This is a genomic window from Pseudomonas yamanorum (assembly GCF_900105735.1).
Lineage (GTDB): Bacteria > Pseudomonadota > Gammaproteobacteria > Pseudomonadales > Pseudomonadaceae > Aquipseudomonas > Aquipseudomonas yamanorum.
This window is the reverse complement of record NZ_LT629793.1, coordinates 5,175,762-5,231,782: the sequence shown is the minus strand read 5'-3', so window position 1 is coordinate 5,231,782 and position 56,021 is coordinate 5,175,762. Positions and strand designations below refer to the sequence as shown.

Below are 56,021 nucleotides of genomic sequence, written 5' to 3'. Positions count from 1 at the left end.
CAATCGGCGTGCCCATATAGAACCAGGTGCCATCGCGGGCAATGCGCATGTCGATATCGCCGCAAAAATCCGGGTTCCACAGATGCACCGGTGCGGGCCCCTTGCCCTTGGGCAATTGCGCCAACAGGTCATTGGCCTTGGCCGAATCGCTCATGCTGTACTCCTTGTGTCTTACTGATCGCTCATGCCCAACAGGCTGCGCGCGTAGTGCGCCAGGGGCTTGCCGATCAGATCATCAGGCTTGTTGTCGTGGAACGTCAGTAAACCGCCACGGCTGTGAATCCGCACAGTATCAATCAAATACTGGGTGCTGGTCTCAATCAACATGACCTGAATGGTGCCGGTGTCGATACCCAGGCGATCCACCGCCTCCTGGTCAGACCATTCATCGGCGTTGCCGATCCGGTCATCCGCCTGGGCAAAGCGGCAGTACAGCAGGTAATGCGCACCGGCCGCGCGGGCTTCAGACATCGCCTGTTCCAGGCCTTCGGGTTTGCGGGCGCGGCGGACCATCGGGAAGTATTCGACAAAGCCGTTGAAGGCTTCCTCGGCCACCACGTTAGGCCGTGGATAGGCGCTGCCCGGCGGGGTGAAGGCGCCCTGGGCGATGAAAACGAAGGAGTCCGGCTGTATGCGGACCGAATTGACGCGGCGAGTATCGCTGTGGTCCAGCAGCCCGGCGTCGCTCATCTGATAGCGCGTGCCTTCGGCCATATCACTGACGGTCATGCAGCCACCCAGCGCGAGTGACGCCAGCACCAAAACCAGACTACGCATCCTAATTCTCCAAAGGCCGGTGACGGAAAACCGGCGAATGGGCACGAGATGCAGATTTTGCGCCAGCTTGCGGGACTAGCCGCCGATGATCTTCATGATGGTGGCGCCGCCGGAGAATGCCACCTCCTGCTTGTCGCCCAAGGCCTTGACCAACAAGCGCTGCAAGGCCGGCAGAGCCTGGTGGCGGGGTTTGTCCAGCAGGTCGCCGACGTAGTGGCGGTTGCTCGACGACAAGCAGCCATGCAGCCAGCCGGTGGACGACAGGCGCAAACGCGAGCAGGTCCGGCAGAACGGCACGCTTTCATTGGCAATGACACCGAAGAAGCCTTTGCCGGGCACTTCGTAACGCACGGCAGTGGCGTCCACCGGAGCGTTGGCTTGCAGGTATTCGTGTTGTTCGCCGATCAGGCTGAGCAATTGCTGAAGGCTGACGAATTGCTGCAGGAACGCGTTGGAGTCGGTGGCCAGGTGGCCCATGCGCATCAATTCGATAAAGCGCAGCTCGTAGCCACGCTCCAGGCAGTAGTCGAGCAGCGGCATCACCTGATCAAGGTTCTGGCCGCGCAACGGCACCATGTTGACCTTGATCTTGATTCCGGCGGCGCTGGCCTGGTCCATGCCATCAAGCACGGTGGCCAGGTCGCCACCGCGAGCGATGCTGCGGAAGGCGTCGGCGTCCAGGGTATCGAGGGAGACGTTGATTCGGCGAATGCCTGCCTCCACCAGCAGCGGCAGTTTGCGCGCCAGCAGTTGGCCGTTGGTGGTCAGGCTGATGTCACTGAGGCCCATCTGCCCCACTGCGCCCATGAAGGCTTCCAGCTTGGGACTGACCAACGGTTCACCACCGGTAATGCGCAGGCGTTCAATGCCAGCAGCCTCGATCAGGTACTCGACGCCACGAGCCATTGCCTCGGCCGACAGTTCGTCCTGCGCAGCCACCAGCCGCTTGCCGTTGGGCACGCAGTAGGTACAGGCGTAATTGCAGGCTGAGGTCAGGCTGATCCGCAAATTGCGGAATCGCCTGCCTTGACGATCAACGATCATGGATCACTCCGGCAGAGGATAATTCGGGCACGCCAAAACCTGACTGAAAAATCAAGTTTTAGCAAGGTCCTTGCCTGAGTATATTCCTGGGTTACTGCGCTGGGCAGGAAATCATATCGCCATCACGCTGGCGAATGATTCAAGTGGCCGGCGTTTCAGCGTTAGGCAAATCGGTGCTGTGCTTGCGCTTGTTGCCCATGCGCACGCCGATGTCCATCAGGAATTGGAAAAAACCTTCCTGATCTTCCAGCACATTGCTCCAGAACGGCGAGTGGTACAGCGCCACGGCGCCGTGCACCAACGCCCAGGCGGCGCAGTAGTGGAAATACGGCGGCACGTCTTCGAGCTTGCCTTCGCTGATGCGACCCTTGATGAGCAGGGTCAGGCGCTCGAAGTTCGAGGCGCGGATCTTGTGCAACTCCTCGACCATTTCCGGCACCTGATGGCCTTTCACCACTTTCTCTTCCAGGCGATCAAACAGGCGGTAGCGCTGCGGGTCACGCATGCGGAACTCAAAGTAGGCGCGGGACAGCGCTTCCTTGTCCTTGTCGACATCGGCCGAGTGCAGCAACTCGTTCAGGTCACGCTCGTAGTCGAGCATCAGGCGCAGGTAGATCTCGGCCTTGGACTTGAAGTGCTTGTAGATGGTGCCTTTGCCGATACCCACGGCATCCGCAATCATCTCGACGGTGACGCTGTCTTCACCCTGGTCGAGGAACAGCTTGAGTGCGGTGTCGAGAATTTCCTGCTCGCGGCGGCGAAACTCACGGACCTTGCGGGGTTCTTTGTGCATAAGAAAAAGGTCTGCAGAGATGGATATTGGGAGGGTGGCGTGCCCCAAGCGGTGCTTGTCGGAACGTTTTACCCGGTGCGCGGGATTATCCCGACTGAACGGTCGCTGGGCAACGCCTATATGAACAACCTTTGCACTTAACTTACAGCACGCCAACGAATCAGCCGATTTGAGTCAGAAATAAAACGGGGGATTGCCACCTGTGCATCGCACCCCATGAGAACTCAACCGAAGCGCGCGTATTCCAAATCTGTTTAAAAAACGATCAGATGCGGCTGGACTGAATCGGATACTGATCAATACTTGAAATGTCGGCGTGGCATCTCCCCCAAGTGACGCGTCGACCTGGGTACCGACGGACTGCGTGCCCTTGTTTTACTCCTAATGGTCTTAGCCCGGATTCACCCCCCAGAACCCGGGTTTTTTTTGCCTGCGATTTAGTGGCCGACGTGGGCCAGCGGGAACAGACGCTTGAAGTTCTCGGTGGTCTGTTCGGCGAAGCGCTCGTAGGATTCGCCCCGCAGCATCGCCAGGTAATCCGCCACATCACGTACGTATTCCGGCAGGTTGGGTTTGCCGCGATGAGGAATTGGCGCCAGGTACGGCGAATCGGTTTCCACCAGCAGGCGGTCTGCCGGTACCTGGCGCGCGACATCCCGCAGGGCGTCGGCGTTGCGGAAGGTCACGATGCCCGACAAGGAAATGTAGAAGCCGAGGTCGAGGGCGGCCTTGGCCATGTCCCAGTCTTCCGTGAAGCAATGCAGCACACCGGCCTGGGGCAGCGCGGCCTCGCGCAGCAGGGTCAGGGTGTCGGCACGGGCGCCACGGGTGTGGACGATCACGGGTTTGCCAGTCTGCTGAGCGGCTTGCAGGTGCAGACGGAACGACGCCTGCTGCAACTCGGCGGCTTCCGGTTCATAGTGGTAATCCAGGCCGGTCTCGCCGATAGCCACCACGCGTGGGTGATTGAGTTCGCCGAGCAGCCAGTCGAGGGCCGGGGCTTCGCCAGGCTTCAGGTCCAGCGGGTGAATGCCCACCGAGCAATCGACGTCGGCATAACGATCGGCCAGGGCTTTGACGTCGGCGGCGTTTTCCGCACTGACGCCGATGCACAGGAAGTGCCCTACCCCGCGCTGGCGCGCGGCTTCGAGAGCGGCGTCAAGGGAGCCGTCGTGCTGGGCCAGGTCGAGGCGATCAAGGTGGCAATGGGAATCTACGAGCATAGGGATCTACAACTTGAGTCACGGAAAGTGTCTGGCCAACGATACACCCGTCGGCCGTTGAAATTAACGGCGGCCGAGCAAGCCGACCCATTGCACCAGCAAGGCCTCAAGCAACAGCACGCGGTTGAGGTTGGCCTTGCCCAGGACCTTCTGGCGCTGGGCGAGGATCCAGTCCTGAATGTTCAAGACCTTGTCCTGGGCACTCTTCTGCGCGAGGTATTGCACCACCTTGCGCATGTCCGCCAGGCCCAGGCCGTTTTCGTCCTGGGTCAGCTGGTAGCGCAGGATCAGGCTCGACCAGTCGCAGAACCAGTCGAACAGCAGCAACAAGGGAATGTCTTTCCATGCGCTTTCGGCCAGTTGCGTTGCAGACAGTTCCTGCTTGAGCAACTTCTTCACGCCATCCACCACCAACGCACGCTGTTCACGTACGCCTTGGGCCTGGAGTTTGACCGCCGCCAGGGGCGAGCCGGCCGCCAGGGTCAGCAACTCGACGCGCTCGGCCTCGCCACACTCCGGCAGTGCCTGGGCCAGCCATTGCAGGCTCATGGCTTCGCTCGGCAACGGGCAGGCCTGTTGCACGCAGCGGCTGCGGATGGTCGGCAGCAGGCGGCTGGACTGGTGGCTGACCAGCAGCAGCACGGTATCGCCAGAAGGTTCTTCCAGGCTTTTGAGCAAGGCGTTGGCCGCGTTGATGTTCATCGATTCCACTGGCTCGATCAGCACCACTTTGCGCCCGCCCATCTGCGCGGTCTGCACCACGAAGCTGACCAGATCACGCACCTGGTCGACCTTGATCGCCTTATCGGCTTCTTCCGGTTCCAGCAGGTAGTTGTCGGGGTGGCTGCCGGCCTTGAGCAGCATGCAGGATTTACATTCCCCACAGGCTTCCAGCCCGTTGGGCCGCTGGCACAACAAGCTGGCCATCAACCGCTCGGCCAAGGCGCGCTTGCCGATGCCCACCGGGCCGTGGAGCAAGTAGGCGTGGGCGTGCTGGGCACGGCCAGCCAGTTGCTGCCAGAGGCTGTCCTGCCACGGATAGGTTTCAGCCACGGACACGCTCCACAAGCTTCGGCAACAGGGCGTCGATGCACTGCTGAACCTGAGTCAGCGGTTGCGCGGCGTCCAGCAGGTAATAACGGGCGGGGTCGGCTTCGGCGCGCTTGAGAAACGCGCTGCGCACAGCTTCAAAAAACACTCGGGTTTCCAGTTCGAAACGATCGAGGCGACCCCGGGCGGTGGCGCGGGCCATGCCGACTTCCACCGGGAGGTCGAACACCAGGGTCAGGTCGGGCCGCAAATCGCCCTGGACGAAGGTTTCCAGCGTCGCAATGCGCTCAAGGGACAAGCCACGACCGCCGCCCTGATAGGCATAGGTGGAATCGGTAAACCGGTCACAAATCACCACCGCGCCACGGGCCAGCGCCGGGCGAATGACTTCGGCCAGGTGCTGGGCGCGGGCAGCAAACACCAGCAGCAGCTCGGTGTCAGGGTTCATCTGTTCGTCGCCCGGGGTCAGCAGCACTTCACGAATGCGCTCGGCCAGCGGCGTGCCGCCGGGCTCGCGGGTCAGCAGCACCTCGATACCTTCGGCGCGCAGGCGCTCGGCAAGGTATTCGCGGTTGGTGCTTTTGCCGGCGCCTTCCGGGCCTTCCAGGGTAATAAACAAGCCAGTCACAGGCAGTCCTTAGTCAGAGTCATTGCGAGCTTTGCGGCGCGGTGTCATCGGGTGCAGGAGTTGGCTCGGCGGGCGTATCAACCGGTGCGTCTTCAGGTTTCGCCGCCGATGCGGGCGCGGGCGCCGGGCTGGAACGGTAATCGGCACGACGCTTCATCTGAAACTCGCGCACCGCCGCGTTATGTGCATCCAGGTTATCCGAGAAGATATGGCTGCCATCGCCACGAGCGACAAAATACAGGCTGCTACCGGCCACCGGGTTCAGCGCGGCATGAATCGCCTCACGTCCGACCATGGCAATCGGCGTCGGCGGCAGGCCGGCGATCACATAGGTGTTGTAGGGCGTGGCTTCCTTGAGGTGCGCACGGGTCAGCTTGCCCGTGTAGCGCTCGCCGAGGCCGTAGATCACCGTCGGGTCGGTTTGCAGCAGCATGCCGATCTGCATGCGTCGCACGAACACTCCGGCGATCTGGCCGCGCTCTTCCGGCACGCCGGTTTCTTTCTCGACCAGCGAGGCCATGATCAGCGCTTGATAGGGTTCGGTGTACGGCGCATCGGCGGCGCGTTTGCTCCACTCCTGGGCGAGGACATCGTCCAGACGGTTGTAGGATTTTTTCAGCAGTTCGACGTCGCTCATGCCACGTACGAAGCGGTAGGTGTCGGGGAAAAAGCGGCCTTCAGGGAAGACACCAGGGTGGCCGAGCTTTTCCATCACCTCACTGTCACTCAGGCCCGACAGGGTTTGCTCGATCTTTTCATGCTTGGCCAGGGCGGCGCGCACCTGGCGGAAGTTCCAGCCTTCCACCAGCGTGATGCTGTACTGCACCACTTCGCCACGCTGCCACAAACCGATCAGGCCCTCGGCGGTGAGGCCCGAGGTCATGCGGTATTCACCACTGTGCAGCGGCTGGCCGTCGAGGTTGAAGCGCCAGTAAAGACGCAACCAGAACGCATCCTTGAGTACGCCGTCATTTTCAAGACGATTGAAGGTGCCGGTGGGCGTCGCGCCGGCCGGTACGTCCAGCAATTGCTCCTGGGTCAGATTCAGCGGCTGCTCAAGGGCCGAGTTCAGCTTCCAGGCCGAAGCGCCCAGCAGCAAACCCGCCAGGACCAGGCCGATCTCCAGCAACAATACAAATTTACGTCTCAAATCAAATATCCAATAGTGCGCGAACAATGCCCTGCAGTTTACGGGTGAGCGGCCCAACCGACCAGCTCATCGCAGCACATCCGCGCACCGGCCAAATGCCATATACGCTGTTGCACACAAAGACTTCGTCAGCCTGTTGCAGTTGCTCAAGGCTGATGTCGGCCACACGGGTCGGGATGCCCAACGCCTGAGCCTGGGCCAACACCTCGGCCCGCATGACGCCGGCGACCCCACAGCGCTTCAGATCAGCGGTCAGCAACACGCCGTCACACACCAGGAACAGGTTGCTGAACACGCCTTCGATGACTCGACCGGACATATCCAGCATCAAACCTTCGGCGTGATCGGCACCCTGCCACTCGGCGCGGGCGAATACCTGTTCCAAGCGATTGAGGTGCTTGAGGCCTGCGAGCAACGGTTGTTCGGACAAACGGGTGGTACACGCAAACAGGCGAATGCCTGACGCTGCATGTTCCGGGGGATAAGTGGCAGGTGGACTGCCTTGCAGAATACGCCGCGGGGGAGCGCCAGCGCTGATGCCGTAACCGCGCTGGCTGTCGCCACGGGTCAGGATCAATTTGAGCACACCGTCGCCGAGGGCGGCGGCATAGGCTAGCAATTCGCTGCGGATCAACGGCTGATCCGCAACAATCGCCAACCGCCTGCAGCCCTCACCGAGGCGCTGCAGGTGGCGGTCGAGCAACACGGGCTGCCCGGCCTTGACGGCAATGGTCTCGAACAGGCCATCACCGTACGCCAGGCCACGGTCTTTCAGGGGCACTGCGCCCGCCGGCTGACCGTCAACCCAGCTTTCCATCACTCGGCGAACCGGCGGAACACCAGGGAACCGTTGGTACCACCAAAACCGAAGGAGTTGGACAACACCACGTCGATCGGCATCTTCTGCGCCTCATGAGGCACGAAGTTCAGGTCGCAGCCCTCATCCGGCTCATCGAGGTTGATGGTCGGCGGAGCGACCTGATCCTTGATGGCCAGCACACTGAAGATCGCCTCGACCGCGCCCGCCGCACCCAACAGGTGGCCGGTCATGGACTTGGTGGAGCTGACCGCCAGCTTGTAGGCGTGCTCGCCGAACACCGACTTGATGGCCTCGGCTTCCGCCAGGTCGCCCGTCGGGGTCGAAGTGCCGTGGGCGTTGATGTACTGCACCTGGTCAGCGTTGACCTTGGCATCACGCAACGCATTGGTGATGCAGCGGGCAGCACCCGCACCGTCAGACGGCGGCGAGGTCATGTGATACGCATCACCGCTCATGCCGAAGCCAATCAGTTCGGCGTAGATGGTAGCGCCACGGGCTTTCGCGTGCTCCAGCTCTTCGAGGACCAGGGCTCCGGCGCCGTCGGCCAGTACAAAACCGTCACGGCCTTTGTCCCACGGACGGCTGGCACGGGTCGGCTCGTCATTGCGGGTCGACAGTGCACGGGACGCGCCGAACCCCCCCATGCCCAGGCCGCAGGCCGCCATTTCGGCGCCGCCAGCGATCATCACGTCGGCTTCGTCGTAGGCGATATTGCGCGCCGCCATGCCGATGCAGTGAGTGCCCGTGGTGCACGCCGTAGAGATGGCGTAGTTAGGCCCCTGGGCACCCAAGTGGATGGACAGGAAACCGGAAATCATGTTGATGATCGAGCCAGGCACGAAGAACGGTGAAATTCGACGGGGGCCAGACTCGTGCAACGTGCGGCTGGTTTCTTCGATATTGGTCAGACCGCCAATACCCGAACCCATGGCCACGCCGATGCGCTCACGGTTGGCGTCGGTGACTTCCAGGCCGGCATTACGGACCGCCTGAAAACCGGCTGCCAGGCCGTATTGAATGAACAGGTCGAGTTTGCGGGACTCTTTGACCGAGAGATATTCCTCGACATTGAAGTCCTTTACCGAGCCGCCAAAACGGGTGGAATAGGCAGAAAGGTCCGTGTGTTCGATCAGACCAATACCACTGCGGCCAGCCAGAATGCCCTGCCAACTGCTCGGCACATCCGTACCCAGTGGCGACAACATACCCATACCGGTGACTACGACGCGTCTACGCGACACAGCACTCTCCTTTTTCTAATGACGACACTTTGCATCAGGCTTAAAGGAAAAAACCGCACGCCATAGGGCAGTGCGGTTTTTCCATCACAGCAAGCGACGATTACAAACTATTACGCCTGGTGGCTAGTAACGTAGTCGATGGCAGCTTGAACGGTAGTGATTTTTTCAGCTTCTTCGTCCGGGATTTCGGTCTCGAATTCCTCTTCCAGAGCCATCACCAGCTCAACGGTGTCAAGGGAGTCGGCACCCAGGTCTTCAACGAAGGAAGCAGTGTTGGTCACTTCTTCTTCTTTAACGCCCAGTTGCTCAGCAACGATTTTCTTGACGCGCTCTTCGATGGTGCTCATACCGTGTTTTCACTCCTAATGGACAAATTCAGGCAGCTGGCCAGTGGGTAAGTGTATAGAAAGGCTTTTCAGCTTTTCAACTGAAAGCTTCACCCTCGTACCCTATTGGCCATCTGCCTATAAATAGATTGCAGCTTTATAACGGATTTTAGACAGCTCGTATGACATTTTTTTGAAGCGATCCGTCACAATTTAACTCATGTACATCCCGCCGTTAACCGGGATTGTAGCCCCAGTCACGTATGCCGCACCGTCGGATGCCAGGAAAGTGACCACATTCGCGATCTCTTGAGCCTGGCCCAGACGACCCAGCGGAATCTGCGTCAGCAACGCTTCACGCTGCGCTTCAGGCAATTCACGGGTCATATCGGTATCGATGAACCCTGGGGCCACCGAATTGACCGTAATCGACCGCGAGCCCACTTCACGCGCCAGTGCACGGCTGAAACCTTCCAGACCGGCCTTGGCGGCTGCGTAGTTTACTTGGCCTGCGTTGCCCATGGCACCCACTACGGAGCCAATATTGATAATTCGGCCCCAACGAGCCTTGGTCATACCGCGCAAAACACCCTTGGACAGGCGAAACAGACTGTTCAGGTTGGTATCAACGACGTCATGCCACTCGTCGTCTTTCATGCGCATCATCAGGTTATCGCGGGTGATACCAGCATTGTTCACCAGAATAGCCGGTGCACCGAATTTCGCCGTGATTTCCGCCAGGACGGCAGCCACGGACTCATCGCTGGTCACGTTCAGTTCAAGACCGGTGCCCTGAACGCCGTGTTCCTTCAGCGTCGCAGCAATACGCTCGGCGCCGGCGGCGGAGGTTGCGGTACCGATGACCACAGCGCCCAGACGGCCCAGCTCCAGGGCGATCGCCTGGCCAATGCCACGGCTAGCGCCGGTGACCAGTGCAACTTTACCTTGCAGACTCATGCAGGCTTCTCCTAGGTTCGGAAATTAAAGGTCAGGCCAGGGCTGCGCGAGCAGCAGCAAAGGCATCCGGGGTATTGAGGTTGGAAGTCGACACGCCTTCGGCGCAACGCTTGTTCAGGCCAGCCAGGACTTTGCCCGGGCCGCACTCGACCAATTGAGTGGCGCCGTTGGCGGCCAGGGTCTGCACCGATTCAACCCAGCGAACCGGCTTGTACAGCTGTTCCAGCAGGTCGCGCTTGAGGGTTTCCAGGTCGGGAGCAACCGCAGCACTGACGTTCTGCACCAGCGGAATCTGCGGCGCCTGCCAGTTGATCGCCGCGATCGACTCGGCAAAACGTTCGGCAGCCGGACGCATCAGTTCGCAGTGGGACGGTACGCTGACCGGCAGCGGCAACGCACGCTTGGCGCCACGGGCCTTGCAGCCTTCGATGGCGCGCTCTACTGCGGCCTTGGCACCGGCGATCACCACCTGGCCAGGGGAATTGAAGTTCACGGCGCTGACCACGTCGCCCTGGGCCGCTTCGGCGCAGGCGGCAATCACGTCAGCATCTTCCAGGCCGAGAATGGCAGCCATGCCGCCCTGTCCCGCCGGAACCGCTTCCTGCATCAACTGGCCACGACGCTCGACCAGCTTGACCGCTTCACCGAGGGTCAGGCTGCCAGCGGCCACCAGGGCGCTGTATTCGCCCAGGCTATGACCGGCAACGTAAGCCGGGCGCGCACCACCTTCAGCCAGCCACAAGCGCCACAGGGCGATGGAGGCGGTCAGGATGGCCGGCTGGGTCTTGTCGGTTTGGTTGAGCAGCGCTTCCGGCCCTTGTTGGGTCAGTGCCCACAGGTCGTAACCCAAGGCATCGGAAGCTTCCTTGAAAGTTTCCAGGACCAGCGGATGTTCCGCGCCCAGCTCGGCCAACATGCCGAGGGACTGCGAACCCTGCCCTGGAAAGACGAATGCGAGGGATGTAGACATGTAACAAGCCCCTAATGATCTGGTCGTCGGAAATTGGCGCCCCACAGGTGGGAGCGCAAGAAACTGACAGATTGGATGGTCAATTGAACTGGCCGGTCACATTTAAGCATTTCCGGCCCGATTCGCCTAAGGCAACAGATCCTCAAGGCGGCCATGCAAGCGTTGCGGCAGGTTTTCCTGGATCTCGATCAAGGCGCGCTGGATAGCACTTTGAAAACCCTGCACCCCCGCCGAGCCATGACTTTTCACCACGATGCCCTGCAATCCCAGGAAACTCGCGCCATTGTGCCGCGCCGGTGCCAGGTCCGCCTGCAGGCGCCGCATCAAGGGCAGCGCCAGGGCGCCCACCACGCGTGACGCAAGGTTGCGCTTGAACAAGGCCTCGATGCGCGCAGCAATCATCGTCGCCAGGCCTTCGCTGGACTTGAGCAGGATATTGCCGACAAACCCGTCGCACACCACCACGTCCGCTTCGCCCCGGTACAGACCGTCACCTTCGATAAACCCGATGTAGTTCAAGCCTCGCGCGCTTTGCAACAGCGTCGCCGCCAACTTGACCTGCTGATTACCCTTGATGTCTTCGGTGCCGATATTCAGCAATGCCACCCGAGGCCGGGCCACGCCCAGGGCTTCGGCCGCCACCGAGCCCATCAACGCAAAGTGCAGCAGATGCTCGGCACTGCAATCGACGTTCGCCCCCAGGTCCAGCAACTGGCAATAACCTTGCTGGGTCGGGATCGCCGCGACCATCGCTGGCCGATCAATGCCCGGCAGGGTTTTCAGCACATGCCGGGACAACGCCATCAACGCCCCGGTGTTGCCGGCACTGACACAGGCTTGAGCCTTGCCGTCACGCACCAGCTCCAGGGCCACCCGCATCGAAGAATCAGGCTTGCCACGCAAAGCCTGTGCAGGCTTTTCATCCATGGTGATGGTTTCGCTGGCCGGCGTAATAGTCAGGCGCGCGCGATCCACCGCCGGATGGCTGGCAATCAGTTCTTCAAGTAAGGAGGGTTGACCGACGAGGGTCAGGTGCAGCGAGGGCGTGGCAGACAGGCAAGCAATACAGGCCTGAACAATGCTGCGGGGACCGAAGTCCCCGCCCATTGCGTCAATCGCGATGACTTGAGCAGACAAGTGATTACTCGTCAGCGCCCTTGTCGATCACTTTACGGCCACGGTATACGCCTTCTGGCGATACGTGGTGACGCAGGTGAACTTCACCGGTGGTTTTTTCTACAGACAGAGTGCTCGCCGTCAGGGCGTCGTGGGAACGACGCATGTCACGGGCAGAGCGGGATTTTTTGTTCTGCTGAACAGCCATAATTGATTAACTCCTAAACGTTTGGGTCACGCTTTAACTGCGCCAATACACTGAACGGGTTGGACCGCGTTACCTCGTCCTCGCTCGGTTCGGGCTCATCGAGACCCGCCGGCTGCTGGCATTCTTCCGGATGATGAGCAGGCACAATGGGCAAGGCGAGCAAAAGCTCCTCCTCGATCAGTGACTGCAGATCCAAAGGATCTTCGCCCAGTTCCAGCACGTCATAACCTTTCGGCAACGACTGGGTATTCGCACCCTCTTTCACCACAGCATAACTGCATTCGCTGTGGATCGGCAGGGTGACCAGCTCAAGACAACGCTGGCAAACCATTTTGACTTCGGTGTCGATAAAGCTGTGGATTACCACAGACTTACGTTCATCTCGTTCAAAAACGAATTTAGCCTGCACCGTACCGACAGTGTCGGAAAGCGGGTCGCAGAGTCTCTCCAAATCGGCCAGCAGCACTTCACCTTGAAGGGTAGTGCCACGATCAGCCAATTTGCGCGGGTCAACGTGAGGTGGAATCGGGTCATTCAACATAGGCGCAGCATTATAGGGATGCACCCAGCCATGTCAAAGGAAATTCAGCCCTGTCCGTCTCCGGGCCTCCCCGCTAGAATCCGCGACTGCCTTGAGGAGACGCCCATGCTGCCTTTATTACTCGCTTCCAGCTCGGTTTATCGCCGGGAATTGTTGAACCGCCTGCACTTGCCGTTCATCTGCAGCTCGCCGGATATCGACGAAAGCCACCGCCCGGACGAGTCCGCCGTGGCACTGGTGAAGCGCCTCGCCGAAGAAAAGGCCCGCGCCCTCGCCGGCAGTCATCCAGGGCATCTGATTATCGGCTCGGACCAGGTTGCCGCCCTCGACGGCCAGATCATCGGCAAGCCCCACACCTTTGAGAAGGCCCGCGAGCAACTGCTGGCGGCCAGTGGCAAGCGCGTCAGCTTCCTCACCGGCCTGGCCGTGCTGAACAGCACCACCGGCCACTGCCAGGTCGACTGCATCCCCTTCACCGTGCACATGCGCACGCTGGACACGGCGCGCATCGAACGCTACCTGCGCATCGAGCAGCCCTACGACTGCGCTGGCAGCTTCAAGGCCGAAGGGTTGGGGGTGAGCCTGTTTCAAAGCACCGAGGGGCCGGACGCAACCAGCCTGGTCGGCCTGCCACTGATCCGACTGGTGGACATGCTACTGGCCGAAGGCGTGCAGATTCCCTGAGAACACCACAAACAAATGTGGGAGCTGGCTTGCCTGCGATGCAGACACCTCGGTACATCAGTTGCACCGAGGTGATGCTATCGCAGGCAAGCCAGCTCCCACACGTTGAGCCATGTAACGCTCAAGATCTCAGCGCAGGGTTGGCCCCTGGAAGCCCATCCACATCGCCAACTGCTCAGCCACACTGGCGCCGAGCTTCTTCGAGAAGCGGTCAAACGGCGATTCCTGAACGGTGAAATCCACCAGTTCTTTCTCGCCAATCACATCCCGCGCAACAGAACTGGCACTGCCCAGTCCGTCGATCAAGCCCAGTGGCAGTGCTTGCTCACCGGACCAGACCAGGCCGGAAAACAACTCCGGATGCTCTTTATCCTTGAGCCGGTCACCGCGCCCTTGCTTGACGCTGGCAATAAACTGCCGATGAGTGGTATCGAGCACGCCCTGCCAGAACTGGGTCTCATCAGCCTTTTGCGGCTGGAATGGATCCAGGAACGACTTGTGCTCGCCAGACGTGTAGGTACGCCGCTCAACCCCGAGCTTCTCCATCGTGCCGACAAAGCCGTAACCGGCCGCCGTCACACCAATGGAACCCACCAGGCTGGCCTTGTCGGCATAGATCTGGTCGGCAGCGCTGGCGATGTAATAGGCACCCGAGGCACCCAGATCGGAAATCACCGCGTACAGTTTGATGTCCGGGTGCAAGGCGCGCAGGCGGCGAATCTCGTCATACACATAACCCGATTGCACCGGACTGCCGCCCGGGCTGTTGATGCGCAGAATCACAGCCTTGACCTTGGTATCTTCGAAGGCGGCCCGCAGGCTGCTGACGATATTGTCGGCACTGGCGGACTCCTTGTCGGCAATCACCCCACGCACTTCGATCAATGCCGTGTAATTACCGCTTCGGGTGGCGCTCTTCTCCATGTCCATCAGCGGACTGAACAGCGCCAGCATGCCCAGCAGATAAATAAAGGTCAGGAGCTTGAAAAAGATCCCCCAACGCCGGGACCGACGCTGCTCCTGGACACTGGCCAGCAGGGTCTTCTCCAGCAACTTCCAACTTCTGTCATCGCCATTGTTATCGGCATTGGCCTTTTCAGGCGCCTTCCACTCATCGGTCATGCCATCCACCCCAGCAAAGACTTAATGGGCCCGGCTGAGCCAGGCCTGCAGTTCAGAAAAACGGTCAATCGTCAGTCTCGGCTCGTACGCTTGCAACGCCTCGGCAGACTGGGCGCCGTAGCTGACCGCCACAGAGTCCATGCCAGCATTGCGCGCCATCATCAGGTCGAACGACGCATCACCCACCATCAACGCCTGCCGAGGCGACACGCCACATTGAGCGAGGATCTGTTCGAGCATCAGAGGGTGAGGCTTGCTGGCGGTTTCATCCGCCGCACGGGTGGCGTCGAAATAATTTTCCCAACCGTGGGCTTTGAGCACCCGGTCCAGGCCGCGACGGGCCTTGCCGGTCGCCACCGCGAGGTGATAGCCGTCGGCACGAAACGCTTCCATGGTCTGTGCCACTCCCTCAAACAGCGGCGATGGCTGGGCATCGAGCGCCATGTAGTGATCGGCGTAGTGCTGACGAAACGCTATCAACTCGTCATCGCCAATCTCCGGATACAGGGTACGGATCGCTTCCGGCAGGCCCAGGCCGATAATGCCCTTGACCGCCAGGTCGTCGCACAACGCGTAGCCGGCTCGGGTCGACGCGGCGTGCATCGACTCGACAATCCGACCAATGGAGTTACACAGCGTGCCATCCCAATCAAAGATCAGCAGTTTGTAGTCAAGGTGCGACACTCAGGCGCTCCACGGTCTTGGCCCACATCTCGTCGACAGGCGCTTGCAGCTTCAATTCGCCGCCATCCGGCAGCGGCACCGTCAGCATGTAGGCGTGCAGGAACAGGCGTTTGCCGCCCAGATCGCGAATTTCCTTGGAGAAATCCTCGTCGCCGTATTTGGTATCGCCGGCGATGCAGTGGCCCGCATGCAGGGTATGCACACGAATCTGGTGGGTACGGCCAGTCACAGGCTTGGCCTCGACCATGGTGGCAAAGTCACCAAAGCGACGCAGCACCTTGAACAGGGTCAGCGCCTCCTTGCCCTCCTCGTCCACTTCGACCATGCGCTCGCCGGAGCGCAGGTTGCTCTTCTGCAACGGCGCGCGGACGCTCTTGATCGAGGTTGCCCAGTTGCCACGCACCAGGGCCATGTAGCGCTTGTCCACGCCATCACCGCGCAGGGCGGCATGCAGGTGACGCAACATGCTGCGTTTTTTGGCAATCATCAGCAGGCCGGAGGTATCACGGTCCAGACGGTGGACCAGTTCCAGCTCCTTGGTATCCGGGCGCAACTGACGAAAGGCTTCAATCACCCCGTAGTTCAGGCCGCTGCCGCCGTGGACGGCGATGCCGCAAGGCTTGTTGATCACGATCAGCTTGTTGTCTTCGAAGACAATCGACGCTTCGAGGCGCTGCAACAGGCCTTGAGCCAGAGGGACCGGTTCGTCCCGCTCAGGCACCCGCACCGGCGGCACACGGACGATATCGCCCGCCTGCAGCTTGTACTCGGGCTTGATCCGACCCTTGTTCACGCGCACTTCGCCTTTACGCAAAATGCGGTAAATCAAGGTCTTGGGCACGCCTTTGAGCCTGGCAAGAAGAAAGTTGTCGATGCGTTGGCCGGCATATTCCGGCGAGACCTCGAGCAGCTGGACGCTGGGGGTCTGGGGGGCGGTAGTCGTCATGGCGGCGATGATAACAATTTTTTATGGAATTGAAGCACTTAATCATTGCTGCTATAGTCGCGAACGCCGCCAAAAGCGGCCTGGACAGAGGACTAGCGGCAAACTGCCGGCCCTGACCATCGCAATTCATCAGGACGCGAGGCCGTCCTACGGGGCTTTCGCCACCTTGGAAGGCTCGAGATTGTAACAAGCGCAGGTGACATGAGGCCTGAAGCGAGTGCAAAAAGCAGAGTGATTACTCGCCTTTTGCGCCGATATTTACGGCCAGTTCACAAAGTGCAGTCAGTCTTGAGCCAGACCACGGCGAATGCTTCGGAAACAACGCCTGTTACGAGCTGAGTGAGAGCACAGTCGCCCACACCCGGTCTTGTTTAGCCATGAGCGTGTTCTCCCCATTGGAGAACACGGTAAATGCCAACCCGCTGCGGATTCTGCGCGCGGCAGCACCCGAATTATCAGGGATACGTGTAGGGTGGAGATGCACAACCGTCGGACTGTGTAGCACTAGGCTTATATTTAGACGCTTCATCTCGTCCACAGTCGCCGGTTGATTCCTCCTCCTGACTGAGTGCTTAAGTCACCACAGCAAGCAGGAAGCGTACGTCGCGATACCGCCCATTTTGGCGGGTATTGCTGGACACTGGAGTGGCCAACCACTCTTGACGCACCTGACACCGACCGTGAGAAGTCGTGTGTGCCGAACGCCGTTTCCGGCAGCCCGGAAACCGACGGTACAACATGAAAAGAATGCTGATTAACGCAACTCAACCCGAAGAGTTGCGTGTTGCACTGGTAGACGGCCAACGCCTCTACGACCTGGACATCGAGTCCGGTGCACGCGAGCAAAAGAAGGCCAACATCTATAAAGGCCGGATTACTCGTATCGAACCAAGCCTTGAGGCTGCCTTTGTCGATTTCGGCTCCGAGCGCCATGGCTTCCTGCCCCTCAAAGAAATCTCCCGCGAATACTTCAAGAAAGCCCCAGAAGGCCGCGTGAACATCAAGGACGTCCTGAGCGAAGGCCAGGAAGTCATCGTTCAGGTGGAAAAAGAAGAACGTGGCAACAAGGGCGCCGCCCTGACCACCTTCATCAGCCTGGCTGGCCGCTATCTGGTCCTGATGCCGAACAACCCGCGTGCCGGCGGCATCTCCCGTCGCATCGAAGGCGAAGAGCGCAACGAACTGCGTGAAGCGCTGAACGGCCTGATCGCTCCGGCCGACATGGGCCTGATCGTGCGCACTGCCGGCCTGGGCCGCAGCAGCGAAGAAATGCAGTGGGACCTCGATTACCTGCTGCAACTCTGGACCGCCATCAAAGAAGCGTCCCTGGATCGCTCCGCGCCGTTCCTGATCTATCAGGAAAGCAACGTGATCATCCGCGCCATCCGCGACTACCTGCGCCAGGACATCGGCGAAGTGCTGATCGACAGCGTTGAAGCCCAGGACGAAGCCCTGACTTTCATCCGCCAGGTGATGCCGCAGTACGCCAGCAAGATCAAGCTGTACGAAGACAGCGTTCCGCTGTTCAACCGTTTCCAGATCGAAAGCCAGATCGAAACCGCTTTCCAGCGCGTAGTCGAACTGCCTTCCGGCGGCTCCATCGTGATCGACCCGACCGAAGCCCTGGTGTCCATCGACATCAACTCGGCGCGCGCCACCAAGGGTAGCGACATCGAAGAAACCGCCCTGCAGACCAACCTGGAAGCGGCTGAAGAAATCGCCCGCCAGTTGCGCCTGCGTGATATCGGCGGCCTGATCGTGATCGACTTCATCGACATGACCCCCGCCAAGAACCAGCGCGCCGTGGAAGAGAAAGTCCGCGAATGCCTGGAAGCTGACCGTGCCCGCGTACAGGTCGGTCGCATCTCGCGCTTCGGCCTGCTGGAAATGTCCCGTCAGCGCCTGCGTCCATCCCTGGGTGAAAGCAGCGGCATCGTTTGCCCGCGTTGCAACGGCACCGGCATTATCCGTGACGTTGAATCGCTGTCCCTGGCGATCCTGCGCCTGATCGAAGAAGAAGCCCTGAAAGACCGCACTGCCGAAGTGCGCGCCCAGGTGCCGATCCCGGTGGCTGCGTTCCTGCTCAACGAAAAACGCAACTCGATCACCAAGATCGAACTGCGCACCCGTGCCCGCATCGTCATCCTGCCGAACGATCACCTCGAGACGCCGCACTTCGAAGTGCAGCGCCTGCGTGATGACAGCCCGGAAGCCCACGTCAATCAGTCCAGCTACGAAATCGCTGCTGCCGCTGCCGAAGTGGAAGAAGTCCAGCCAGCCGCCGCGACCCGCACCCTGGTTCGCCAGGAAGCCGCCGTCAAGACCGCGCCAGCCCGTGCCAACGCACCGGTTCCGGTTGAAGCTGCCGCGCCGGTTGCCGCGCCTGCAGCCCTGCCTGAGCCAAGCCTGTTCAAGGGCCTGGTGAAGTCGCTGGTCAGCCTGTTCGCCACCAAGGAAGAGCCGGTAGCTCCAGTTGTGGTCGAGAAGCCTGCCGCTGAACGCCCTGCACGCAATGAAGAGCGTCGCAACGGTCGCCAGCAGAGCCGCAATCGCAACGGTCGCCGTGACGAAGAGCGCAAGCCTCGTGAAGAACGTGCGCCACGCGAAGATCGTGCCCCACGTGAAGAGCGCCAACCGCGCGAAGCCCGTGAAGAAACGCCAACCGTAGCCCGTGAAGAGCGTGCACCACGGGAAGAACGTGCACCGCGCGCTCCACGCGCCCCGCGTGAAGACCGCAAGCCACGTGGCGAGCGTGAAGAACGCGTGCGTGAACTGCGCGAGCCGCTGGATGCCGCTCCAGCCGTAGCCGCTGCTGCTGCCACCGCTGCCACTGCTGAAGAGCGTCCAGCTCGTCAGCCGCGTGAAGAACGTGCACCACGCCCTCCTCGTGAAGAGCGTCAACCACGTGCCGAACAAGCGGCTCCAGTCGGTGAAGAAGAAGAGCTGCTGTCCAACGAAGATCAGCAACAGGAAGACGGTCAGGAAAACGCCGAAGGCGATCGTCCACGCCGCCGCTCCCGTGGCCAGCGTCGTCGCAGCAACCGTCGTGAGCGTCAACGTGATGCCAACGGCAATGAAATCGAAGGTTCGGAAGAGACCGGTGAAGCTACCGCGACTGGCGAACCGACTGGTGCCGAACTGGCTGCCGGCCTGGCCGTGACCGCTGCTGTTGCCAGCTCGGTCATCAGCGCACCTGCTGAAGCCCAGGCCAACGAGCAAGCTGAAGCCGCTACCGCTGCCATTCAGGAAACCCCTGTTGTAGAGACGCCTGCCGTCGAAGCACCTGTGGTTGAAGCGACGACTCCAGTCGAAGCCCCGGTTGTTCCGGAAGTGGAAGTAGCGCCAGCTCGTCACGTGCGTGAAGTTCGCGAAGTTCGCGAGCCTAAGCCTGAAGCTGAAGTGGTTGCCGAGCCTGCCGCTGTTGTTGAACAACAGCCCGTGGTTGAAGCCGCCGTTGAAGCACCGGTTGCCGAGCCGACCCCTGAAGTGCGTGAAGTTCGCGAAGAACAGACCGCCTTCCAGTGGACTGCCGAACCTGCCCCAGTGGTCGAAGCGGTTGAAGCACCAGCGCCTGCTCCAGTGGTCGAAGAAGCTCCAGCGCCAGTCGCTGAAGTGGTTGTCGCCCCTGAACCTGTAGCCGTGGTTGCCGAGCCTGCTCCAGTGGTTGAAGCACCAGTGGTTGCCGAAGTGGCAGCACCGGTGGTTGAAGCCGCTCCGGCCAGCGCGCTGACTGAAAACGGCCGTGCGCCGAACGACCCGCGTGAAGTGCGTCGTCGCCGCAAGGAAGCTGAAGCGGCCGCCGCTGCTGCCAAGGCCGCTGCCGAAGCCGCTCCAGCCGTCGCTGAAGTGGTCGAAGCAGCCCCTGCTCCGGTCACCGAAGCCGTGGTTGAGCACACTGCCCCTGCTATCGACGAGAACCAACGTTCCGTTGAAGAAGTGGTAGAGCACCACCCTAAGGCCCTGGAAGAAGAGCATGAGCCTAAACCCCTCGTCTGATTCCATCGGCCACTAAAAAGCCCCGCCTGAATGATCAGGCGGGGCTTTTTTATGCCTGTGCTATCCGCTAGCGGTAGTTCAACAACGCCGGCACATCTACATCCCACAACACACCGGGATCATCGACAGCGACTTCCTGCACCGAAGCCATGGCAAACAATGGCTTTGCTCCACGATCTCCCGTGAGCGCCATCAAGGCAGGGCCGAATGAACGGCCAAACCCCACCGGATGCCCATACTGACCGGCATGCACCGGGACGCTGATACCGTCTTCCTCTAGGCCTGCCATCACGTGCTCGATACTTGCCGGCAGGATGAACGGCATATCTCCCAGCACCACCAGCCAACCGGCGGACGGGCCACTGGCTGCCACCGCAGCCGCGATGCTGTCACCCATACCCGGTGAACGTAAAAGCAGCACTTCGCACCCCTTCAGTTGCGCCAGCCGAATGACTTCAGTGCGATCCGGCGACGTCACCAGCCAGCGCTTGGCAACCGCCGCCGGCAAATTCACCAATACCTGCTCAATCACTGGCCGTGTGATGCCATCCCGACCCACGCAGGGCGCCAGCAACTTATCCTGATCCACACCTGCTTCGGCCCGAAAACGACTGCCCTGCCCCGCCGCCAGGATGATCGCGGTGATGCTCGTCAACTGACCGCTGCCTGCAACGGTTTTTTCTGCAACAGATCAATCCCGTTCTTGATGGCAACGATTTCCGCCATCAACGACAGGGCGATCTCCGCTGGCGTATGGCTGCCGATATGCAGGCCAATCGGCCCATGCAGCCGCTCAATGGCCTCCGCACTCAACCCCAGCGCTGCGAGGTTTTCCCGGCGCTTCTGGCTGTTGACCCGCGAGCCCAGGGCACCAATGTAGAACGCCCGGGAGTTGAGGGCCGTCAGCAGCGCCATGTCATCCAGGCGCGGGTCATGGGTGAGCGCGACAATAGCGGTGCGTTCATCGGTCTGGATATTCAGCACGGCCTCATCGGGCATGCCCGGCACAAAGCGCCCATGCTGTTCTTCCCAGCCGTAGACAAACTCCTGACGTGGGTCGCAGATCAGCACTTCGAAATCCAGCAGCCGGGCCATTTCTGCCACATAGCGTGACAGCTGGCCTGCGCCGATCAACAGCAAGCGCCAGCGCGGACCATAAATCGCCCGCAAGCGCTCGCCGTCGAAGCTGACCACATCGGTCTTGCTCGCACCGCTTAACTCCACTTTACCGGTGGTCAGGTCCAATTCACGGGCGACAATCTCGTGGGCCTCGCAGCGCGCCAGCAATTCAGCAACCCAACCTGGATCACCCACCCGCTCTTCGGTCAGGCGCAAGGTGCCGCCGCACGGCAGACCAAAACGCGCCGCTTCGTCCCGGGTGACGCCATACGTTACAAGCTGCACCGGCGGCCCGTCTTCTGGCAACCGACCATCCTGCAAACGGGCGATCAAGTCGTCCTCGATACAGCCGCCAGACACCGAGCCAATCACCACCCCGTCGCCGCGCAAGGCCAGCATGGCCCCCGGCGGACGCGGCGCACTGCCCCAGGTCTGGACCACGCTGTACAGCACCACCTGCTGCCCGGCGCGGCGCCATTCCAGCACGCTGCGCAACACATTCAGATCAACACTGTCCATCAGGCCTTCGCCTCCTGCCAAACACGTAGCTGGTTTTGATAAACAGCATCTATGAGTTGATTAAAAAATATCGGTAGTCAGCTAAGTTAACTCAGCGGCAATAAAAAAGCCCCGCTATGCAGGGCTTGGTGCGTCAAAAAACCAGCTTAGTTCAATAGCGGTTGGGCTCCATCTCCAGCACAACCTTGAAACGCTTTTCGATGTCCTGCTGGATGCGTAGCGCGAGCCCGGCAATCTCCTGGCCCGTGGCCGCGCCATAGTTCACCAACACCAGCGCCTGCAAGCGATGCACACCGGCATCGCCATCACGAAAGCCTTTCCAGCCCGCCTTGTCGATCAGCCAGCCGGCGGCCAGTTTCATCTGCCCGTCAGCCTGGGGGTAAGCCACCATGTCCGGGTATTCCAGCTGCAATTCGGCGGCCAGCGCCTGGGACACCAGCGGATTCTTGAAGAAACTGCCGGCATTGCCGAGCACCGCCGGGTCGGGGAGTTTCTCGCTACGAATGCTGCAAATCGCTCGACTGACATCGCTGGGGGTGGCCTGCGTAATGCCTTGTTCGGTCAGGCGCTGTTGCACCGGCCCGTATTCAAGCTTCAGGTGCACGGCGCGACTCAGGGCAAAACGCACCCGCAGGATCAGCCAGCGCCCGACCTCATGTTTGAACAGGCTGTCACGGTAGGCAAAGTTGCATTCGGCCAGGCTGAAATCCCGCAGCTCGCCGGTCTGGCGGTCGAGGGCGGTCAGGCCGGCGAATACGTCCTTGATCTCCACACCGTAGGCGCCAATGTTCTGCATCGGTGCGGCGCCGACCGTGCCAGGGATCAGGCTGAGATTTTCCAGGCCGGAAAAGCCCTGGGCCAAGGTCCATAGCACAAACGGATGCCAGGCTTCGCCAGCTTCGGCTTCAACCACCACCTGTACGCCATCGTCTTGCACGACCCGGATGCCCTGGCTGGCCATGCGCAGCACCAGCGCGTCGATATCCTGGGTCAGCAGCAAATTGCTGCCGCCGCCAATCACCAGCAACGGCAATTGTTGCCCGGCGGCGTAGGCCAAAGCCTCACGCACGTCAGCGTCGTTGCGGGCCTCGGCAAACAGCCGGGCACGCACGTCGATGCCAAAGCTGTTGAACGGTTTGAGCGAAACCTGTGCCTGCACCTGCAATGTCATAACCGGCCCTTCAATTCAATCACCAACAGGTCACAGGCGCGCTCGATCAGGTCGAGCACGGTTTCGAAGCCCTGGTCGCCTTCGTAATAGGGGTCCGGCACTTCATCCACCACCGAGTCATAACGGCGCAGGAACAAGTCCAGGTCCGCCTTACCTTGAGCCGGCTGCATGGCCTTTAGGTTGCGCAGGTTGCTCTGGTCCATGGCGAGGATCAGGTCGTAACGGGAAAAGTCGGCACGGGACACCTGCTGAGCACGCTGGGCCGACAGGTCGTAGCCCCGTTGCAGCGCTGCCCGCTGGCTGCGCTTGTCTGGTGGATTGCCAACGTGCCATTCACCGGTGCCGGCGGAGGCCACCTCGACCCGATCAGCCAGGCCGGCTTCACGCAGCTTGTGGCGCAACACACCTTCAGCCGTCGGGGAACGGCAGATATTGCCCAGGCAGACAAACAGAACCTGCATCAGGCCCCCAGCAGGCGACGGACGCGCTCGAGGTCTTCAGGCGTGTCAACACCCGCCGGTGGCGCTTCCAGGGCATCGCCCACATGAATGCGCACGCCGTGCCACAGGGCACGCAGTTGTTCCAGGGATTCGGTGTTCTCCAGCCAGCACGGGCCCCAACTGACGAAGTCATGCAGGAAGCCGGCACGGTAGGCGTAGATACCGATATGGCGGCGATAAGGCACGCCCGCCGGCAGTACGTCGGGCTGCTTGGCGAATGCATCCCGCGCCCACGGCAAGGTGGAGCGGCTGAACGTCAGCGCCAGGCCATTGATGTCGCTGACCACTTTCACCACGTTGGGGTTGAACAGCGTCTCGATGTCTTCAATCGGCTCGGCCAGGGTTGCCATGCGGGCTTCGCCATGGGCCGCCAGGTTGGCCGCCACCTGGTCGATCACGCTGGGCGGAATCAACGGCTCGTCGCCTTGCACGTTGACCACGATGGCGTCCGCCGCCAGCCCCAGTTTGGTGGCCACTTCGGCCAGGCGGTCGGTGCCGGAGTTGTGGTCTTCACGGGTCAGCACCGCTTCGGCGCCAAAGCCTTTGCAGGCCTCGATAATGCGCGGATCATCGGTGGCCACCACCACCCGTTCGGCGCTGCTTTTGCAGGCCTGTTCCCACACCAGCTGGATCATCGGCTTGTTGCCGATCAGCTGCAGCGGTTTGCCGGGCAGGCGGGTGGAGGCGTAGCGGGACGGGATGACGACGGTGAAGGCAGTGGTCATTTATCCAGGCGCTCGTCGGTGGTCAGGGTACGGGCTTCGCTTTCGAGCATTACCGGAATGCCGTCACGGATCGGGTACGCCAGGCCGGCGCCCTTGCTGATCAGCTCGGTTTTGTCGGCGCTGAGCTTGAGCGGACCTTTGCAGATCGGGCAAGCGAGGATATCGAGCAGTTTGGTGTCCATGAGTATGTCCTGGAGAGCAGCGTTTTAAGGCAAAAGGCGAGCGGGCAGCAAACGCATTAACTGCGTGTCGAACCAGGCGATAAACGCCGGTGACGGTGCCGCGTCCACCGCAAGGTACCACCAGTCGGGCCTGGCAAAGGCGCGGCACTTCACCGCGTCCTTTTCAGTCATGACCAACGGCAGCGCCGGTGTGAAATTCAAGACCTCGGCGCTGTAGGGCGCGTGGTCGGCAAAAGCATGAGGTATTGGGCGCCAGTGTAGCGTCTCAAGGGTATTGAAGAAACGTTGCGGGTTTCCGATGCCGGCCACCGCATGCACCTGCTGACCTACCGGGAAGTGGTCGACAGGTTGGCGCTCGCCGGTGTGCAGATTGACCAATGCGGTGGGCAGCAGGCGGAAGGCAAAGCCATCCTCACGGTCTGAACCGGAGCCGTTATAAAGCAGCGCATCGACGCTTTGCAAACGCTCGACCGGCTCGCGCAACGGGCCCGCCGGCAAGCAGCGACGGTTGCCGAGCCCACGGGCGGCATCAATCAATACCAGTTCCAGGTCTCGGGCCAGGCGGTAATGTTGCAGCCCGTCGTCGGAGAGAATCAGGTCCAGGGTTTCGCTGGCCAACAACGCCTTTACGGCGCGGCTGCGATCAGGGTCGATCATCAGGGGTACGCCGCTGCGTTGCACGATCAACAGGGGTTCGTCCCCCGCCTCCGCAGCGGTGTGACTGGCTTCGACACGCCACGGAAACTCCGGCGGTTTGGCGCCATAACCGCGGCTGACCACTCCGACGCGCAAACCGCTGCGCTGGCAATGGTCGATCAGCCAAAGAATCAAGGGGGTCTTGCCGGTGCCTCCGACGGTGATGTTACCGACGACCACGACCGGCACCGGCGACTGGTAGATCTCGCCCTCGCCCGCCAGGAACCGCGCGCGCTTGCGCTGCACCACCCGGCGATAGAGGGATTCCAGCGGCTGCAACAACGCAAGCGCCGGATGGCCTTCGTACCAGGCCTTGAGCAAACGATCAGTCATGGCCATCAGGGTTGGCTCGCCGCCTCGACCGTGGTCATGCGCAAATGGCTGAAGCCGAGCTTGCCGGCAGCGTCCATCGCAGTGATCACGGCCTGGTGCTTGGTGTTGCCATCGGCGCTGATGGACAGTGGCAAGTTAGTGTCGCCACCGGACTCCTTCTGCAGTGCTTCCATCAGGCTGGCCAGGTCGTTTTTCTCCAGCAACTGGTTATTCACCGAGAACACGCCATCGGCGCTGATGGCGATGTCCAGCTGCTTGGCCTGCTGGTCTTCCGCCGGAGAGCCGCTTACGGCTTCCGGCAAGTCGACGCGCAGCTGGGTTTCCCGGGTAAAGGTGGTGGTGACGACAAAAAACAGCAGCAAGATAAACACCACGTCAATCAACGACGCCAGGTTGATATCGACGTTTTCCCGTTGCTTGCGGCGAAATTTCACGCTTTGCCCTCAACCAGGTCCACGTCACGGTCGCCCTGCACCACTTCCACCAGCTTGATGGCTTCCTGCTCCATGCCCACCACCAGCTCGTCGATGCGCCGTTGCAGAAAACGGTGGAAGAACACCGACGGAATACCGACCATCAGGCCCGCCGCCGTGGTGATCAACGCCTTGGAAATACCACCGGCCAGCACCGCAGCGTTGGTGGTCATGCCCGAGCCCATGAAGGAGCTGAAGATATCGATCATGCCCAACACCGTACCGAGCAGGCCGAGCAACGGTGCCATGGCGGCAATGGTGCCCAAGGCATTGATGTAGCGCTCCAACTCATGGATGACCCGGGCGGCGGCCTCTTCGATGCATTCCTTCATGATCTCGCGACCATGCTTGGAGTTGGCGAGGCCGGCGGCGAGGATTTCACCCAGGGGCGAGTTGGCGCGCAGTTCCTTGAGCTTTGCCTTGTCCAGTTGCTTGTTCTTGATCCAGCCCCAGACCTGGCCCAGCAGGTGGTCAGGTGTTACACGGCTGGCACGCAGGGTCCACAGGCGTTCGGCGATGATGCCGAGTGCGGCGATGGAACTCAAAATGATCGGCAACATCATCCAGCCGCCGGATTTGACCAATTCCCACACAGTGAATGTCCCCTCGAAAAAGTGCGCCACTTTACCATAAGGGTCCGGCGGAAGGGCTGGCCGGCCCCAGAGCATCCTGTCGCAGGAGCCAGTCTTTGGTAACGCTGTTTTGCGGCGGGGGCTCGCGCCAGAAACGCCGCTGGCTGCGCACGGCCTGCGGCGGCTGGAAGGTGCCCAGTTGCAGACGGAGTGCGCCTTGCTCGGCGCTGTCATAAATCAGGCTGCCCACGGCCTGGTAACGCTCCAGTACGTGGGGATGGGGATGGCCGAAGGCATTGCTGCGGCCACGGGAAATCAGCACTGCCTTGGGTGCAAGGCGCTGGAGAAACGGCCAGGACGACGAGCTGCGGCTGCCATGGTGCGGCGCCTGCAACCAATCGACAGGAGCCCCCAGGGGGGTGGCCAGCAATGCCCGCTCGGCTTCACGGTCAATATCACCGGTCAGCAGCAACCGTTCGCCATTGGCCTGCACCAGCAACACACAGGACATCTGATTACCGTCCGTCGCATCAGGCCATTGCCACAGCTCGAAGGTCACGCCATCCCAATGCCACCGCTCGCCACTGACGCAGGCTTGAGTACCGAGTGCCGCCGGCAGCCGTTCGGTCTCGCCGCCCACCACGCGCTTGATCGGCAGCCCGTGGGCAACCGCCAACGCACCACCGGCATGATCGGCATCGGCATGACTGAGCAGCATCATGTCCAGCCCCGCGACACCCAGTTTGCGCAACGCAGGCAATACCACGCGCGCGCCAAGGTCGAACTCACCGGAGCGCGGCCCGGCGTCATAGAGCAGAACGTGGTTGCGGGTACGCAGGATGATCGCCAACCCTTGGCCCACATCCAGTTGCACCACCTCGACGCGTCCGTGAGGGATCGACTCCCGAGGCGGAAACACCGCCAGCAGCAACATCGGCCAGCCCAGCAGCCGAAACGGCACGCCCTTGGGCAGCAATAACAGCACCGCCCCCAGCAGGCTCACCAGCCAATAGCCCATGGGCACGTGCGCCGGTATCCAGGCCGGCACGTACTGCGCCAGCAACGCCAAGGCCTTGAACAGCCAGTCCAGTGTGCCGCCCGCCAGCCATAACAAACCTTCACCTATATAAGGCAGCGGCAATAACACCGTACCCAGCAAGGCCAGGGGCAACACCACCAGGCTGATCCACGGCACCGCAACCAGGTTGGCCAGCGGCCCGCTCAGGCTGATGGGCAAACCGAGCACCAGCAGCAGCGGAAACAGGCCGATGGCAATCAACCACTGGGCCCGGGTCCAGGCCTGCCAGGCACGCCAGGGGCCCAGTCGGCCACTGAACGCCAGGATCAGCACCGCCACCGCCGCAAAGGACAGCCAGAACCCCGGTTGCAGGCTGGCCAGCGGTTCGAGGATGAGCACCGCGTTCAGCGCCAGCAACAGCGGCCACCAGATCCCCAAGTGACGAAACCGCAGGCGCCATAGCAGGACCAATCCCACCATGACGCAGGCCCGTTGCACCGGCACTTCAAAACCGGCCAGCAAGCCATAGCCCAGCGCCGCAGCAAACCCCAGGCCGCAGGCCCAGGGCAGCCACGGTAAGGGTTTCGGCCAACACCCGAAGCGCGCCAGGCCGGCGACCAGGCCATAGATCAACCCTGCCAGCAGCCCAATGTGTTGCCCGGAAATCACCAATAAATGCACGGTGCCGGTGTCTTGCAGAACCCGCCAATCCTCGGCGGCCAGCCCGGAACCATCCCCGAGCACCAGCGCCGCCAGGCCCGCCTCTCGCCCTTGGGCATCCACTGCCAACAGCCGCTGGCGAATTCCGTCGCGCCAGGCATGCCGCGCAGGCGCCAGCTTCTGGCCATCCTTGACCGAACCCGTGGCGCCAATGCGCTGGGCCAGCAGCCAGGCTTCATAGTCAAACCCCTCGGCATTAAGCAAACCGGAGGGACGCTTGAGGGTCACGGCCAACCGCCAGCGCTCACCGCTCTGAACCGCTGGCCCGCCACGCCAGGACACACGGATGCGCTTCGGAAGCAGGTCCTTGCGTGACCGGCTGTCGGTCAGTTCAAAGCGAACACCGTCGCCTGTCTGCTGCGGCAACCCGCTGACACGCCCCTCCACCCAGCGGGTCTGGCCATCCAGACGCGGTGCCAACCGGTCGTCCAGCGCCCACTGCGCACTCAGGCACGCCCAGCCCAGCCCGAGCAGGAAAAACGCCAGCGGATAGGTGCGAAAAGGCAGCAGCATCAGGGCCAACACCGGCATCAGCAGCAGCCAGCCGCTGGACGGCAACGCAGGTAAAAAACGCAGGGCGAGCAGCCCCAGCGCGAGTGCGAACATCCCTGTTCTCATGGCTCGTTCCTTGAAAGCGACCCATTGAGTCTTAGCCGGGCTACCGAAGCGGCCTATTATTATTTGTCACAAAGTCTGAATTTACCGTTCTTGGAATGCGGGCATACTTGCCCCTCGAACTGACCTGGACCCCTTATGCCACGGCGCTTATTCAAACGGTACATGCCCGATCCGACCAGCATCCGGGAACACAAATCCTTACGCTTTCTCGGCAAGTTGCTGCATGACCCGAACCTCTGGCACCTCAATCGCCACTCGGTTGCCCGGGCGATGGCCGTTGGTCTGTTCGCGGCATTTATCCCCATTCCCTTGCAGATGCTGCTGGCGGCGATCCTCGCCATCAGCGTGCGCGGCAACATGCCGATTGCTGTGAGCCTGGTGTGGCTGACCAACCCGATCACCATGCCGCCGGTGTTCTTCTGCACCTATATGACCGGCGCCTGGCTGATGAACGTGCCACCCCGCAGCATGCCCGACGAGTTGACCTGGGAATGGATCAGCGGGCAGTTGTCGACGTTGTGGCAACCCTTCCTGCTGGGCTCGGTAGTACTGGGGCTGGTGATGGCGGCGCTGGGGTATTGCCTGACCATGGGCTATTGGCGCTGGTGGGTGGCCCGCCAGTGGAAAAAACGCAAACAGCGCAGGTTGTAACCGTTAGCGGGCCAGCAAGCGCATGTGCACGCGCAAACCCTGGCCGGTGTTTTCCGCCCACAAGCTGCCGTCCTGACGCTGCACAGCGTTGCGCGCAATGCTCAAGCCCAGGCCAAAGCCGCCGTCGCCGGGCCGTGAACCGTCCAGCCGGGTGAATGGCGCAAAGATCCGTTCCAGCTCCCCCTCATCGATCCCGCCGCCCTGGTCTTCCAGCCACAAGTGCCAGTGATCCCCCTCACGCTGCCCGCCCAATTGCACTGTGCCGTATTGCGGAGAGTGCCGAATGGCATTGCGCAGGATGTTTTCCAACGCCTGGGCCAGCAGGTTCAGATGCCCACGCACCCAGCAGTCAGCCCCAAGCTCGCACTGCAAACGTGAAGCCGGCCAGCCACTTTCAAAACAGGCGTTTTCCCGCAGCATGTCCCACAGCGCCTGCACCTGGATGTCTTCCTTGGGCAGCGGCGCACGTTCAGTGTCGAGCCAGGCCAGTTGCAGGGTGTCTTCCACCAGGCGCTGCATGCCGTCGATTTCCCTTCCCAGGCGTTCGCGCAGTTGGATCAGGTCCTGCTCGCTGTCGCAGGCGACGCGCAAACGGCTCAGCGGTGTGCGCAACTCATGGGACAAATCCCGCAGCAGTTGCTGTTGCAGGGCCACGGTGCCTTGCAGGCGTTCCGACATCTGGTCAAACGCGCGACCCAACTCCCCCAGTTCATCCTGGCGGCTGGTGGTATCGCGGGAAAGCCGGGTGCTCAATTGATCGGCACGCCAGGCGTTGGCCTGCTCACGAAGGTGGTTGAGGGGCATGATCAACAGCCGGTAAAGGCCGATGCAGAGCAACAGGGTGAACAGGCCGGGAATCACGCCATTGGTGACGATCCGCCAGAACAGCTGGTTTTGCCCAGGCATGAAACGCCGGGGCAATTCGATCACCAGGGACCCCGCCCCCGGGTCGAGCGGGAACGGGATTTTCAACCACGGCAAGCCCTTGGCGTGCCGGCTGACGGGCCAGTCCAGGCCACGCAGGAAGGTCAGGCGCTGGCTTTCCTTGTCCGTCAGCGGGTAGCTGCTCAGGGATTGCAGGTCGTTACCGATAACACCCACCCAGGTGCGCTCGCGCTGGCCCAGGGTGTGCAGCCATTCGTCCACACCGGCGTTGCCGCCCTTGTTCCAGGCCAGCTCCGCACCGGCTGCATAACCGCTCAAGGTGGCGCGAGCCTCGTTGGACAGAAAGGCATTCTGCTCTTCCATGTACCGGCCCCAGGACCAACTGAGCCAGATCATCAGCAAACAGAAAGCGATCAGCAGGCACGCCAGTTTCCAGAATAACGAATGCTTGCCCGGCAGCCGTGTGAGGGCGGCCCTAAAGCCCGTCATCGTGACCGCTCAACACGTAGCCCTTGCCCCACACCGTGCGCACTTCCCGCTCGCTGTAGCCGATGGCCTTGAGCTTGCGACGAATCTGGCTGATGTGCATGTCCAGGCTGCGGTCATGGGGCGCGTAGCCGCGCTGAAAGACGTGCTGATAGAGGAAGGCCTTGCTGAGGACTTCTTCGCCGTTGCGGTGCAGGGTTTCCAGCAGGCGATACTCGCTGCGGGTCAGGCCGGCCCACTGCTCCCGGTGAAACACATCACACTGCTCATCATCGAAACGCAGGCTACGGGCATCGTCGCGCACCGCCGCCAGGGCCGGCAAAGGCCGCCGGTCCAGGGCGACCCGGCGCAGGATCGCCTCAATGCGCACCCGCAACTCGACCATGCTGAACGGCTTGGGCAGGTAATCGTCCGCCCCCAGGCGAAAGCCGCTGATGCGGTCGGCTTCAGCCCCCAGGGCCGACATCAGAATCACCGGGATCGAATGGCTCTGGCGCAGATGCGTGAGCACGGACAAGCCGTCCATGCCCGGCAACAGAATGTCCATCAACACCACGTCGAAGCGTTGATCGCGGGCCATTTGCAGGCCCTGCTGGCCGTTCTGGCACCAGGTCACCTGGAAGCCACAGCGGCCCAACTGCTCATGGACATAGGCGCCAAGCACAGGATCGTCTTCAATCGCCAGGATACTGGGTAAGCCAGGTGCTACAGGATTCATTAGCGTCTGCAAGTCATTCTCAATGACTGATTATTCAAGATTGCCCCCCTATGAGCAACCGCCGCCGGGCGTCCAGGGGCCCAAGGTTTGCCTCAGGTCATTAATTTTGCAAGATTCCACGCCGCGCAAATGGCTACACTGCGCAGGTGGCGCGGGCCGGATGCCTGCGTGGAATTCGACAACAGTGTGGTAGCAGGAGAGTGGCGTGCTTACGAAAATGGGAATAAAAGGCCGCGTACTGTTGCTGACCTTATTGCCTACCAGCCTGATGGCGTTGTTGCTGGGCGGCTATTTCACCTGGATGCAGCTGTCGGAGTTGCAGTCGCAATTGCTGCAACGGGGCGAGATGATCGCCGAGCAACTGGCACCGTTGGTCGCCCCGGCCCTAGGCACCAAAAACACCGACCTGTTGGAGCGCATCGCCACCCAGTCCCTGGAGCAAACCGACGTACGCGCCGTGTCATTCCTGGGGCCTGACCGCACACCCCTGGCCCACGCCGGCCCGACCATGCTCAATCAGCCGCCGATCGGCAACAGCTCACACCTGTTGCAGCGCACCGGCAATGACGCAACCCGCTATCTGCTGCCGGTATTCGGCCGCCATCGCAACCTCGCCGGCGAACTGATCCCGGACGAATCCGACCGCCTGCTGGGCTGGGTCGAGCTGGAACTGTCACACAACGGCATGTTGCTGCGGGGCTACCGCAGCCTGTTCGCCAGCCTGCTGCTGATCGCCATCGGCCTGATCTGCACGGCGGCCCTCGCCTTGCGCATCAGCCGTACGATCAACTCACCGATTGGCCTGATCAAACAGGCCGTGGCGCAGCTCAAGGACGGCAACCTGGAAACCCGCTTGCCACCGCTGGGCAGCCAGGAACTGGATCACCTGGCCTCGGGCATCAACCGCATGGCCGAGACCCTGCAAAACGCCCAGGAAGAATTGCAACACAGCATCGACCAGGCCACCGAAGACGTGCGGCAAAACCTGGAAACCATCGAGATCCAGAACATCGAGTTGGACCTGGCCCGCAAGGAAGCCCTGGAGGCCAGCCGTATCAAGTCGGAGTTTCTGGCCAACATGAGCCATGAGATCCGCACGCCGCTGAACGGCATCCTGGGCTTCACCCATTTGTTGCAGAAAAGCGAGCTGTCGCCCCGGCAGCTGGATTACCTGGGCACCATCGAAAAATCCGCCGACAACCTGTTGGGCATCATCAACGAAATTCTCGACTTCTCGAAAATCGAGGCCGGCAAGCTGGTGCTCGACAGCATCCCGTTCAACCTGCGGGACTTGCTGCAAGACACCCTGACCATCCTCGCCCCGGCCGCCCACGCCAAACAGCTGGAGCTGGTGAGCCTGGTCTACCGCGATACACCGCTGTCCCTGGTGGGTGACCCGCTGCGGCTCAAGCAGATCCTCACGAACCTGGTGAGCAACGCGATCAAGTTCACGCGCGAAGGCACCATCGTTGCCCGCGCCATGATTGAAGACGAACAGGAAGACAGCGTGCAACTGCGCATCAGCGTGCAGGACACCGGCATCGGCCTGTCGAACCAGGATGTGCGGGCGCTGTTCCAGGCATTCAGCCAGGCGGACAACTCGCTGTCCCGCCAACCCGGTGGCACCGGACTGGGCCTGGTGATTTCCAAGCGCCTGATCGAACAGATGGGCGGTGAGATTGGCGTCGACAGCACGCCGGGGGAAGGCTCTGAATTCTGGATCAGCCTGAACCTGCCAAAAACCCGTGACGATATCGAAGACCTGCCCTCCGCGCCGCTGCTGGGCCGGCGCGTGGCCGTGCTGGAAAACCACGAGCTGGCGCGCCAGGCCCTGCAACACCAGTTGGAAGACTGCGGCCTGGAAGTTACGCCATTCAACAGCCTGGAAAGCCTGACCAACGGCATCACCAGCGCCCACCAGACCGAACAGGCCATTGACCTGGCGGTGCTGGGCATCACTGCCAACGACATCCCGCCGGAGCGTTTGAACCAACACCTGTGGGACCTCGAACACCTGGGCTGCAAGGTACTGGTGTTGTGCCCGACCACCGAACAGCTGCTGTTCAACCAGTCGGTGCCGAACCCCAACAGCCAGTTGCAGGCCAAACCCGCCTGCACCCGCAAACTGCGCCGTGCCCTGGCCGACCTGATCAGCCCGCGCCCATCGCGCAGCGAACCCGGCGAGCCACTGTCCAGCCGCGCGCCGCGGGTGCTGTGTGTCGACGACAACCCGGCCAACCTGCTGTTGGTGCAAACCCTGCTGGAGGACATGGGCGCCAAGGTCCAGGCGGTGGAAAGCGGTTACTCGGCCGTCGAAGCGGTGAAGCAGGAAGCCTTCGACCTGGTGCTGATGGACGTGCAGATGCCCGGGATGGACGGCCGCCAGAGCACCGAGGCGATCCGCACATGGGAAAGCGAACGCCATGGCACGCCGCTGCCCATCGTCGCGCTGACGGCCCATGCAATGGCCAACGAAAAACGCGCCCTGCTGCAAAGCGGCATGGATGACTACCTGACCAAGCCCATCAGTGAACGGCAACTGGCCCAGGTGGTGTTGAAATGGACCGGGCTGGCCCTGCGCAACCAAGGCCCGGAACGCGGCACCGAAAGTTTTGGGCACGCCGCGCAATTGCCGGTGCTGGACCACGAAGAAGGTCTGCGCCTGGCAGCCGGCAAGGCTGATCTGGCAGCAGACATGCTGGCGATGCTACTGGCTTCGCTTGAGGCCGACCGTGAAGCGATTCGCGTCGCCCGGGACGCCAACGACCGCAACGCCCTGATCGAGCGGGTGCACCGCTTGCACGGCGCCACCCGGTATTGCGGCGTGCCGCAACTGCGCGCGGCCTGCCAACGGGCCGAGACCCTGCTCAAACAGGACGACGCCAAGGCCATGCCGGCCCTGGATGAACTGGACATGGCGATTGCCCGGCTGGCCAGCGAGGCTCGGGTCAGCGCGTAAACTTTCGGGGCAATGTGGCGAAGGAGCTTGCTGTGGCCAGGGCGCTTGCTGTGGCGAGGGAGCTTGCTCCCGCTGGGCTGCGCAGCGGCCCCAAAATCCTGGGAGCGCTTCGCACTCCAGCGGGAGCAAGCTCCCTCGCCACAACAAGCTCCCTCACCACAACAAGCGCCCTCGCCACAGACAAGCCCCATCGCCACAAAAGCAGCTTTCCATCATCAAGAAGGAATATTTGATGCGCATCCTCCTCTTCAGCAGCCAGACCTACGACCGCGAGAGCTTTCTCGCCCAACCGTTGCCCGACGGCATGCAGCTGCAATTCCAGCCGGCCCGGCTGAACCTCGACACCGTGGCCCTGGCCGAACACCACGAAGTGGTCTGCGCCTTTATCAACGACGACCTCAGCGCCCCGGTGCTGGAGCAACTGGCCAACGGCGGCACCCGCCTGATCGCCCTGCGCTCGGCCGGCTACAACCATGTCGACCTGCCCGCCGCCAAACGCCTGGGCCTGACCATCGTGCGGGTGCCGGCCTATTCGCCCCATGCGGTGGCCGAACATGCGGTCGCGCTGATCCTGGCCCTCAATCGTCGCCTGCACCGCGCCTACAACCGTACCCGCGACGGTGACTTCAGCCTGCATGGCCTGACCGGTTTCGACCTGGTGGGCAAGACCGTCGGCGTGGTCGGCACCGGGCAGATCGGCGCCACATTCGCCAAGATCATGGCCGGGTTTGGCTGCCAGTTGCTGGCCTACGATCCTTACCCCAACCCGCAGGTCGAGGCCCTTGGTGCCCGGTATGTGAGCCTGCCGCAGTTGCTGGGCGAATCGCAGATCATCAGCCTGCATTGCCCGCTGACGGCGGACAGCAAACACCTGATCAACGCCCAAAGCCTCGCTCATATGCAGCCCGGCGCGATGCTGATCAATACCGGGCGCGGCGGCCTGGTGGACACCCCGGCGCTGATCGACGCACTCAAGGACGGCCAGCTCGGCTATCTGGGGCTGGATGTGTATGAAGAAGAGGCCCAGCTGTTTTTCGAAGACCGCTCGGACTTGCCCCTGCAAGACGACGTATTGGCGCGCCTGCTGACCTTCCCCAACGTGATCATCACCGCCCACCAGGCCTTCCTGACCCGCGAGGCCCTGGGGGCGATTGCTGGCACGACCCTGGCCAACATCGCGGCGTGGGCTGGCGGGCAGGCGCAAAACCTCGTCGAAGGATGATCAGCGGTCACATAGCCGCGCCATGATAGGTGGCGGCCCGTGATAGGATGCCGCGCCTATTTGGAGGATCCATGGCCGAACACGATTTCCGCTTCAGCTTGCTGAGCCCGCAACACACCCTGATCGAATGCCGCGCCCTGGTGCCGGGCCGTTATCAAGTCACCGGCAACGGTGGCTCGATCAAGAACGGCGACGTTCTGATCGTCACTCTGCGCGGCAGCAAAACCCTGTCGATGCGCCTGACCGTCGAAGGCGATGCACGCTACTCCATCCGCCCGGCGGGCCAGTGGGTCGCCATGGCCCAGGGGCCGAAGTTCGGCGAGTTGGAAATTCACACCTGGAAGGTCAACTGCGACAGCTGCGACACCGTGCTGGAGTTTGAATTCGCGGTGGAAACCAAGCTGACCAAGGAACCGCTGCAACCGGCCGCCACTGCGCGCGTCACCGAGTTGGGCTGGGCCACCCTGGGTGACAAGCACCGTTGCCCGAAATGCCAGCAGGCCGCGCAATGAAAGCCCCGCTGATGCTGGCCGTGCTGGGTGCAGGCCTTGCGGGCTGCGCCAGCGACGAGGTCAAGCTCAAGCAGGATCACAGCTACGTGGTGGAATGGATCGGTGAGCGGCCGCTGATGGATTACGCGCACCTGACCGTGACCCTCGGCGCCGATGGCCGGGCCTACGGCAATGGTGGCTGCAACCATTGGTTCGCGCCCTATACCCTGGATGGCGACAAGCTGAGCTTCGGCAAGGTCGGCAGCACCCGCAAACTCTGCGCCGAAGCGCTGATGGAGCAGGAACACCGCTTCTTCCAGGCCCTGCAAGGCGTGCAGCGCTGGGACATCTCGCCGATCGAACAGACCCGTTTCTGGCCGGCTGACGGCAAGCCGTTGCGGTTGTGGCTGGAAGAAGGCTGATCTGAAGGCGCAACACATCTAAATGTGGGAGCGGGCTTGCTCGCGAAAGCGGTGGATCAGTCAATGTATCTGGTGACTGTCACACCGCATTCGCGAGCAAGCCCGCTCCCACATTTTTTATCCGCGCAACGCTTTGAGCTTGGCCAACACCCCTTCCGCCGTCTGCTCACCCATCAGTTGCTCGCGCACCTTGCCCTTGTCATCAATGATGTAGGTCACCGGCAAGGCTTCACTGCGGGGAATGTCGAAGATCCCGTCCGGGTTCTGCGCCAATACAGTGAACTTGATGCCCAGTTTCTCACTGGCGCTCTTGAGTTCTTCACCCTGGACGTTGTCGAAGTTCACGCCGAACACCCCCACCGACTGGCCCTTGAGCTGTTCAGCCAAAGCGTTGAGTTCAGGGATTTCGGTACGGCACGGGCCACACCACTCGGCCCAGTAGTTGACCACCAGCCATTGCTTGTCCAGGCGTTCGGCGGCCACTTTCTGACCGTATTGGTCAACGCCATAATCATTGCCACAGCCACTGAGCAGCAGTGTGCCGATGATTGCCAATGCGCCTAACAGTCGCCTCGTCATGGGGTAATCCTTCGTAAAAATGAACATTGGCTGCGGCCTATCGCCTCTCATGGTTTAAGGACGTGACGCAGCGCGGGTAGAATACCCGCCACCTTACGCAAGATGCGACCCGCACATGACCGATCTGACGCTTTATCACAACCCGCGCTGCTCGAAATCCCGCGGTGCGCTCGAATTGCTGGAAGCCCGTGGCCTGACACCCACCGTAGTGCGCTACCTGGAAACCCCGCTCGACGCCGTGCAATTGCAGGCCTTGCTGGGCAAGCTGAAGCTCAGCGCGCGGCAACTGCTGCGTACTGGCGAAGACGAATACAAAACCCTCAATCTGGCTGACACCCGCCTCAGCGAAGCGCAACTGATTGCCGCCATCGCCGCTCATCCGAAACTGATGGAACGCCCGATCCTCGAAACCGCCGACAAGGCTGTGATTGGCCGCCCGCCAGAGAACATCCTGGAGCTGGTTTCGTGAGTGCGCCGTATGTGCTGGTGTTGTATTACAGCCGCAACGGCTCGGTGAGCGAAATGGCCCGGCAGATAGCCCGGGGCGTCGAGCAAGCCGGGCTTGAGGCGCGCTTGCGCACTGTGCCGGCCATCTCCAGCGAATGCGAAGCCGTGGCGCCGGACATTCCGGTGGACGGCCCGCTGTACTGCAGCCTCGACGACCTGAAGAACTGCGCCGGCCTGGCGCTGGGCAGCCCGACCCGTTTCGGCAACATGGCCGCGCCGCTCAAGTACTTTCTCGATGGCACCAGCAACCTGTGGCTGACCGGCGCCCTGGTCGGCAAACCGGCGGGTGTGTTCACCTCCACCGCCAGCCTGCACGGTGGCCAGGAGACCACGCTGATGTCGATGCTGCTGCCGCTGCTGCACCACGGCATGCTGATCACCGGCCTGCCCTACAGCGAACAAGCCCTGCTCGACACCAAGGGCGGCGGTACGCCTTATGGCGCCAGCCACCATTCCGGTGCCGACGGCAAGCGCGCACTGGATCAACATGAAATCGCCCTGTGCCGCGCCCTCGGCCTGCGCCTGGCGAAGACCGCCGCGCTACTGGAGAACGGCCGTGGCCAGGAAGCCTAAGGTACTGCCGCCCCAGGCGTGGCTGGAGCCACGGGTCAAGGCGGCGCGGGTGTTGAGCCTGCTGGCGTTTTTGGGTTTGGTGGGGTTGCTGTGTGCCTACTACCTGGTGTTCGCCGACCTGCACGGCGCGCGGCCGTGGGTGATTCTGCTGATCGAGCTGGTGCCGCTGCTGTTGCTGGCGCCGGGGATGATCCTGGGAAGCGCGCGCGGGCATTCGTGGATGTGCTTTGTGGTGAACTTGTACTTCATCAAGGGTGCGCTGGCGGCGTATGACCCGAACCGGCAGTGGTTTGGTGTGCTGGAAATGCTGGCGAGCCTGGCGGTGTTCTGCACGGCGCTGATGTATGTGCGTTACCGGCATCAACTGAATCGGCGGTTGGCGGGGGAAGGTTTGCCTGCCTGATGCTTTTGTAGTGCCTGACCTGCCGCTATCGCAGGCAAGCCAGCTCCCACAGAGGAATGCATTCCACGTGTGGGAGCTGGCTTGCCTGCGATGGCATCAACCCGGTATCAATGATTCACGGTGTAAGCCAACATCATCGACAACTGGCACATCGGCCGCCCGCTCTCGGCATGCCACTGGTTGAACGCGCCTTGCACCGTGGCCAGGTCCCGCAGGCTGGTGGGTACCTTGTCGACAATCTTCTGCGCATTCAGCGCCGCCACCACGTCATAGCTCGGCACGAACGTGTCCTTGCCCACCATCCGCAAAAAGCGCGGCGCCGACAGGCCGCCCAACTGGTGGCCGTGCTTGCTCAGGTATTTCCACAGGCCGACGATATCGGTCACCGGCCAGTCGGCAATCAGCGCACCGAAGCTGCCTTTTTCCTTCTCGACATCCAGAATCATCTGCGCATTGCGCGGCACGCTCTTGAGCTTGCCCAGGTGGCGGATGATGCGTGTGTCCTGCATCAGCCGCTCCAGGTGCTCGGCGCCCATCAGCACGACTTTTTCCGGGTCAAAGCCAAAGAACACTTGCTCGAACGCCGGCCACTTGGCGTCCACCACGCTGTGTTTGAGCCCGGCGCGAAACACTCGCAGCGACAGGGTCGACAGGTAGCGGTCATCGCTGATCTTGCGCAGTTTCGCCGGGGTCAGGGGCACAGGCAGGTGGGCTTCCAGCTCGGCCGCCGAACCAAACCGGTTCAGACAATATTCGTGCAGCCACTTGTAATCGCGCATGCCCTCTCCTAAGGATTGAAATGAAAACGGCGCCCAGGAGCGCCGTCTGTCAGAGCAGTGAAATGGCTCAGAGGTTCACTACATTGACGAAGCGCGACGCCGCACTTTCGTCGATACGCAGGCTGGTGAAGTCAAACAGGTTACGGTCAGCCAACTGAGACGGCTGCACGTTCTGCAGACTGCGGAAGATGCTGTCGACGCGGCCCGGGGTCTTGCGGTCCCAGTCCTGGAGCATGTCCTTGACCACCTGGCGCTGCAGGTTTTCCTGGGAGCCGCAGAGGTTGCACGGGATGATCGGGAATTGCTTGAGGTCGGAGTACGCCTGGATGTCCTTCTCATGGCAGTAGGCCAATGGGCGGATCACCACGTTGCGCCCGTCGTCGGCCCGCAGCTTGGGCGGCATGGCCTTGAGGCTGCCGTTGAAGAACATGTTGAGGAAGAAGGTTTCGACGATGTCGTCGCGGTGGTGACCCAGGGCCATCTTGGTCGCGCCGATCTCGTCGGCAAAGGTGTAGAGCGTGCCACGGCGCAGGCGCGAACACAGCGAGCAGGTGGTCTTGCCTTCCGGGACCAGTTCCTTGACCACCGAGTAAGTGTCTTTCTCGACGATGTGGTACTCGATCCCCAATGCCTTGAGGTAGGCCGGCAGCACATGCTCGGGAAAGCCCGGCTGCTTCTGGTCCATGTTCACGGCGACGATCTCGAACTTGATCGGCGCGACCTTTTGCAGGTGCATCAGCACGTCGAGCATGGTGTAGCTGTCTTTGCCGCCAGACAGGCAGACCATGACCTTGTCGCCCTCTTCGATCATGTTGAAATCGGCGACTGCTTCACCGGCCTGGCGACGCAGGCGTTTTTGCAGTTTGTTCTGGTTGACCGTAAGAGTGCCCATGGCGCTTGGATCCGCGAAAGGTGTGTGACGAAAAGCCGAGTATTTTACCGGGATGGACGACCGAGTTCCAATGTGGGAGCGGGCTTGCTCGCGAATGCGAAGTGTCATTCGCCAGGTGTTTAGCTGACCCACCGCATTCGCGAGCAAGCCCGCTCCCACATTTGACCGCATTCCAATCAACAGACCCCGCCGCGATTAAGCCCAATGTTTACAGCGCAATTTGCTCTAAAGCCCCACACTTTTTCCGGTCATGACTTCCTATACTGCGACATAAGGTCGCACATATATCCAGACCTTTCAGGCCAATTGGCCCGTGGGCGCTCCACTGGGGGGCGATGGTAATAACGACAGGAGTGACTGGCATGATCCATCACGTCGTGGGACTTTTCACCCACCCCGATCAGGAATGGCGGGAAATTCGTGGCGATAAAGAAGAAAGCATCGGCCACATGTACCTCACCCACACGCTGATTCTCGCGGCGATCCCCGCTGTATCAGCGTTTATCGGTACCACTCAGGTCGGTTGGGTCATCGGCAGCCGCGCGCCGGTGATGCTGACGGTGGAAAGTGCGTTGTGGATGACCGTCATGTCCTACGCGGCGATGCTCGGCGGCGTGGCGGTGATGGGCGCTTTCATCCACTGGATGGCGCGCACCTATGACGCCAACCCCAGCATGGCGCGCTGCGTGGCGTTTGCCACCTATACCGCGACACCGCTGTTTGTCGGCGGGCTGGCGGCACTGTACCCGCACATGTGGCTGGGGATGGTCGTTGGCACGGCCGCCATTTGCTACACGGTGTACCTGCTGTACGTAGGATTGCCGACCTTCATGAACATCCACCCGGACGAGGGCTTCCTGTTTTCGAGCTCGGTACTGGCGGTAGGCCTGGTGGTACTGGTGGCGATCATGGCCTTCACCGTGATTGTCTGGGGGCTGGGCGTAGGCCCGATCTACACCAACTGACGCGGTTTACCCGCAGGAAAAGCCACCGCAAGGTGGCTTTGTGCGTTATGCATGACCATTCGGCGCCTGACAGATTCGGATACACCCTTGTTTGCGGCATACTGGACGTCTCTGGAGATATGTACAGCATGCCCGAGCAACTCAATACCCGCGTCGAAGATTGTTTCCTGCAAGCCGAATCCTTTTTCAAACGAAGCTTCAAACGCCCCCAGGTCAGCCTCAAGCTGCGGGGCCAGAAGGCCGGTGTCGCGCATTTGCACGAGAACCTGCTGCGCTTCAACCCGCAGCTGTACCGTGAAAACAGCCAACACTTCCTTAAACAGACGGTCGCCCATGAAGTGGCGCACCTGATTGCCCACCAATTGTTTGGCGAGCGCATCCAGCCCCATGGCGAAGAATGGCAGTTGATCATGCGTGGGGTTTACGAACTGCCGCCGGATCGTTGCCACACCTATGAAATCCAGCGACGGCGCGTGACGCGGTATATCTACCGCTGCCCGTGTGCGGACAGTGACTTTCCGTTTTCGCCGCAGCGTCATGGGCTGGTGAGCCAGGGGCGGCGGTATTTGTGTCGCAGGTGTCGGCAGACGTTGGTATTTACCGGGGAAACTCGCGTCGAGTGAGGTTTGTGGTGCTTGTAAGGCCCTCTTCGCGAGCAAGCCCGCTCCCACATTTGACCGAGTTCCACCTTTGGAATGCGGTTGAATGTGGGAGCGGGCTTGCTCGCGAAGGGGCCGGCCCAGGCGCTACTGAATCACCTTGGCACGCCGCAAATCATCTATCTGCTGAGCACTGAAGCCCAACTCCACCAACACCTCATCCGTGTGAGCGCCCACCGCCGCGCCTATATGCCTGGCCGCCGGCAAGCCCTCGGAAAACTTCAGCGGGCAGGCGATTTGCGCCTGGCTGGAACCATCGCCCCGCGGCACCTGGCTGACCAGCTCCCGGGCTTTCAACTGCGGGTGCTCAACGGCCTCGCTCAGATTCAGCACCGGCTCGACACACGCATCAAGCTCGGCAAACAGCTCACACAGCTCATCAAAGCTGCGTTTCTCGAACTCGACCTGCAGCGCCAGCTTGAGGGCTTTCTGCTGCTCGGGTTTGGGCGACAAGCCCTGCGCCGCCAACTCGGGGCACCCAAGGGCCGTACACAGCTGCTGCATAAAGCCCGGCTCCAGGCTGCCCACCGACAACCACCGCCCTTCCCGCGAGCGGTAATAGTCATAGAAGCTGCCGCCATTGAGCACCTGGTTCTCCCACGCCGGCTCCACGCCGCACGCCAGGTAACCCGCGCCGGCCATGGCATTCAGGCTGAAGGCGCAGTCGGTCATGCTCACGTCCAGGTATTGCCCCACCCCGCTCTGCTGCCGGGCAATCACCGCCGCCAGCAAGCCGATCACCGCATGCAACGAACCTCCGCCCACATCCGCCAACTGCACGCCCAGGGGCAATGGCCCACTGTCCTGGCGCCCGGTGTAACTGGCGACACCCGCCAGGGCCAGGTAGTTGATGTCATGACCGGCGCGGTCCTTGTAGGGGCCGGTCTGGCCGTAGCCGGTGATGGAGACGTAGATCAGCTTCGGGTTGATCGCCTTCAACGCCTCGTAACCCAGGCCCAGGCGCTCCATCACTCCGGGGCGGAACTGCTCGAGGACGATGTCATGGTCCGCCACCAATTGCCGCACGATCTCCACCGCCTCGGCCTGCTTGAGGTCCAGGGCCAGGCTACGCTTGTTGCGGTTGAGGTAGGCATGGCTGGCCGACACGCCCTGGTCATGGGGCGGCAATACCCGCAGCAGGTCCATGCGCGTGGGGGATTCGATGCGCAACACCTCGGCGCCCATGTCGGCCAGCAGCAACGAGGCGAACGGCCCCGGCAGCAAGGTGGAGAAATCCAATACTTTGAGGGACGCCAAGGGACCTGACATGGGGACTCCGATTCCGTTTCGATTGGCCACAGAGTAGGCAAACCTGGCGCTCAGCAGCAATCACATAAACCATCATCCGGAGTGACTGATGTTTTGCGCAGGCATAAAAAAACCCATCCGAAGATGGGTTTTCACACAGGGTGCAGCCTTACTTGACGACGGTTGGAGCCGGGCCTTCGGCCACGCCCAGGTCGTCTTCTTCACGGGTGTCGGAGATACCGCGACCACCGGAAGCCAGTTCGACTTGCAGCTTGTCTTCGTCCAGTTCCTTGACCCACTTGGCCACAACCAGGGTGGCAACCGCGTTGCCTACCAGGTTGGTCAGTGCGCGGGCTTCCGACATGAAGCGGTCGATACCCAGGATCAGCGCCAAACCGGCAACCGGCAGGTGGCCAACGGCCGACAGAGTAGCGGCCAGTACGATGAAGCCACTACCGGTCACGCCAGCAGCGCCTTTGGAGGACAGCAGCAGTACCAGCAACAGGGTGATCTGGTGGGTGATGTCCATGTGGGTGTCAGTCGCCTGGGCGATGAACACGGCGGCCATGGTCAGGTAGATCGAAGTACCGTCCAGGTTGAAGGAGTAGCCAGTCGGGATAACCAGGCCGACGACCGACTTCTTGGCGCCCAGGCGTTCCATTTTGATCAGCATGCGTGGCAGTGCGGATTCGGACGAGGAAGTACCCAGTACGATCAGCAGTTCTTCACGGATGTAGCGGATCAGTTTCAGGACGCTGAAGCCGTGTGCGCGGCAGATGGCGCCCAGCACCACGACCACGAACAGGATGCAGGTGATGTAGAAGCAGATCATCAACTGACCGAGCTGCACCAGCGACCCTACGCCGTAGGCACCGATGGTGAACGCCATGGCGCCCAGGGCACCGATTGGCGCGAGCTTCATGATCATGTTGATGATGTTGAACATCACGTGGGCAAAGCGATCGATGAAGTCCAGCACCGGCTTGCCGTAGGCACCCAGGCGATGCAGGGCGAAACCGAAGATCACCGAGAACATCAGGACTTGCAGGATGTCACCGGTCGCGAACGCACCGACGATGGTGTTCGGGATCACGTTCAGCAGGAAGCCAACGATGCTCTGGTCTGCACCGGCAGTCACATAGGCAGCGACTTTAGAGGCGTCCAGGGTAGCCACGTCGATGTGCATGCCGGCGCCCGGTTGCACAACGTTGACCACGATCAGGCCGATCAGCAGGGCAATGGTGGAGACGACTTCGAAGTACAGCAGCGCGTAGCCGCCGGTTTTGCCGACCGATTTCATGCTTTGCATGCCAGCGATGCCGCTGACAACGGTGCAGAAGATGATCGGGGCAATGACCATTTTGATCAGCTTGATGAAGCCGTCACCCAGTGGCTTGAGGGCCACGCCGGTCTGCGGGTAGAAGTGACCGAGCAAAATACCGATAACGATTGCAACGATCACCTGGAAATACAGGGATTTGTACAGTGGCTGACGAGTCGTCATTGCAAAGTTCCTCAATCGTCCCGTGTGGCAAATATCCGCCATTGCCCACGACACTTGAATTGCGAACCCTCCTGCACTGGAGGGATTTGTTGTTTGAGAGCCCGCTCAAGGCCGGTCTCCCTGCGCTCTCTATCGCAAGCGTCGTGCCACTTTTACTGAAAACCGCTGAAGGCCTTTAGACATCAGCCCTTGGGCGATTTTCATTTTGAGACAACGCCTACAGACAGTGGCGGATTTCCGCCTACTCATCTGATCTCGTCCTACAATTTGGCGGATATCCGCCTTGTTGCACCCCCACAGGATGGCTAACATCCGCCACTCAATGGACGAGGCCCCTCATGCGTGAACGTACCATCGCCAGTCATTACGCCCGGGCCGCTCTAGGCGGTGCTCGTCGAGCCGGCTACGACTATTCGGGCCTGCTGCAGCAAGTGGGCATTACCCCGGAACTGCTGAGCGAACCCCGCGCCCGCATCGCCCCGGAGCAATTCACCCGGCTGTTGCAAATGCTGTGGCTGGCGCTGGATGACGAATACCTGGGTTTCGCCGAAGGCCCGAGCAAGCGCGGCACCTTCGCCATGATGTGCCACGCGCTGATTCACTGCCGCACCCTCGAGAAGGCTCTGGAACGCGGCTTATTATTTTATAGCCTATTCCCGCAGGGTCCGCGCTGGCGCCTGACCCGTGAAGGGGAAATGGCCCGCTTGAGCCTGGACGACTCGCAGCTGTGGGACCCGGATCACTTCCTCAGCGAATGCCTGCTGGTAATCTGGCATCGCCTCGGCAGTTGGCTGATTGGCCAGCGCATCCGCCTGGATCAGGCCACCTTCAGCTACCCGATGCCGCCCCACGCCGGTGAGTACGACTTGCTGTTCCCCTGCCCACAGGTGTTCGCCGCGCCCACCAGCAGCCTGGTATTTCCCAGTCGCTACCTGAGCCTGCCGCTGCTGCAGGACGAACGCACCCTCAAGCACTTCCTTGAACGCTCACCGGCCGACCTGCTGTCACGGCCGGATGAAGGCGACAGCCTGAGCAGCCAATTGCGCCGCTTATTGAGCCGCGACCGCACGCCGTGGCCCGACCTGGAAGCCGTCGCCCAGCACCTGCATATCAGCCCGCAGACCCTGCGTCGGCATTTGCGGGAGGAAGGCACCAGCTTTCAGGCGCTCAAGGATGAATTACGCCGGGACATTGCGATTTACCATTTGGGGCGGGCGGATTTGTCGTTGCAGGAGATCGCCGAGCAGCTGGGGTTTTCCGAGCCGTCGGCGTTTCATCGGGCGTTCAAGAAATGGACCGGGCTGACGCCGGGGGCCTACAGAGCACAAGAGAGTTAGATAAGCGTTGCCAGTACCAGCCTCATCGCGGGCAAGCCCGGCTCCCACAGTTTGATTTGTGAACACAGTCACAATGTGGGAGCTGGCTTGCCTGCGATGAGGCCGGTGCAGCCATAAAGATCACACGGCCGGAAAGTGGATCTTGAACGCCGCGCCACCCAGCGGTGAATCCCCAAGGGTCAACCGTGCGCCGTAGCTTTCAATGATGTCCTTGACCACCGCCAGGCCAATGCCCTGCCCCGGATGCTGGCGGTCCAGGCGTTCGCCCCGTTGCAGGATGCGCGCACGCTGGTCCGGTGGCACGCCGGGGCCGTCGTCTTCAATGCACAGTTCGGTGCCTTCCAGGCTTTCCTGCAAGGTGATGCGCACTTCGCTCAGGCACAGGCGATAGGCGTTTTCCAGCAGGTTGCCGAGCAGCTCCAGCAAGGCCCCCTTCTCAATGGGCACGTCGCATTCTTCCGGCAGTTCAAAGGCGACCTTCACACCCTTATCGCGGTAAACCTTGTCCAGCGTGTCGCACAGGCTTTGCAGCACCGGTTCCAGCCGCACCTGGTGACGCACCAGGCCGCTTTTACGCAGGCTGGCGCGCTGCAATTGGTAGCTGATCTGCTGGCTCATGCGCTCGATCTGCGATTGCAGCACCCAGGCCTGGTCGCGATCTTCGGGGCGCTGGGCCATGTCTTCGCTCACGCCTTGCAGCACCGCCAGCGGGGTTTTCAGGCTGTGGGCCAGGTCATCCAGGGAGTCGCGGTAACGGGTGCGTTGCTCACGCTCACTGTGGAGCAGACGGTTGAGGGAGCCGGTCAGACGCAAAAGTTCGCGAGGATGTTGTTCACTGAGACTTTCCCGGGTGCCGCCTTCGATTTCATCCAGTTCCTGGCTCAGCCGCCGCAGCGCTTGCAGGCCCCAGGTCAGGCCCAGCCACAACAGGGTCAGCAGCACCAGCAAGGCGGCGCCGAAGCCTAGGTAGAGGTTTTCCCGCAGGCCTTCGAGGGTCAGTTGGTATTCGCGCACCGGTTGCAGGGCGACGATACTGAACGCCGCACTCTTGCCGCCCAGCAGCTTGACCTCGACGTCGTAGACAAAAAATTCCTGGCCGTTGGCCTCGCGGATCCGCGCAAACTCGTTGCCGCGCCCGTCATAGCGCGGTTTGTAGTTGATGTTCTCTTCCTGGGTCGCGCGCGAACGCCAGACCAGATGGCCTTCGCGGTCATAGATGTAGCCCAGCAAACGGCTGTCGGTGAGGTTGAAGCGCTCATCCGGCAACTGCGCAGGCATCAACAGGCGATTGTTTTCAACCCGGGCCGCCGAAATCAGCGTGGTGACATCCGACGCCAGGCGCTGCTCGATGGAGTCCTGCAGAGCCAGGCTGAAGGCGCCCTGCATGGCGGGCAACAAGGCCAGCATAAACAGCACGGCCAGAGTGGTGGCCGCGAGCATCAAACGCACACGTAACGAGCGAATCAACGGCAGCGCTCATTAAACAGGTAGCCCAGACCGCGCACGGTGTCGATCGGCTTGAACCCCGCCGGGCCTTCCAGCTTGCGGCGCAGGCGGCCTACCAGCACTTCGATGACGTTCGGATCGCGCTCGTCGTCATCGGGGTAGAGCTGTTCCATCAGGCGGTCCTTGGCAACCACCTGTTGATGGTGACGCATGAGATATTCGAGGATGCGGTATTCGTAGGCGGTCAGCGCCAGCGGCTGTTCGTCGAGGGACGCCTGCTTGCGATTGAGGTCCAGCAGCAAGGGCCCGGCGACGATGGTCGACTGGGTGAAACCGCTGGAGCGGCGCAGCAGTGCGTTCATCCGCGCTTCCAGCTCTTCGAACTGGAACGGCTTGACCACATAGTCGTCGGCACCCGCAGCCAGGCCTTCGACCTTGTCCTGCCAGTTGCCGCGAGCGGTCAGGATCAGGATCGGGAACGTTTTGGCCTGGGCGCGCAGTTGGCGGATCAGGTCCAGGCCGCCCATACCGGGCAGGCCCAGGTCGATGATCGCCAGGTCGTGGTTGAATTGCCCGGTCTGGTACAGCGCCTCTTCGGCGTTGGCGACGGCCTCGACCACGTGACCGCTGTCGGTGAGGCGGGTCAACAGGTGATGACGCAGCAACGCCTCATCTTCGACAACCAGCAATTTCATAAAGCTCTCCAAGGCAAATCAACTTTCCAACTGGGGTATATCATAGCGGCCTTGCAGGTCTTGCTGGCGCAGTTTACTGCCGTTGAAGTGACCTGACAGGTTTTCATTGCCCACGCGATAGTCCGACTGCGGCGTGTGCTGGCCCAGGGACTGGCCCCACGGAGCCGCCTGTTCGCCGGCATCCTCGAAGCTCACCCGCTGGAGAAGGCTGTAGGGCTTTTTGCTCTTCTCTTTGGAGAACCCCGCGAAGCTGGCATCAGAGGCCTGGACGCCAGCAGTGGCGCTGAGCATGGTTAACGCCAACATCAGCTTCTTGATCGCAGTCATGGTCTACCTCATACGCTTTGGCTTTGGGTACGGGGCCAGACTACGCAGCCCCCGCTGAACTCCCCCTGAACACTCTCTGAACCTGGGCTGAACCGAGGCCGGCTACTGTGTAAAGAGTTATTTACGTATCCCCCGCCCCAGGCTATCCAGCGGCCCTCCAACTCGGCAAAATACCTGGCATGAATTCCCTACCCGCCTGCTGCACCCCACTTGATGCCCATTGGCCGCTGCCCGTTGCCTTGCCCGGCACGGTCTTGCTGAGCACCCGTTTTGACCCGGCGCTGCTGGCCATCGGCGACTTCCAGCGCAGCGCCGTGTCGCCGCCCGCGAGCATCCAGCGGTCGGTGGCCAAGCGCCAGGCGGAGTTTCTGGCCGGTCGCCTGTGTGCCCGCGCGGCCTTGCAACAGTTGGACGGGCTGGATTGCGTGCCGGCGATCGGCGAGGACCGCGCGCCGATCTGGCCTGCCCATATCAGCGGCTCGATCACCCACAGCACCGGCCACGCGGCAGCCATCGTCGCCCACAAGACACAATGGCGCGGGCTGGGGATGGACCTGGAGAACCTGCTGACCCTGGAGCGCGCGGAGCGCCTGGCCGGGGAAATCCTGACACCGGATGAATTGCAGCGCATGGGCGCCGGCCCGCGAGAGCAGATCGCGCAACTGGTGACGCTGACGTTTTCGGCCAAAGAGAGCCTGTTCAAGGCGCTCTACCCGATCGTGCAGAAGCGCTTCTATTTTGAGCATGCCGAGTTGCTGGAATGGTCGGATACCGGCCATGCGCGGCTGCGGTTGCTGACAGACCTGTCGGCAGAGTGGTGCCATGGCAAGGAGCTGGAGGCGCAGTTTGCGGTGGATGACGGGCAATTATTGACCCTGGTGGCCGTAGCAGCTGTCGAGCCTTAGCGAGGCTGCGTCGGGAGCGCCGCCGATGTAGAGCCAGGCGCGAAACCGAGTTGGGGCCAACGCAGCCTCGCCAGGGCTCGACAGCTGCTACGGGCGGGGTTTCTCTTGGTCCCGTGGCCAACTCAGACTGAAACACGCGCCACCCAGGTTGTTGCTCTTGCTGATCAACGCCCGGCCGCCGTGCCAATAAATGATCCGCCGCACAATCGACAATCCCAACCCGTGCCCACCCGACGCGCGAGTACGGCTGTCATCCAGGCGCAGGAACGGGGTGAAGATCCGCTCCCAGGCGCTTTCCGGTACGCCCGGGCCGTCGTCTTCCACGTCGATGCGGCAACGCACCTGACCCACCTGGTAACTGATCAGCACCCTCCCCTGGGCATGGCGCATGGCGTTGCTCACCAGGTTTTGCAGCGCTCGATGCAGGTAACGCGGTTCGGCCTCCACCCACGCATCATCCCAATGGGCAGAGGACAGGCAGATGCCCCGCGCCACGTTGATTTCCGGGCGCAGCGGCGACAGCTCATCAATCACCTGATCAAGCAACGCGCTGAGGTCGACCCGCTGGAAATTCAGTGCCGGCGAACCCTGCTCCAGTCGCGCATAAGTCAGCATTTCATCTACCAGGCCGTCAAGGTCCTGGATGTCGCTGTCCATGCCTTCCATGTACTTGCGCCGCGCTTCAGGCGTGGCCGCGTCGCCAATCATCTCCAGACCGAACCGCAGGCGCGCCACCGGGGTGCGCAACTCATGAGATACCGCGCGCACCAGTTCGCGCTGGATCGCCAACAGACGTTGCAGGTGTTCGGCCATGCCATTAAACGCCGCCGCCAGGCGCCCCACCGAATCGGCCCCCCGGGCCGGCACCCGTACTTCCAGGCTGCCCTTGGCGATGCGCGTGGCGGCAGCTTCCAGGCCACTCAAGCGCCGCTCCAGTTGGCGCACCAGTAAATAGACGATCAAGCCGATGAGGGTCAGGCTGATCAACGCGATCAGGATCAGCCACTGCGGCGGGTACGGGTTCATCTGGTACAGCGGGCCGATTTCCAAGACCCACGGCGTGCCGACCATCCCGGCAAACACCCGGATCGAATCACCGCCCTTGCCCAGGGCCATCACCGTATCGCCCTCGGACACGCGGCGGCGCTGGTCCTGGTCCATGTCCGCCTGATCGAGCATCACCAAGTGCATCTCGAAACCAAAGCCCTTGGCCTCTTTCAGGTCCGCAAGTTTTTGCGGTTGCTCGGCCACCGGGAAACGCACCAGCTCATCGGCCAGCAGGTAAATGGTCGCGCGGGCCAGTTGTTCGCTGATTTGCTGGACTTCGCCGGTGAGTAACAGTTGCTCCTGATCGCTGACCAACCGCAGCACCCTGGCCGCGTGGGGGCCGGTTTGCTCCACCAACACCTGGCCGCGTTGCAGTCGGGTGCGCTGGCTCAGGTCCAGATGCGCCTCGGCCACGGTCTGCAATTCCAGCGGGATGCCCAGCAAGCGCTCCCACACTGCCAGGGCGCGGCGGCGTTCGATGGCGCTCATGGGTTGCAGGTTGTCGCCCATCAGCGCGAAGGTGCCATGGGCCAGGCGCTCGCGGTACTGGCCGCTGCGCACTTCATTGAGCAGGTGCAGGGCCAGTACGCCGAGCAACGCCACCAGAATCAGCGCCGCGCACATGCCGCCGTAGATGCGCAGGAAGATCGAGTTCACGGCGTAAGTTCAGCAGCGGCTTCGGGGACGAACAGGTAGCCTTTGCTGCGAATGGTCTTGATCAGGCGCGGGTGGATCGGGTCGTCGCCGATTTTCGGGCGGATCCGCGAGATGCGCACGTCGATGGAGCGGTCCTGGCCGTCGTAGCCAATACCGCGCAAGGCAGTGAAGATTTCTTCCCGGGACAGGATCCGGCCGGCATTCGCCACCAGCAGCCACAGCAGGTCGAATTCGGCGCTGGTCAGTTCAATGCCACCGTCGTGCAACCAGGCTTCACGCAGGGCGTTGTCCACCACCAGCGGGCCGAATTGCAGGCGCCGCTGTTTTTCGGGGATGGCCGGTTCAACGCTTTCGCTGCGCCGCAGCAGGGCCTGGATGCGTGCCAGCAACAGACGCGGGCGTACGGGTTTGCACACGTAGTCGTCGGCGCCCATGTCCAGGCCCAGCACCTGGTCCATGTCGTCGGTGCGCGCAGTCAGCATCAGGATCACCCCGTCGTAGTCCTCGCGCACCTTGCGGCAAATGCTCAGGCCGTCTTCGCCGGGCAACATCAGGTCGAGGATTACCAGGTCCGGCTGTTCGGCAATGATCCGCGCGGCCGCCAGGGCCCCGTTACCCTCCACCGACACCCGCAGGCCGTTGCTCTCCAGATAGTCACGGGTCAACTCGGCCAATCGCTCGTCGTCCTCGATAATCAATACCTGCCAGGCTTCATGCTCCACGGGTGACCTCGATGTCCATATAGAAAGGAAGATGCCCCCCGTATTTTTGTCATGTTGGGGGTGCATAACACAGCGTGTATCCGGGCCGATTGTAGCAACGGGCCAGCCCTCTGGCACAAGCGCGCAAATGCGTTCGGACATCGTGTTTTTTTGTGATAGGGTTCGCGCCCGCAAAAATCCAACCGGATGTTTTTACCTCGGAATATTCGGTGACAAACGGCGCGATGCAGCAGTACTGCGGCCTACACGCCTGTTCCACGTTTCATACACATTTTACCCACAGCGTTATCCACAGGTAGTGCGTTGCCATACCCCCGAAAACGCATTATCTTGTAGGTCGTCGCCAAAAAAACCCTACATGTAGGGTTTTTGAGCGAAAAGACCAAACACAAATCAGACAAGAAACTCAAGTTCTTTCTTGCTCCTGTTTGGTTGAACTTAAGCCTTTTTCAGAAGACCAAACCGCGCACGCGGATGGCAGCCGTTTTTAGCCCCGATCAGGCAGAAACGGTACGGGTGTTGCAGTACGAAGCAGTCACCCACCAGGAATACGGTAAAGAGCCCCAAGCTTGTACCGAAGACTTCGGCATGGAAGCGGCGCGAACAGCTCCCTTCCTCCTGTCCCGAAGTTGTTATGCCAGGCCCTTGGCCTGTTGTAAGTGCTTCAGGACGGAACGGTGGGCACCGTGATGGTGCCCAAATAAATATAGAATGTGGAGACAACCCCCCATGCAAACCGACACAACTCGCGAGAACCCGCAAGGCTCCGTGCCGCAGGCCGCCGATTCGAACCTGGATCTGTCCGCCACCGCGCCCGGCCAACTGCGTGTGATCAAGCGTAACGGCACTGTCGTTCCTTACACCGATGACAAAATCACCGTCGCGATCACCAAAGCGTTTCTTGCAGTTGAAGGCGGCACCGCTGCTGCCTCGTCGCGCATCCACGACACCGTTGCGCGCCTGACCGAACAGGTCACCGCAACGTTCAAGCGTCGCATGCCATCGGGCGGCACCATCCACATCGAAGAAATCCAGGACCAGGTCGAACTGGCCCTGATGCGTGCCGGCGAGCAGAAAGTTGCCCGCGACTACGTGATCTACCGTGACTCCCGCGCCAAGGAACGTGCCGTACGTTCCCCGGCTGAAGAAGCTGCCGTACAAGCTCACCCGTCGATCCGCATCACCCTGGCCGACGGTACGTTTGCACCGCTGGACCTGGGCCGCCTGAACACCATCATCACCGAGGCCTGCGAAGGCCTGGAAGAAGTCGATGGCGACCTGATCCAGCGCGAAACCCTGAAGAACCTGTACGACGGCGTGGCCCTGACCGACGTCAACACCGCCCTGGTGATGACCGCCCGTACCCTGGTTGAGCGTGAGCCAAACTACTCGTTCGTGACTGCGCGCCTGCTGATGGACACCCTGCGTGCCGAAGGCCTGGGCTTCCTCGGCGTCGCCGACAGCGCCACGCACCACGAGATGGCCGACCTGTATGCCAAGGCCCTGCCGGCGTACATCGCCAAGGGTATCGAATTCGAATTGCTGAACCCGATCCTGGCCACCTTCGACCTGGAAAAACTCGGCAAGGCGATCAACCACGAGCGCGACCAGCAGTTCACCTACCTGGGCCTGCAAACCCTGTACGACCGTTACTTCATCCACAAGGACGGTATCCGCTTCGAACTGCCGCAAGTGTTCTTCATGCGCGTGGCCATGGGCCTGGCGATCGAAGAGAAGCAGAAAGAAGACCGTGCCATCGAGTTCTACAACCTGTTGTCGTCCTTCGACTACATGTCGTCGACCCCGACCCTGTTCAACGCCGGCACCCTGCGTCCACAGCTGTCCAGCTGCTACCTGACCACCGTACCGGATGACCTGTCGGGCATCTACCACGCGATCCACGACAACGCCATGCTGTCCAAATTCGCGGGCGGCCTGGGTAACGACTGGACGCCGGTGCGTGCACTGGGTTCGTACATCAAGGGCACCAACGGCAAGTCCCAAGGCGTTGTACCGTTCCTCAAAGTAGTGAACGACACCGCTGTAGCCGTGAACCAGGGTGGCAAGCGCAAAGGCGCTGTGTGTGCCTACCTGGAAACCTGGCACATGGACATCGAAGAGTTCATCGAACTGCGCAAGAACACCGGTGATGATCGTCGTCGCACCCACGACATGAACACCGCCAACTGGATCCCAGACCTGTTCATGAAGCGTGTCTTCGATGACGGCCCTTGGACCCTGTTCTCGCCATCCGAAGTGCCCGACCTGCACGACCTGACCGGCAAGGCCTTCGAAGAGCGTTACGAGTACTACGAAGCCCTGTCCCAGTACCCAGGCAAGATCAAGCTGTTCAAGACCATCCAGGCCAAAGACCTGTGGCGCAAAATGCTGTCCATGCTGTTTGAAACCGGCCACCCATGGCTGACCTTCAAAGACCCGTGCAACCTGCGCAGCCCGCAGCAGCACGTGGGCGTGGTCCACAGCTCGAACCTGTGCACCGAGATCACCTTGAACACCAACAAGGACGAGATCGCCGTTTGCAACCTGGGCTCGATCAACCTGCCGAACCACATCGTCAACGGCAAGCTGGACACCGCCAAGCTGGAACGCACCGTGAACACCGCCGTTCGCATGCTCGATAACGTTATCGACATCAACTACTACTCGGTACCACAGGCGCAGAACTCCAACTTCAAGCACCGTCCGGTCGGCCTGGGCATCATGGGCTTCCAGGACGCGCTGTACCTGCAGCACATTCCTTACGGTTCGGACGCTGCAGTCGAGTTCGCCGACAAGTCCATGGAAGCGGTCAGCTATTACGCGATCCAGGCTTCCTGCGACCTGGCCGACGAGCGCGGCGCCTACGAGACGTTCCAGGGTTCGCTGTGGTCCAAAGGCATCCTGCCGCTGGATTCGCAACAGATCCTGATCGAGCAGCGTGGCCAGAAGTACATCGACGTTGACCTGAACGAATCCCTGGACTGGGCACCGGTACGTGCCCGTGTGCAGAAAGGCATTCGTAACTCCAACATCATGGCCATCGCACCGACCGCCACCATCGCCAACATCACTGGCGTGTCGCAGTCGATCGAACCGACCTACCAGAACCTGTATGTGAAATCGAACCTGTCGGGCGAATTCACCGTGATCAACCCGTACCTGGTTCGCGACCTGAAAGCCCGCGGCCTGTGGGACTCGGTGATGATCAACGACCTGAAGTACTACGATGGTTCGGTGCAGCAGATCGAGCGCATCCCGCAAGAACTCAAAGAGCTCTACGCGACTGCCTTCGAAGTGGACACCAAGTGGATCGTCGACGCCGCCAGCCGTCGCCAGAAGTGGATCGACCAGGCTCAATCGCTGAACCTGTACATCGCCGGCGCATCGGGCAAGAAGCTGGACGTGACCTACCGCATGGCTTGGTACCGTGGCCTGAAAACCACTTACTACCTCCGTGCCCTGGCCGCCACCAGCACCGAGAAGTCGACCATCAACACCGGCAAGCTGAACGCTGTTTCCAGCGGCGGCAACCACGGTGATGATTCGGTTCTCGCCGCACCTGCCGGTCCAGCGCCAGTGCCAAAAGCCTGCGCGATCGACGAGCCGGATTGCGAAGCTTGCCAATAAGCTGAGCCGGTCCCGGGCTTGAATGCCCGGGATTGAAAAGCCCGATAAACCCCGACTGCATAGGGTTTATCGGGCTTTTTTCGTTTATCGCCCTTAAATAAAAGCGTACGCAATACCCTGCTTTGGCGAGCCGCCTCGCCGCCCCCACAACTCGACTTGCCCACCAATCACCGCCATTGAATGACGATCATAGGCGACGACACCCAGCTTGCCGCTCGCCAGCTCACTGCTTGAAGAGTTCCTATAGAGCCCCTTCAGCCCAAGGCGATCCAGCGCCTCGTGGGGCATTTCGCCGTTGTTCAGGCTCTGCATCGCATGGGCAAAACTTCTTTGCGCCTCACCTGGCCTGTCGTCCAGACCATTTCCTTCGATCTGTGCACGCTTGGCACTCGC

Annotated in this window: 57 protein-coding genes (2 of these 57 cut by a window edge); 15 read left to right on the top strand and 42 right to left on the bottom strand. The window is 61.4% G+C overall.

Annotated features, from left to right (window positions below):
- The 16 genes from BLU46_RS24655 to BLU46_RS24580 all read right to left on the bottom strand — a co-directional run.
- Window positions 1-154, bottom strand: the 5' end (the start) of a protein-coding gene (locus BLU46_RS24655) for a DUF1285 domain-containing protein (protein ID WP_093207331.1). Its footprint begins 407 nt before the window's first position; 154 of the gene's 561 nt are visible here — the first part of the coding sequence; it begins with the start codon at window positions 152-154; the stop codon falls past the left edge of the window.
- Window positions 155-171: 17 nt separating this feature from the next.
- On the bottom strand, window positions 172-777 hold the full coding sequence (locus tag BLU46_RS24650; protein ID WP_063027950.1) for a DUF4823 domain-containing protein: 606 nt from the start codon (window positions 775-777) through the stop codon (window positions 172-174).
- 75 nt (window positions 778-852) lie between these two features.
- Window positions 853-1,821 carry a GTP 3',8-cyclase MoaA gene (locus tag BLU46_RS24645; RefSeq protein ID WP_093207326.1) on the bottom strand — a complete coding sequence of 323 codons (969 nt, stop codon included), beginning with the start codon at window positions 1,819-1,821 and terminating at the stop codon, window positions 853-855.
- Window positions 1,822-1,960: 139 nt separating this feature from the next.
- Window positions 1,961-2,614, bottom strand: a complete 654-nt coding sequence (locus tag BLU46_RS24640; protein ID WP_004371278.1) for a TetR/AcrR family transcriptional regulator — start codon at window positions 2,612-2,614, stop codon at window positions 1,961-1,963.
- A 437-nt stretch (window positions 2,615-3,051) separates the two neighbouring features.
- On the bottom strand, window positions 3,052-3,837 hold the full coding sequence (locus tag BLU46_RS24635; protein WP_093207321.1) for a TatD family hydrolase: 786 nt from the start codon (window positions 3,835-3,837) through the stop codon (window positions 3,052-3,054).
- Window positions 3,838-3,900: 63 nt separating this feature from the next.
- The gene (locus tag BLU46_RS24630) at window positions 3,901-4,890 is read right to left on the bottom strand and encodes a DNA polymerase III subunit delta' (protein ID WP_093207318.1); all 990 of its coding nucleotides are present in this window, start codon (window positions 4,888-4,890) and stop codon (window positions 3,901-3,903) included.
- Window positions 4,883-5,515, bottom strand: a complete 633-nt coding sequence (gene tmk / locus BLU46_RS24625; RefSeq protein WP_063027944.1) for a dTMP kinase — start codon at window positions 5,513-5,515, stop codon at window positions 4,883-4,885. Before tmk ends, BLU46_RS24630 begins: the two co-directional genes overlap by 8 nt.
- A 19-nt stretch (window positions 5,516-5,534) precedes the next feature.
- On the bottom strand, window positions 5,535-6,665 hold the full coding sequence (gene mltG / locus BLU46_RS24620; protein WP_093207313.1) for an endolytic transglycosylase MltG: 1,131 nt from the start codon (window positions 6,663-6,665) through the stop codon (window positions 5,535-5,537).
- A gap of 1 nt (window position 6,666) precedes the next feature.
- Complete coding sequence (gene pabC, locus BLU46_RS24615) at window positions 6,667-7,482, bottom strand: aminodeoxychorismate lyase (RefSeq protein WP_093207308.1); 816 nt, start codon at window positions 7,480-7,482, stop codon at window positions 6,667-6,669.
- Window positions 7,482-8,726, bottom strand: a complete 1,245-nt coding sequence (fabF, locus tag BLU46_RS24610) for a beta-ketoacyl-ACP synthase II (RefSeq protein ID WP_026077774.1) — start codon at window positions 8,724-8,726, stop codon at window positions 7,482-7,484. The genes pabC and fabF overlap by 1 nt, the downstream gene beginning before the upstream one ends.
- A 110-nt stretch (window positions 8,727-8,836) precedes the next feature.
- The gene (gene acpP, locus BLU46_RS24605; RefSeq protein WP_010165887.1) at window positions 8,837-9,073 is read right to left on the bottom strand and encodes an acyl carrier protein; all 237 of its coding nucleotides are present in this window, start codon (window positions 9,071-9,073) and stop codon (window positions 8,837-8,839) included.
- A gap of 192 nt (window positions 9,074-9,265) precedes the next feature.
- Window positions 9,266-10,009 carry a 3-oxoacyl-ACP reductase FabG gene (gene fabG, locus BLU46_RS24600; protein WP_063027938.1) on the bottom strand — a complete coding sequence of 248 codons (744 nt, stop codon included), beginning with the start codon at window positions 10,007-10,009 and terminating at the stop codon, window positions 9,266-9,268.
- Window positions 10,010-10,040: 31 nt separating this feature from the next.
- On the bottom strand, window positions 10,041-10,979 hold the full coding sequence (gene fabD, locus BLU46_RS24595) for an ACP S-malonyltransferase (protein ID WP_063027936.1): 939 nt from the start codon (window positions 10,977-10,979) through the stop codon (window positions 10,041-10,043).
- 126 nt (window positions 10,980-11,105) lie between these two features.
- Complete coding sequence (plsX, locus tag BLU46_RS24590; protein WP_081253091.1) at window positions 11,106-12,116, bottom strand: phosphate acyltransferase PlsX; 1,011 nt, start codon at window positions 12,114-12,116, stop codon at window positions 11,106-11,108.
- A 4-nt stretch (window positions 12,117-12,120) separates the two neighbouring features.
- Complete coding sequence (rpmF, locus tag BLU46_RS24585) at window positions 12,121-12,303, bottom strand: 50S ribosomal protein L32 (RefSeq protein WP_004371305.1); 183 nt, start codon at window positions 12,301-12,303, stop codon at window positions 12,121-12,123.
- Window positions 12,304-12,316: 13 nt separating this feature from the next.
- Window positions 12,317-12,844 carry a YceD family protein gene (locus BLU46_RS24580; RefSeq protein WP_017475815.1) on the bottom strand — a complete coding sequence of 176 codons (528 nt, stop codon included), beginning with the start codon at window positions 12,842-12,844 and terminating at the stop codon, window positions 12,317-12,319.
- Window positions 12,845-12,949: 105 nt separating this feature from the next.
- Between BLU46_RS24580 and BLU46_RS24575 the strand changes: the two genes are divergently transcribed.
- Window positions 12,950-13,528 (top strand): Maf family protein, encoded by a 579-nt coding sequence (locus BLU46_RS24575; RefSeq protein ID WP_063027932.1) that lies wholly within the window; start codon window positions 12,950-12,952, stop codon window positions 13,526-13,528.
- 129 nt (window positions 13,529-13,657) lie between these two features.
- Here the strand turns inward: BLU46_RS24575 and BLU46_RS24570 are convergent, their stop codons facing one another.
- From BLU46_RS24570 to rluC, 3 genes are read right to left on the bottom strand one after another with little or no spacing between them, the layout of a single operon-like run.
- Entirely contained in the window at window positions 13,658-14,650 is a 993-nt protein-coding gene (locus BLU46_RS24570; protein ID WP_093207304.1) for a S49 family peptidase, read from the bottom strand.
- A 21-nt stretch (window positions 14,651-14,671) separates the two neighbouring features.
- A complete protein-coding gene (locus BLU46_RS24565; RefSeq protein WP_093207299.1) occupies window positions 14,672-15,334 on the bottom strand; it encodes an HAD-IA family hydrolase in 663 nt (220 codons plus the stop codon).
- Window positions 15,321-16,280 (bottom strand): 23S rRNA pseudouridine(955/2504/2580) synthase RluC, encoded by a 960-nt coding sequence (gene rluC, locus BLU46_RS24560; protein ID WP_093207295.1) that lies wholly within the window; start codon window positions 16,278-16,280, stop codon window positions 15,321-15,323. Before rluC ends, BLU46_RS24565 begins: the two co-directional genes overlap by 14 nt.
- A gap of 738 nt (window positions 16,281-17,018) precedes the next feature.
- On the opposite strand from rluC, the gene rne reads away from it, so the two are divergent.
- Complete coding sequence (rne, locus tag BLU46_RS24555) at window positions 17,019-20,276, top strand: ribonuclease E (protein WP_172834549.1); 3,258 nt, start codon at window positions 17,019-17,021, stop codon at window positions 20,274-20,276.
- A gap of 67 nt (window positions 20,277-20,343) precedes the next feature.
- Here the strand turns inward: rne and BLU46_RS24550 are convergent, their stop codons facing one another.
- From BLU46_RS24550 to BLU46_RS24505, 10 genes are all read right to left on the bottom strand, one after another.
- Window positions 20,344-20,931, bottom strand: coding sequence for a nucleotidyltransferase family protein (locus BLU46_RS24550; protein ID WP_093207285.1), 588 nt, complete (start codon window positions 20,929-20,931; stop codon window positions 20,344-20,346).
- Entirely contained in the window at window positions 20,928-21,914 is a 987-nt protein-coding gene (locus tag BLU46_RS24545; RefSeq protein WP_093207279.1) for an XdhC family protein, read from the bottom strand. The genes BLU46_RS24550 and BLU46_RS24545 overlap by 4 nt, the downstream gene beginning before the upstream one ends.
- A 151-nt stretch (window positions 21,915-22,065) precedes the next feature.
- A complete protein-coding gene (gene murB / locus BLU46_RS24540; protein WP_093207274.1) occupies window positions 22,066-23,085 on the bottom strand; it encodes a UDP-N-acetylmuramate dehydrogenase in 1,020 nt (339 codons plus the stop codon).
- Window positions 23,082-23,546: a low molecular weight protein-tyrosine-phosphatase gene (locus BLU46_RS24535; protein ID WP_017475823.1), complete on the bottom strand. Its 465-nt coding sequence runs from the start codon at window positions 23,544-23,546 to the stop codon at window positions 23,082-23,084. The genes murB and BLU46_RS24535 overlap by 4 nt, the downstream gene beginning before the upstream one ends.
- Window positions 23,546-24,310 carry a 3-deoxy-manno-octulosonate cytidylyltransferase gene (gene kdsB / locus BLU46_RS24530; RefSeq protein WP_008434982.1) on the bottom strand — a complete coding sequence of 255 codons (765 nt, stop codon included), beginning with the start codon at window positions 24,308-24,310 and terminating at the stop codon, window positions 23,546-23,548. Before kdsB ends, BLU46_RS24535 begins: the two co-directional genes overlap by 1 nt.
- On the bottom strand, window positions 24,307-24,492 hold the full coding sequence (locus BLU46_RS24525; RefSeq protein ID WP_003174668.1) for a Trm112 family protein: 186 nt from the start codon (window positions 24,490-24,492) through the stop codon (window positions 24,307-24,309). Before BLU46_RS24525 ends, kdsB begins: the two co-directional genes overlap by 4 nt.
- A gap of 24 nt (window positions 24,493-24,516) precedes the next feature.
- Window positions 24,517-25,527: a tetraacyldisaccharide 4'-kinase gene (gene lpxK, locus BLU46_RS24520; RefSeq protein WP_093207268.1), complete on the bottom strand. Its 1,011-nt coding sequence runs from the start codon at window positions 25,525-25,527 to the stop codon at window positions 24,517-24,519.
- Window positions 25,527-25,955 carry an ExbD/TolR family protein gene (locus BLU46_RS24515; RefSeq protein WP_004371361.1) on the bottom strand — a complete coding sequence of 143 codons (429 nt, stop codon included), beginning with the start codon at window positions 25,953-25,955 and terminating at the stop codon, window positions 25,527-25,529. The genes lpxK and BLU46_RS24515 overlap by 1 nt, the downstream gene beginning before the upstream one ends.
- On the bottom strand, window positions 25,952-26,587 hold the full coding sequence (locus tag BLU46_RS24510) for a MotA/TolQ/ExbB proton channel family protein (RefSeq protein ID WP_063033914.1): 636 nt from the start codon (window positions 26,585-26,587) through the stop codon (window positions 25,952-25,954). Before BLU46_RS24510 ends, BLU46_RS24515 begins: the two co-directional genes overlap by 4 nt.
- A gap of 31 nt (window positions 26,588-26,618) precedes the next feature.
- On the bottom strand, window positions 26,619-28,910 hold the full coding sequence (locus BLU46_RS24505; RefSeq protein WP_093207261.1) for a DNA internalization-related competence protein ComEC/Rec2: 2,292 nt from the start codon (window positions 28,908-28,910) through the stop codon (window positions 26,619-26,621).
- A 147-nt stretch (window positions 28,911-29,057) separates the two neighbouring features.
- On the opposite strand from BLU46_RS24505, the gene BLU46_RS24500 reads away from it, so the two are divergent.
- Window positions 29,058-29,573, top strand: a complete 516-nt coding sequence (locus BLU46_RS24500) for a DUF2062 domain-containing protein (RefSeq protein WP_017475829.1) — start codon at window positions 29,058-29,060, stop codon at window positions 29,571-29,573.
- Window positions 29,574-29,576: 3 nt separating this feature from the next.
- Here the strand turns inward: BLU46_RS24500 and BLU46_RS24495 are convergent, their stop codons facing one another.
- Both BLU46_RS24495 and BLU46_RS24490 read right to left on the bottom strand, forming a co-directional pair.
- Window positions 29,577-30,947 carry a sensor histidine kinase gene (locus BLU46_RS24495; RefSeq protein WP_093207256.1) on the bottom strand — a complete coding sequence of 457 codons (1,371 nt, stop codon included), beginning with the start codon at window positions 30,945-30,947 and terminating at the stop codon, window positions 29,577-29,579.
- Complete coding sequence (locus BLU46_RS24490; protein WP_017475831.1) at window positions 30,934-31,662, bottom strand: response regulator transcription factor; 729 nt, start codon at window positions 31,660-31,662, stop codon at window positions 30,934-30,936. The genes BLU46_RS24495 and BLU46_RS24490 overlap by 14 nt, the downstream gene beginning before the upstream one ends.
- A 205-nt stretch (window positions 31,663-31,867) precedes the next feature.
- Between BLU46_RS24490 and BLU46_RS24485 the strand changes: the two genes are divergently transcribed.
- From BLU46_RS24485 to BLU46_RS24470, 4 genes are all read left to right on the top strand, one after another.
- Window positions 31,868-34,621 carry a response regulator gene (locus tag BLU46_RS24485; protein ID WP_093207251.1) on the top strand — a complete coding sequence of 918 codons (2,754 nt, stop codon included), beginning with the start codon at window positions 31,868-31,870 and terminating at the stop codon, window positions 34,619-34,621.
- A gap of 232 nt (window positions 34,622-34,853) precedes the next feature.
- Window positions 34,854-35,843 carry a 2-hydroxyacid dehydrogenase gene (locus BLU46_RS24480; protein WP_093207245.1) on the top strand — a complete coding sequence of 330 codons (990 nt, stop codon included), beginning with the start codon at window positions 34,854-34,856 and terminating at the stop codon, window positions 35,841-35,843.
- A gap of 71 nt (window positions 35,844-35,914) precedes the next feature.
- Entirely contained in the window at window positions 35,915-36,355 is a 441-nt protein-coding gene (locus tag BLU46_RS24475; RefSeq protein WP_093207240.1) for a hypothetical protein, read from the top strand.
- Complete coding sequence (locus tag BLU46_RS24470; protein ID WP_063027906.1) at window positions 36,352-36,756, top strand: META domain-containing protein; 405 nt, start codon at window positions 36,352-36,354, stop codon at window positions 36,754-36,756. Before BLU46_RS24475 ends, BLU46_RS24470 begins: the two co-directional genes overlap by 4 nt.
- Window positions 36,757-36,873: 117 nt before the next feature.
- On the opposite strand, the gene BLU46_RS24465 is transcribed toward BLU46_RS24470, so the two are convergent.
- A complete protein-coding gene (locus tag BLU46_RS24465) occupies window positions 36,874-37,335 on the bottom strand; it encodes a TlpA disulfide reductase family protein (protein WP_004371382.1) in 462 nt (153 codons plus the stop codon).
- Between the two features lie 115 nt (window positions 37,336-37,450).
- Between BLU46_RS24465 and arsC the strand changes: the two genes are divergently transcribed.
- From arsC to BLU46_RS24450, 3 genes are read left to right on the top strand one after another with little or no spacing between them, the layout of a single operon-like run.
- Window positions 37,451-37,804, top strand: coding sequence for an arsenate reductase (glutaredoxin) (gene arsC, locus BLU46_RS24460; protein WP_093207235.1), 354 nt, complete (start codon window positions 37,451-37,453; stop codon window positions 37,802-37,804).
- Window positions 37,801-38,415: an NAD(P)H:quinone oxidoreductase gene (wrbA, locus tag BLU46_RS24455; RefSeq protein WP_017475837.1), complete on the top strand. Its 615-nt coding sequence runs from the start codon at window positions 37,801-37,803 to the stop codon at window positions 38,413-38,415. Before arsC ends, wrbA begins: the two co-directional genes overlap by 4 nt.
- Complete coding sequence (locus BLU46_RS24450) at window positions 38,399-38,818, top strand: DUF2069 domain-containing protein (protein ID WP_063027902.1); 420 nt, start codon at window positions 38,399-38,401, stop codon at window positions 38,816-38,818. Before wrbA ends, BLU46_RS24450 begins: the two co-directional genes overlap by 17 nt.
- 107 nt (window positions 38,819-38,925) lie before the next feature.
- On the opposite strand, the gene BLU46_RS24445 is transcribed toward BLU46_RS24450, so the two are convergent.
- Window positions 38,926-39,597: a DNA-3-methyladenine glycosylase I gene (locus BLU46_RS24445; protein WP_010165806.1), complete on the bottom strand. Its 672-nt coding sequence runs from the start codon at window positions 39,595-39,597 to the stop codon at window positions 38,926-38,928.
- A gap of 67 nt (window positions 39,598-39,664) precedes the next feature.
- Window positions 39,665-40,489, bottom strand: a complete 825-nt coding sequence (gene ttcA / locus BLU46_RS24440; RefSeq protein ID WP_093207230.1) for a tRNA 2-thiocytidine(32) synthetase TtcA — start codon at window positions 40,487-40,489, stop codon at window positions 39,665-39,667.
- 362 nt (window positions 40,490-40,851) lie between these two features.
- Here ttcA and BLU46_RS24435 point away from each other — a divergent pair, with 362 nt between their 5' ends.
- Both BLU46_RS24435 and BLU46_RS24430 read left to right on the top strand, forming a co-directional pair.
- A complete protein-coding gene (locus BLU46_RS24435; RefSeq protein WP_017475841.1) occupies window positions 40,852-41,454 on the top strand; it encodes a Yip1 family protein in 603 nt (200 codons plus the stop codon).
- A 128-nt stretch (window positions 41,455-41,582) separates the two neighbouring features.
- Window positions 41,583-42,077 (top strand): SprT family zinc-dependent metalloprotease, encoded by a 495-nt coding sequence (locus BLU46_RS24430; RefSeq protein ID WP_026077778.1) that lies wholly within the window; start codon window positions 41,583-41,585, stop codon window positions 42,075-42,077.
- A 123-nt stretch (window positions 42,078-42,200) separates the two neighbouring features.
- Here BLU46_RS24430 and BLU46_RS24425 read toward each other — a convergent pair whose 3' ends face one another.
- The gene (locus BLU46_RS24425) at window positions 42,201-43,382 is read right to left on the bottom strand and encodes a CaiB/BaiF CoA transferase family protein (protein ID WP_093207224.1); all 1,182 of its coding nucleotides are present in this window, start codon (window positions 43,380-43,382) and stop codon (window positions 42,201-42,203) included.
- 148 nt (window positions 43,383-43,530) lie between these two features.
- On the bottom strand, window positions 43,531-44,865 hold the full coding sequence (locus tag BLU46_RS24420; protein ID WP_093207219.1) for a dicarboxylate/amino acid:cation symporter: 1,335 nt from the start codon (window positions 44,863-44,865) through the stop codon (window positions 43,531-43,533).
- A gap of 338 nt (window positions 44,866-45,203) precedes the next feature.
- Between BLU46_RS24420 and BLU46_RS24415 the strand changes: the two genes are divergently transcribed.
- The gene (locus BLU46_RS24415; protein WP_063027892.1) at window positions 45,204-46,202 is read left to right on the top strand and encodes an AraC family transcriptional regulator; all 999 of its coding nucleotides are present in this window, start codon (window positions 45,204-45,206) and stop codon (window positions 46,200-46,202) included.
- 120 nt (window positions 46,203-46,322) lie between these two features.
- On the opposite strand, the gene BLU46_RS24410 is transcribed toward BLU46_RS24415, so the two are convergent.
- From BLU46_RS24410 to BLU46_RS24400, 3 genes are read right to left on the bottom strand one after another with little or no spacing between them, the layout of a single operon-like run.
- Entirely contained in the window at window positions 46,323-47,669 is a 1,347-nt protein-coding gene (locus BLU46_RS24410; RefSeq protein ID WP_093207214.1) for an ATP-binding protein, read from the bottom strand.
- Complete coding sequence (locus tag BLU46_RS24405) at window positions 47,666-48,343, bottom strand: response regulator transcription factor (RefSeq protein ID WP_003214228.1); 678 nt, start codon at window positions 48,341-48,343, stop codon at window positions 47,666-47,668. The genes BLU46_RS24410 and BLU46_RS24405 overlap by 4 nt, the downstream gene beginning before the upstream one ends.
- A gap of 18 nt (window positions 48,344-48,361) precedes the next feature.
- Entirely contained in the window at window positions 48,362-48,670 is a 309-nt protein-coding gene (locus BLU46_RS24400) for a hypothetical protein (RefSeq protein ID WP_017475848.1), read from the bottom strand.
- 179 nt (window positions 48,671-48,849) lie between these two features.
- Here BLU46_RS24400 and BLU46_RS24395 point away from each other — a divergent pair, with 179 nt between their 5' ends.
- Entirely contained in the window at window positions 48,850-49,575 is a 726-nt protein-coding gene (locus BLU46_RS24395; protein WP_093207210.1) for a 4'-phosphopantetheinyl transferase family protein, read from the top strand.
- A gap of 87 nt (window positions 49,576-49,662) precedes the next feature.
- Here the strand turns inward: BLU46_RS24395 and BLU46_RS24390 are convergent, their stop codons facing one another.
- The gene (locus BLU46_RS24390; protein WP_063027886.1) at window positions 49,663-51,279 is read right to left on the bottom strand and encodes an ATP-binding protein; all 1,617 of its coding nucleotides are present in this window, start codon (window positions 51,277-51,279) and stop codon (window positions 49,663-49,665) included.
- A complete protein-coding gene (locus BLU46_RS24385; protein WP_093207205.1) occupies window positions 51,276-52,001 on the bottom strand; it encodes a response regulator in 726 nt (241 codons plus the stop codon). Before BLU46_RS24385 ends, BLU46_RS24390 begins: the two co-directional genes overlap by 4 nt.
- Before the next feature lie 729 nt (window positions 52,002-52,730).
- On the opposite strand from BLU46_RS24385, the gene BLU46_RS24380 reads away from it, so the two are divergent.
- Window positions 52,731-55,628 carry a ribonucleoside-diphosphate reductase subunit alpha gene (locus tag BLU46_RS24380; RefSeq protein WP_063027882.1) on the top strand — a complete coding sequence of 966 codons (2,898 nt, stop codon included), beginning with the start codon at window positions 52,731-52,733 and terminating at the stop codon, window positions 55,626-55,628.
- 93 nt (window positions 55,629-55,721) lie between these two features.
- On the opposite strand, the gene BLU46_RS24375 is transcribed toward BLU46_RS24380, so the two are convergent.
- Window positions 55,722-56,021 carry the 3' portion of a hypothetical protein gene (locus BLU46_RS24375; RefSeq protein ID WP_093207200.1) on the bottom strand. The gene runs 777 nt beyond the window's last position, so only the last 300 of its 1,077 coding nucleotides appear in the window; its start codon lies beyond the right edge, outside the window; it ends in the stop codon at window positions 55,722-55,724.

What these genes read in the sequence shown, in the direction of transcription:
- BLU46_RS24415 (WP_063027892.1), top strand. Translation starts at nt 45,204, where the DNA reads ATGCGTGAACGTACCATCGCCAGTCATTACGCCCGGGCCGCTCTAGGC.
- BLU46_RS24575 (WP_063027932.1), top strand. Translation starts at nt 12,950, where the DNA reads ATGCTGCCTTTATTACTCGCTTCCAGCTCGGTTTATCGCCGGGAATTG.
- BLU46_RS24640 (WP_004371278.1), bottom strand. Translation starts at nt 2,614, where the DNA reads ATGCACAAAGAACCCCGCAAGGTCCGTGAGTTTCGCCGCCGCGAGCAG.
- BLU46_RS24400 (WP_017475848.1), bottom strand. Translation starts at nt 48,670, where the DNA reads ATGACTGCGATCAAGAAGCTGATGTTGGCGTTAACCATGCTCAGCGCC.
- BLU46_RS24420 (WP_093207219.1), bottom strand. Translation starts at nt 44,865, where the DNA reads ATGACGACTCGTCAGCCACTGTACAAATCCCTGTATTTCCAGGTGATC.
- BLU46_RS24470 (WP_063027906.1), top strand. Translation starts at nt 36,352, where the DNA reads ATGAAAGCCCCGCTGATGCTGGCCGTGCTGGGTGCAGGCCTTGCGGGC.
- BLU46_RS24490 (WP_017475831.1), bottom strand. Translation starts at nt 31,662, where the DNA reads ATGAATCCTGTAGCACCTGGCTTACCCAGTATCCTGGCGATTGAAGAC.
- rne (WP_172834549.1), top strand. Translation starts at nt 17,019, where the DNA reads ATGAAAAGAATGCTGATTAACGCAACTCAACCCGAAGAGTTGCGTGTT.
- BLU46_RS24395 (WP_093207210.1), top strand. Translation starts at nt 48,850, where the DNA reads ATGAATTCCCTACCCGCCTGCTGCACCCCACTTGATGCCCATTGGCCG.
- BLU46_RS24405 (WP_003214228.1), bottom strand. Translation starts at nt 48,343, where the DNA reads ATGAAATTGCTGGTTGTCGAAGATGAGGCGTTGCTGCGTCATCACCTG.
- murB (WP_093207274.1), bottom strand. Translation starts at nt 23,085, where the DNA reads ATGACATTGCAGGTGCAGGCACAGGTTTCGCTCAAACCGTTCAACAGC.
- ttcA (WP_093207230.1), bottom strand. Translation starts at nt 40,489, where the DNA reads ATGGGCACTCTTACGGTCAACCAGAACAAACTGCAAAAACGCCTGCGT.
- lpxK (WP_093207268.1), bottom strand. Translation starts at nt 25,527, where the DNA reads ATGGCCATGACTGATCGTTTGCTCAAGGCCTGGTACGAAGGCCATCCG.
- BLU46_RS24495 (WP_093207256.1), bottom strand. Translation starts at nt 30,947, where the DNA reads ATGACGGGCTTTAGGGCCGCCCTCACACGGCTGCCGGGCAAGCATTCG.
- pabC (WP_093207308.1), bottom strand. Translation starts at nt 7,482, where the DNA reads ATGGAAAGCTGGGTTGACGGTCAGCCGGCGGGCGCAGTGCCCCTGAAA.
- BLU46_RS24465 (WP_004371382.1), bottom strand. Translation starts at nt 37,335, where the DNA reads ATGACGAGGCGACTGTTAGGCGCATTGGCAATCATCGGCACACTGCTG.
- BLU46_RS24505 (WP_093207261.1), bottom strand. Translation starts at nt 28,910, where the DNA reads ATGTTCGCACTCGCGCTGGGGCTGCTCGCCCTGCGTTTTTTACCTGCG.
- BLU46_RS24650 (WP_063027950.1), bottom strand. Translation starts at nt 777, where the DNA reads ATGCGTAGTCTGGTTTTGGTGCTGGCGTCACTCGCGCTGGGTGGCTGC.
- BLU46_RS24635 (WP_093207321.1), bottom strand. Translation starts at nt 3,837, where the DNA reads ATGCTCGTAGATTCCCATTGCCACCTTGATCGCCTCGACCTGGCCCAG.
- BLU46_RS24570 (WP_093207304.1), bottom strand. Translation starts at nt 14,650, where the DNA reads ATGACCGATGAGTGGAAGGCGCCTGAAAAGGCCAATGCCGATAACAAT.
- BLU46_RS24380 (WP_063027882.1), top strand. Translation starts at nt 52,731, where the DNA reads ATGCAAACCGACACAACTCGCGAGAACCCGCAAGGCTCCGTGCCGCAG.
- rpmF (WP_004371305.1), bottom strand. Translation starts at nt 12,303, where the DNA reads ATGGCTGTTCAGCAGAACAAAAAATCCCGCTCTGCCCGTGACATGCGT.
- BLU46_RS24535 (WP_017475823.1), bottom strand. Translation starts at nt 23,546, where the DNA reads ATGCAGGTTCTGTTTGTCTGCCTGGGCAATATCTGCCGTTCCCCGACG.
- fabD (WP_063027936.1), bottom strand. Translation starts at nt 10,979, where the DNA reads ATGTCTACATCCCTCGCATTCGTCTTTCCAGGGCAGGGTTCGCAGTCC.
- BLU46_RS24545 (WP_093207279.1), bottom strand. Translation starts at nt 21,914, where the DNA reads ATGGACAGTGTTGATCTGAATGTGTTGCGCAGCGTGCTGGAATGGCGC.
- BLU46_RS24500 (WP_017475829.1), top strand. Translation starts at nt 29,058, where the DNA reads ATGCCACGGCGCTTATTCAAACGGTACATGCCCGATCCGACCAGCATC.
- BLU46_RS24580 (WP_017475815.1), bottom strand. Translation starts at nt 12,844, where the DNA reads ATGTTGAATGACCCGATTCCACCTCACGTTGACCCGCGCAAATTGGCT.
- BLU46_RS24445 (WP_010165806.1), bottom strand. Translation starts at nt 39,597, where the DNA reads ATGCGCGATTACAAGTGGCTGCACGAATATTGTCTGAACCGGTTTGGT.
- arsC (WP_093207235.1), top strand. Translation starts at nt 37,451, where the DNA reads ATGACCGATCTGACGCTTTATCACAACCCGCGCTGCTCGAAATCCCGC.
- BLU46_RS24425 (WP_093207224.1), bottom strand. Translation starts at nt 43,382, where the DNA reads ATGTCAGGTCCCTTGGCGTCCCTCAAAGTATTGGATTTCTCCACCTTG.
- BLU46_RS24480 (WP_093207245.1), top strand. Translation starts at nt 34,854, where the DNA reads ATGCGCATCCTCCTCTTCAGCAGCCAGACCTACGACCGCGAGAGCTTT.
- BLU46_RS24645 (WP_093207326.1), bottom strand. Translation starts at nt 1,821, where the DNA reads ATGATCGTTGATCGTCAAGGCAGGCGATTCCGCAATTTGCGGATCAGC.
- BLU46_RS24435 (WP_017475841.1), top strand. Translation starts at nt 40,852, where the DNA reads ATGATCCATCACGTCGTGGGACTTTTCACCCACCCCGATCAGGAATGG.
- BLU46_RS24525 (WP_003174668.1), bottom strand. Translation starts at nt 24,492, where the DNA reads ATGGACACCAAACTGCTCGATATCCTCGCTTGCCCGATCTGCAAAGGT.
- BLU46_RS24430 (WP_026077778.1), top strand. Translation starts at nt 41,583, where the DNA reads ATGCCCGAGCAACTCAATACCCGCGTCGAAGATTGTTTCCTGCAAGCC.
- kdsB (WP_008434982.1), bottom strand. Translation starts at nt 24,310, where the DNA reads ATGACCACTGCCTTCACCGTCGTCATCCCGTCCCGCTACGCCTCCACC.
- BLU46_RS24475 (WP_093207240.1), top strand. Translation starts at nt 35,915, where the DNA reads ATGGCCGAACACGATTTCCGCTTCAGCTTGCTGAGCCCGCAACACACC.
- acpP (WP_010165887.1), bottom strand. Translation starts at nt 9,073, where the DNA reads ATGAGCACCATCGAAGAGCGCGTCAAGAAAATCGTTGCTGAGCAACTG.
- rluC (WP_093207295.1), bottom strand. Translation starts at nt 16,280, where the DNA reads ATGACGACTACCGCCCCCCAGACCCCCAGCGTCCAGCTGCTCGAGGTC.
- fabG (WP_063027938.1), bottom strand. Translation starts at nt 10,009, where the DNA reads ATGAGTCTGCAAGGTAAAGTTGCACTGGTCACCGGCGCTAGCCGTGGC.